Source organism: Pseudomonas sp. MNR3A (assembly GCF_009650575.1).
In the GTDB taxonomy this organism is placed as follows: Bacteria; Pseudomonadota; Gammaproteobacteria; order Pseudomonadales; family Pseudomonadaceae; genus Aquipseudomonas; species Aquipseudomonas machongensis.
In genome coordinates, this window is sequence record NZ_VZZS01000026.1 from 1 (window position 1) to 56,975 (window position 56,975).

Below are 56,975 nucleotides of genomic sequence, written 5' to 3' on the forward strand. Positions count from 1 at the left end.
GATGGCGTGGTGGTGGGCTCGGCACTGGTCGACAAGATCGCCCAGGCCAAGTCACCCGAGCAGGCTGTGAGCGATGTACTGAGCCTGTGCTCGGCGCTGGCTGAAGGGGTGCGCGGCGCTCGGGGCTGACCCGGTAGCGCTTTCTTCGCCGGTGAACCCGCTCCCACAGGAATGACACCGAACCCTGTGGGAGCGGGTTTACCGGCGAATCGACCACCGCTATTGCTTGAAGATCGACAGGTCCAATGGCCTGATCGCCCCCATCCAGATCGCATGATCGCGATGGTCCGCCAGCTCATCGCCGGTCAGTGGATGCAAAAACACCACCAAGCCCCTGCGATACAGCGCCAGCCACGGCAACACCACACCCACCACCTCCGGCCCGAAGGCCAGTTGGCAACTCCAGTCCCGGGTGCGGGCCGACCGGTTTCTGGTGCATGCGGCCCATGGTCACGGGGAACAGCCGAGCCGCCTCTTCGCACAGTTGCCGGGCTTGTTCCTGGGTCGAGGCGTCGTAGTACACGTGGGCATGGTAGCCCTTGATCCTTTGCACGATAGCTCCTGAAATGCGGGGGTTGCGGGTAGGACTATACGCCGGAGGGCCTCGTCGCGGGCCTGCTCCGTGACGGCATCACTGAGTCCCTCGCTCGCACTCCAGCCACTCCACGAACCGTTCGATCAACGCCCCACGCCGCTTGCGCGGGGGCAACACCACGTAATACCCACGCGACGAACGCAAACTCCCTTCCACCGGCCGGCACAGCAATCCCTGCTCGACCAACCCATCGACCAGATGCCCCCAACCAATCCCGACCCCTTGCCCGGCAATCGCGGCCTGGATCAGCAAGGTGTAGTTATCGAAGCGCAACTGCCCTGGTGGTGGCGGGCTGACCACGCCGAAACCGCGAAACACCCCCGCCCAGTCGAACCAGCCACTGGCCTGTTCACCGCGTAGATGCAACAAGGGCAATCGTTGCAAAGCCACGGCTGACAGGGGTTTGCCATCAGTCAGCCGAGGGCTGCAAACCGGAAAGACCTCTTCATCGAACAACCAGCGGCTTTCGCCCTGATGAAAGCGCCCGTCGCCAAACAGCACGGCCACATCGATATCGGGCCGCAGCATCCCCTGGCTGCGCTCGCCGGTCACCAGGCTCACGTCCACCTGTGGATAAGCCTCGTGAAAACGCTGCAGCCGGGGCATCAGCCAGAAGGCGGCAAAGGCGAAGTCGGTGGCCACCTGCAACACCTCGCGCTGCCCGCGACCGCTGGCCTCGGCAATGCCTTCATCCATCGCCTGCAAACCCTGGTGGACCTGCTCGAACAGCGACTGGCCCGCATCCGTCAGCGCGATACCCCGGTAGATCCGGTCGAACAGGCGCGTGCCCAACTGCGCCTCGAGCCGCTTGACCTGCTGGCTCACAGCCGGCTGAGTGGTGCCCAGCTCCAGTGCCGCCGCCGTAAAACCGCGCAGACGCGCCGCCGCCTCGAACACACGCAAGCTTTCCAGTGACATGCCCGCAAGGTGCTCAAACATAAGCTCAGCTAATCCCAGTCATTGCCCGCCATGGGCTTTACCCATGTTATCCACAGTCGCATCCTCGATCGCAAGCAATTCACATAACGTTCGACGATGGAAGGGCACCCCATGAAGCAACCCAATATCCTGTTCATCATGGCCGACCAGATGGCCGCGCCCATGCTGCCGATCTACAACCCCTCGCCGATCAGGATGCCCAACCTCGCCCGCCTCGCCGAACAGGCAGTGGTCTTCGATTCGGCCTACTGCAACAGCCCGCTGTGCGCGCCGTCGCGCTTCACACTGGTCAGCGGCCAGTTGCCCAGTCGCATCGGCGCCTATGACAACGCCGCGGACTTTCCCGCCGACATTCCCACCTACGCCCACTACCTGCGCCGCCTCGGCTACCGCACCGCGCTGTCGGGCAAGATGCACTTCTGCGGCCCTGACCAGTTGCACGGCTATGAAGAGCGCCTGACCAGCGACATCTATCCCGCCGATTACGGCTGGGCGGTGAACTGGGACGCCCCCGAGGTGCGCCCGAGCTGGTACCACAACATGTCCTCGGTGCTGCAGGCCGGGCCGTGCGTGCGCACCAACCAGCTGGATTTCGACGAGGAAGTGGTGTTCAAGGCGCAGCAGTACCTGTACGACCACGTTCGCGAGGGTGACGGTCGCCCGTTCTGCCTGACCGTCTCGATGACCCACCCGCACGACCCCTACACCATCCCCCGGCGCTACTGGGATCTCTACGAGTCTGTGGATATCCCCCTGCCACGCGACGAAATCGCCCAGGACCAGCAAGACCCTCACTCGCAGCGCCTGCTAAAGGTCTATGACCTGTGGAACAAGCCGCTGCCTGTGGACAAGATCCGCGACGCGCGCCGCGCCTACTTCGGCGCCTGCAGCTACATCGACGACAACATCGGCAAGCTGCTGCAGACCCTCGAGGATTGCGGCCTGGCCGACGACACGCTGATCGTGTTCTCCGGCGACCATGGCGACATGCTTGGCGAACGCGGGCTCTGGTACAAGATGCACTGGTTCGAGATGTCGGCGCGGGTGCCGCTGCTGGTCCATGCGCCCAAGCGTTTCGCCGCGGCGCGGGTCAGTGCCAGCGTGTCCACCTGTGACCTGCTGCCGACCCTGGTCGAGCTGGCAGGCGGGGCTGTGGATAACAGCCTGCACCTGGACGGCCGCTCGCTGCTCGGCCACTTGCAAGGGCAGGGCGGGCACGATGAGGTGATTGGCGAATACATGGCCGAGGGTACGGTCGGGCCGCTGATGATGATTCGGCGTGGCGCGTACAAGTTCGTGTACAGCGAAGACGACCCGTGCCTACTCTACGACCTGAGCCGCGACCCGCACGAGCGGGAGAACCTCACCGGCAGCCCGGACCACCAGGGCTTGCTGCAGGCATTTGTCGATGAAGCCAGGCAACGCTGGGACGTTTCCAGCCTGCGCCAGCAGGTGCTGGCCAGCCAACGCCGCCGCCGTCTGGTGGCCGAGGCCCTGGCCATCGGCAAGCTGAAAAGCTGGGATCACCAACCCTTGGTCGACGCCAGCCAACAGTACATGCGCAACCATATCGATCTCGATGACCTCGAGCGCAAGGCACGTTATCCACAGCCCGCACCCATGGATTGAGAAGAGAGGCCGCCATGCAGAAGTTCTCCACCGCCGTGATCGCCCTGGCCCTGGGCCTGAGCGCCCTGACCGCCCAAGCGGCCGACAGCGACACGCAATGCAGCACCGTCAAACTGGCTGACCCCGGTTGGAGCGATATCGCTTCCACCAACGCCATCACCCGCCTGCTGTTCGAAAGCCTGGGCTACCAGGTGAAGATCGACAGCCTTGCTGTACCGATCATCTATGGCGGCCTGAAAGACGGCCGCGTGGATGCCTTCCTCGGCAACTGGATGCCCGCGCAGCAGGGCTTTCATGACAAATTCATCGCCACCGGCGACGTGAAACAATTGTCGCGCAACCTCGAAGGCACCGAGTTCACCCTGGCAGTGCCCGACTACGTGTGGAATGCCGGCATCAAGGACTTCGCCGACCTGCAGAAACACGCCGAGCAGTTCGACAAGAAACTCTACGGCATCGGCTCCGGCGCGCCGGCCAACCTGTCGCTCAAGGAAATCATCGACAAGAATGAGTTCAACCTCGGGCAGTGGAAGCTGATCGAGTCCAGCGAGCAGGCGATGCTGGCGCAGGTCGACCGCGCCGTGAAGAAGAACCAGTTCATCACCTTCCTCGGCTGGACACCGCACCCGATGAACGTGAAGCTGAAGATGCACTACCTCACCGGTGGCGAGAAATGGTTCGGCAGCAAGGGCGAGGTGTTCACCCTGGTGCGCAACGGTTATCCACAGGCCTGCCCGAATGCCGCGAAACTGCTGGGCAACCTGGCATTTACCCTGGATATGGAGAACGCCATCATGGCCGAGGTCGTGGACAAGAAGGTCAGTTTCGACCAGGCAGCCAAGGCGTGGGTGAAGGCGCATCCACAAGTCCTGGAGGCGTGGCTCGCCGGCGTGAGCAGCAAGGCTGGCGGTGATGCACTGGAGGCCGTCAAGGCCAAACTCTGATTGCCCGCTGCCGCGGTGGGTATGAATCCGCTCCAGGAAGGGGCAAAACTCAGGACTGTGAATAACCCATGCCCCGCCTGACCCAGCTGATGCCCTTCCTGACCTGGCTTCCCCGGCAATCGCGCCGCAGCCTGCGCCAGGACCTGCTGGTGGGTCTGAGCGGCGCGATCCTCGCCCTGCCGCAGTCCATCGCCTATGCGTTGATTGCCGGCCTGCCCGCCGAGTACGGCCTGTATGCGGCCATCGTGCCGGTACTGATCGCCTGCCTGTGGGGGTCGTCGTGGCACCTGATCTGCGGCCCCACCGCCGCCATCTCCATCGTCCTCTACGCCAGTATCAGCCCGCTGGCCGTGGCCGGCAGCAGCGACTACGTGACCCTCGTCCTGCTGCTGACCTTTCTTGGCGGGGTGTTCCAGCTGCTGCTCGGGCTGCTGCGCTTCGGCACGCTGGTCAACTTCGTCTCCCATTCAGTGGTGCTCGGCTTCACCCTGGGCGCCGCCATCGTCATTGCCCTTGGCCAGTTGCCGAACCTGATGGGCATCGACTTGCCCAGCCAGGCCACAGCACTCAAGACGGCCCAGGACCTGTTCGCCCATGCCCGAGAAGTGGACCTGCCCTCGCTGGGGCTGGGCCTGGCCACCTTGCTGATCGGTATCGCCATCAAGCTCCTGCGCCCGCGCTGGCCGGCGCTGTTGATAAGCCTGGTACTGGTGAGCCTGGTGGCGTGGCTGCTGCCCGGATACTTCGCTCACGTGCCCCGCGTTCCCGCATTCAGCGGCCATCTGCCGCCCCTGAGCCCGCTGCCGTTGCTCGACCTGGACCTGATCCTGCGCCTGCTGCCCAGCGCCGTGGCGGTGGGCATGCTCGGGCTGGTCACCAGCCTGTCGATCGCCCGCTCGTTGTCAGCCCGTTCCGAACAACTGATCGACGCCGACCAGGAGATTCGCGCCCAGGGTGTTTCCAACATGGTCGGGGCGTTTTTCTCGGGTTATCTGTCGTCTGGTTCGTTCACCCGCTCCGGGCTGAGCTTCGAGGCGGGCGCCCGCTCCCCTATGGCCGGGGTGTTCTCGGCGCTGTGGGTGGCGCTGTTCGCCGTGGCCGGTGCCGGGCTCATCGCTCACCTGCCGATCCCGGCGATGGCCGGCAGCATCCTGCTGATTTGTTGGGGACTGGTGGATCACAAGGCGATTCGCGCGCTGTTCCGCGTCAGCCGTTCGGAGTTCCTGGTGATGGCGCTGACCGCGGCGGCGACTCTATTGCTGGAGCTGCAGACGGCGATCTATGCGGGAGTGCTGGCGTCGCTGTTCTTCTACCTCAAGCGCACCTCGCGGCCACGGGTGCAGCAGAGCCGTGAAGGGGAGGCGGACGTGCTGCGGGTCGGTGGCTCGATCTTCTTCGGTGCCGCGCATTACCTGCAGGTACGCCTGCAGCGCTGCCAGGGGCCGCATGTGGTAATCGACGCGCGGCAGATCAACTTCATCGACTATTCGGGTGTGGATATGTTGCATCGCGAGGCGCGCCGGCTGGCGCGCAATGGCGGCAGCCTGACCCTGCATCGGGCCAGGCCCCAGGTGGTGGAGGAGTTGCAGAAGCTGGAGGGGATCGACGGGTGTCCGATCAGGTTCGAGGAGTAATCCCTACCCCCGCGCCAACTGCCTCCGCAATTCATCCAGCACCGGCCCGGTGTCAGGCCGAATCCCGCGCCAGACGTAAAACGCCTCGGCCGCCTGCTCGGCGAGCATTCCCAGCCCATCCAGCACTTTCGCCGCCCCAAGCTTCGTCGCCCACTGGCAGAACGGCGTCGGCTCCTTGCCATACATCATGTCGTAGCACACGGTGCGACCGGCCTCGACCAGGCTCTCGGCGATCGGCGGCAACTCCCCCGAAAGGCTCGCCGAGGTGGCGTTGATGATCACGTCCACCGGCTCCTGCAGCCAGGCAAAACCGCTGGCGACCACCGGCCCGAGTTCATCGAACTCGCGCGCCAGCTGCTCGGCCTTTTCCACCGTACGATTGGCGATCACCAGCGATTGCGGCTTATGGGCCAGGATCGGCTCCAGCACGCCACGCACCGCACCACCGGCGCCGAGAATCAGGATGCGCTTGCCCGCCAGCGTGACCCCGGCATTCACCGTCAGGTCGCGCACCAGGCCTGCGCCATCGGTGTTGTCGCCCTGCAGCGTGCCATCGGCCAACAGGGTCAGGGTGTTGACCGCGCCCGCGCGTTGCGCCCGTGGCGTGAGGCTGTCGCACAGGCGGTAGGCTTCTTCCTTGAACGGCACGGTCACGTTGGCGCCGCTGCCCTGCTTGAAGAAACCGCGAGCGCAGTCGCTGAACTCGTCCAGCGGCGCCAGCAGGGTGTTGTATTCCAGATCCTGGCCGGTCTGCTCGGCGAACAGGCGGTGGATCAGCGGCGACTTGCTGTGGCCGATGGGATTACCGAAAACGACGTACTGGTCCATGGGAATTCCTCGTTTATCCACAGGCTCACTGACCGAGCCAGTCGCGGTCCTGCAGGAAGTACTCGGTCAGGCGCGCTTCCTCGCTGCCAGGGGTGGCCTTCCAGTCGTAGCCCCAGCGAACCTGCGGCGGCAACGACATGAGGATGGATTCGGTACGTCCGCCGGATTGCAGGCCGAACAGCGTACCGCGGTCGTAGACCAGGTTGAACTCGACATAGCGCCCACGGCGATATTCCTGGAATTCGCGCTGCTGCGCGGTGTAGGGGGTGTTCTTGCGCCGCTGCACGATCGGCAGGTAGGCCTCGATGTAGGCATCGCCGATGGCACGGATGAAGGCGAAGCAGGTGTCGAAATCCCAATCGTTCAGGTCATCGAAGAACAGCCCGCCAATGCCACGGGGTTCGCCGCGGTGCTTGAGGTGGAAGTAGCGGTCGCACCAGGCCTTGTAGCGCGGGTACACGTCGGCGCCAAAGGGGGCACAGGCCTGTTCGGCGACGCGGTGCCAGTGGATGCAGTCTTCCTCGTTGCCGTAGTACGGGGTCAGGTCGAAGCCGCCGCCGAACCACCACACCGCCTCTTCGCCCTCTTTCTCGGCGATGAAGAAACGCACGTTGGCGTGGGAGGTTGGCACATGCGGGTTGTACGGGTGAATCACCAGCGACACGCCCAGCGCCTCGAAGCCACGCCCGGCCAGCTCCGGACGGTGCGCGCTGGCCGACGGCGGCAAGCCTGCGCCGAACACATGGGAGAAGTTGACCCCGCCTTTCTCGATCAGCTTGCCCTCGCCGATCACCCGGGTGCGACCACCGCCGCCAGCATCGCGAATCCAGGCGTCCTCGACGAAGCGGGCGCCGCCGTCCTCGGTTTCGAGGGCGGCGCAGATGCGGTCTTGCAGGTCGAGCAGATAGGCCTTCACGGCCTCGGTGCGGCTGGTCATCGGGTCACCTGGGAAGGGCAGGGAGGAATTCGCCGCGTAGCATACCACCGGCCAGCGCCGCGCCGCAGTTGACGGCAGTCAAGCAAAGGCGTCCGATAGAGGGCCTTTGCGATGACGACAACAGGAGTGTGTGATGGCCAAGCGTATTCAGTTCAGCCAGCATGGCGGCCCGGAAGTCCTGCAGCTCGTGGACTTCGAACCGACCCCGCCCGGCCCGCAGCAGGTGCGCGTGCGCAACCATGCGATCGGTCTGAACTTCATCGATACCTATTTCCGTGGCGGGCTCTACACGCCGCTATCACTGCCTTCAGGCCTGGGCACCGAAGGTGCGGGTGTAGTCGATGCGGTGGGCGAGGGCGTCACCCGCTTGAAGGTCGGCGACCGCGTCGGCTACGGCGGCGGGCCGCTGGGCGCCTATGGCGAATACCACACCCTGCCGGAAGCGAACCTGGTGAAGCTGCCTGACAGCATCAGCTTCGAGCAGGCTGCGGCCGTGATGCTCAAGGGCCTGACCACCCATTACCTGCTCAAGCAGACCTACGCGGTGCAGCCCGGCGACTTCATTCTGTTCCACGCCGCAGCAGGTGGCGTCGGCTCGCTGGCTTGCCAATGGGCCAAGGCCTTGGGCGCCAAGCTGATCGGCACTGTCAGCTCGCCCGAAAAAGCCGAACGCGCCAAGGCGCTGGGGGCCTGGGCGACCATCGACTACAGCCATGAAGACGTGGCCAAGCGGGTGCTGGAGCTGACCGAAGGCAAGAAGTGCGCGGTGGTGTATGACGGCGTGGGTGCCGACACCTGGCTGACTTCGCTCGACTGCCTGCGCCCGCGTGGCTTGATGGTGAGCTTCGGCAATGCCTCCGGCGCGGTGAGTGGCGTGAACCTGGGAATTCTGTCGCAGAAGGGCTCGCTGTACGTGACCAGGCCGACCCTGGCCAGCTACGCCAATAACGCCGAGAACACCCAGGCCATGGCCGATGACCTGTTCGCAATGATTGCCAGTGGCAAGCTGGTGGTGGATATCCAGCAGCGCTATCCGTTGAGCGAGGCGGCGAAGGCGCAGGAAGCGTTGTCGGCGCGCCAGACGGTGGGGTCGACGGTGCTGTTGCCCTGAGGGCCCCATCGCGGGACAAGCCCGCTCCTACAGGTTCAGCGCCGTTCATGCATGCCGCGCGATTCCTGTAGGAGCGGGCTTGCCCGCGAAAAGCACACCGCGGTTCGTCGCCCCGAAAAGCCCGCTCCCACCGAGGGCTCTGCTCAAGTCATCAGGCTTGGGGGCTACCCGCAGACTCGATCCCATCCAGCATCGCTTCGACCAGGCCCTCCGCCAGCTCGATGGCATGCAGGCTCGACCAGAACATGCCCCGACCGCTGTCGCTCAGGTGGTCAATGGCTTTGATGCCAGTGTCGTAGGCACAGCGCAGGTAGAGCGCGACGTGGACCAAGGCGTCGTGGGGGTCGATGTCGGGGTTGACGGTGAAGAGCGGGGGATGGCCGGCATCGCAGCGGCCGAAGGGGTGGGTGGTGGTTTTGGGGAGTGGTGGATCAGGAATCAGCTTATCGGTCATGTCATTTCTCGCTCGATATTTGCTGACACAACACTCGTTACCACACGAATGAGGGTGGCAGCTGTACACGGGGTGGTAAGCCGGAGGAGAAAAGACAAAGACCCCGGTAGGCCCGAAGGCCTCCCGCGTACAGCCGCCATGACGGCATTGTCTTTCTCAGTTTTCCCGGGTTACCACACCCGATCGCCAAGTTGTTCGGCGACGGTCTGGAGCCTAGAGGTAGACGTTCCCACTGAGAAGGTAATGGCGATCGACAGGCTGCGTAGGATATTTCCCTAAATCAGAAATGTGCAGTCTTGAGGATCAGAATCAGAAAACCCTGATGAGCGGCGCCTCTCTCCCTTGTAGGAGCGGGCTTGTTCGGGGCGCCGAATCGCCGCGAACACCGGCAGAGCCGGTGCCATGCACTGCGGTGGCCTTTTCGCGGGCAAGCCCGCTCCTACAAGTGTCGAACAATCACCCCGGCCGCACTACTTCGCCCGTGACCAGATCGCGAATCACACTCGGATTTCTGCGGCCGCCCAGCGCGCCGCCGAGCACCAGATCGAGTTCGTTGTGGAAATACTGTTCCACCCGCAACCGGCTCTTGGCCGCCGGCCGCCCGGCAGGGTTGGCGGAGGTGGAGATCAGCGGCCCCACCAGCGCGCACAGCTCGCGCACCTGCGGATGATCGCTGACCCGCAGCGCCACGGTGTCGTGCTGGCCGGTCACCCATTCGGGCAACAGATCCTGGTGCGGCACCAGCCAGGTGTTCGGGCCCGGCCAGGTGCTGCCCATGCGATCGATCCAGTCTTCGGGGAAATCCTCGAACAGGAAATCGAACTGGCGGATGTTGTCGGCGACCAGGATCAGGCCTTTATCCACAGGGCGTGACTTGAGCGCCAACAGGCGGTACACCGCATCTTCGTTCCACGGGTCGCAGCCCAGGCCCCAGACCGCTTCCGTCGGATAGGCGATCACCGCACCCGCCTTCACCTCACGCGCGGCTTGTTGCACACGCCAACTGCTCACCATTGCTGTCTCTCCGCTTTAAGCCTGATGCGCAGTGTACTTAGGCGGAACGGGCAAACCAACGTCCGGCTTCGCTGCTGACCCGTCCTTCGAGTTCGAGCTCGGTCAGACTGGCCAGTACCTGGGCCAATGGCAGCCCGCTGCTGTGGGCCAAGCCCTCGCTGGTCTGCGGAGCGGCATGCAGCAGCGCCAGCAGTGGATGGCCCGATTTCTCCACAGACGCGGGAGGCAGGTTCTGCCAACCGCGCAGGCTGTCGAGGATCTGCCCGACACTCTCCACCAGCAGCGCACCATCGCGAATCAGTTGATGGCAGCCCTTGGCGCCCGGGTGGTGAATGGAGCCGGGAATCGCGTACACCTCCCGTCCCTGTTCGGCTGCCAGCCGGGCCGTGATCAACGAGCCGCTGGCCAGGCTGGCCTCGACGACCAGCACGCCGAGCGACAGGCCGCTGATGATCCGGTTGCGCCGCGGGAAGTTACCGGCCAGTGGTCCGGCGTCCAGCGGGTACTCCGAAACCAGCGCGCTGCCGCTGTCGATCATGGCCCGTGCCAAGTCGCGATGGCGCTGTGGATAAAGTTTTTGCAACCCTGTGCCGAGCACCCCGATCGTGTGGCCGCCAGCGTTCAACGCAGCCCGATGAGCGGCGCCGTCAATACCCAGTGCCAAGCCGCTGGTGATGGTGAACCCGGCCTGAGCCAGGCAACGGGAAAACGCACCGGCCGTATCCAGCGCCGGGGGTGAAGCACGCCTGCTGCCCACGATCGCCAACTGCGGCCGTTCGAGCAGGGCAGGGTCACCGGCCACGAAAAGCAAAGGCGGCGGATCGTCTATCTCGGCCAGCAATGCCGGGTATCCAGGGCCGTCCCACATCAATAAACACTGGCCCGGACGCTCTAGCCAGGCCATTGCAGCCAATGCGCCATCGCGTACTTGCGCACTGCGCCGGGCGTCTATACTGGAAGCCTTCAGGCCTAGAGCACGCCACGCGCTGGCCGGGGCGCTGAGTGCCGAAGAGGCGCTGCCGAATGCTTCGATGAGGGTATGGAAACGACGCAAGCCAATATCGGGAAGGCGATGCAGACGCAGCCGCGCCTCCAGTTCCGCCGGAGTGCAAGGCGACGAGCGGGATGGGTTCATGGTGGATCGTCCTTGATCGGCAGGAGGCCAATGAAGCGGCACATCCTGTGGATAACTTTGTGAGTAACACTTTGAAAAGCTGTCGATCAAAACGGCAGCTATCAAGCCCATAGAGACCCTAGCCAAGCTTCACAGGTGCCGAACGCTCCATTTCCCTTTATTATGTGTGCTCAGTTTTCAACCAAACGCACAGTGACTGCCTGACCCTATGGCCATCTTGAACATCCTCGAATTCCCCGACCCGCGCCTGCGCACCCTCGCCAAACCGGTAACGGAGTTCGACGACGCCCTGCAGCAGCTGATCGACGACATGTTTGAAACCATGTACGAAGCGCCCGGCATCGGCCTGGCCGCGACCCAGGTCAACGTGCACAAGCAGGTCGTGGTGATGGATCTTTCCGAAGATCGCAGCGAACCGCGAGTGTTCATCAACCCCAGCGTCGAAGAGCTGACCCACGACATGGGGCAGTACCAGGAAGGCTGCCTGTCGGTGCCAGGCTTCTACGAGAACGTCGACCGCCCGCTGCGCGTGCGGGTCAAGGCCCAGGATCGCGACGGCAAGCCCTACGAGCTCGAGGCCGAAGGCCTGCTGGCGGTGTGCGTGCAGCACGAGTTCGATCACCTCAACGGCAAGCTGTTCGTCGACTACCTGTCTCAGCTCAAACGCGACCGGATCAAGAAGAAGCTGGAAAAGCAGCACCGCCAGCAAGCCTGATCCCCACCTTCCAGAAGGCTTGCTCCGGCAAGCCTTTTTCTTTTTTGAAGCGAGAACTCCATGCGCATCGTCTTCGCAGGCACCCCAGAGTTTGCCGCCGAACACCTCAAGGCCCTGCTCGACAGCCCTTACGAAATCGTGGCTGTCTACACCCAGCCCGACCGTCCCGCCGGCCGGGGCCAGAAGCTCATGCCGAGCGCGGTCAAAGCCCTCGCATTGGCCCATCACGTACCGGTGTACCAGCCACAGACCCTGCGCAATGCCGACGCGCAGGCTGAACTTGCCGCACTGAAACCGGACCTGATGGTGGTGGTCGCCTACGGCCTGATCCTGCCGCAGGCGGTGCTGGATATCCCGCGCCTTGGCTGCATCAACAGCCACGCCTCGCTGCTGCCACGGTGGCGCGGTGCGGCGCCGATCCAGCGCGCCGTCGAGGCCGGTGATGCCGAGAGCGGCGTAACCGTGATGCGCATGGAAGCGGGCCTGGACACCGGCCCCATGCTGCTCAAGGTCACCACACCGATCAGCGCCGACGACACCGGCGGCAGCCTGCACGACCGCCTCGCCCAACTGGGCCCTGGCGCTGTGGTGCAAGCCATCGCCGGCCTTGCCGACGGCAGCCTGCAGGGCGAGGTGCAGGACGACGCCCTGGCCACGTATGCACACAAGCTGAACAAGGATGAGGCACGTCTGGACTGGAGCCGCCCGGCCGTGGAGCTGGAACGCCTGATCCGCGCCTTCAACCCCTGGCCGGTGTGCCACAGCACCCTCGACGGCGAAACCGTGAAGGTGCTGGGCGCGAACTTGTCCACAGGCAAAGGTGAGCCAGGCGAGATCCTCAGTGCCAGCAAGGACGGCCTGGTGGTCGCCTGCGCTGACGGCGCCCTGAGCCTGACCCGCCTGCAACTGCCCGGTGGCAAGGCCCTGGCCTTCAGCGACCTGTTCAACAGCCGCCGCGAGAAGTTCGCAAGCGGCAAGGTGCTCGGCCAATGAACCCACGCCTGGCTGCCGCCCGCGCCCTGGCTGCCGTGCTCAGCGGCAAGGCCTCGCTCAACAGCTCGCTGCCCGCGCAACTGGACAAGGTCGAGGAGCGCGACCGCGGCCTGACTCAGGACCTGGCCTTTGGCACTGCCCGCTGGCAGCCGCGCCTGGACTTGCTTGCCGCACAACTGCTGCAAAAGCCGTTCAAGGCCGCCGACGCCGATGTACAGGCGCTGCTGCTGGTCGGCCTGTACCAGCTGTTCTACACACGTATTCCGGCCCACGCCGCCATCGGCGAAACCGTCGGCTGCGCCGACAAGCTCAAGAAGCCCTGGGCCAAGGGCCTGCTCAACGCCGTGCTGCGCCGCGCCCAACGCGAGGGCGAGGAACTGCTCGCCGGCATGGAGCGCGACCCGGTAGTCCGCACCGCCCACCCGCGCTGGCTGCAGAAGTCGCTCAAGGCGTTCTGGCCGGAGCAATGGGAAGCCATCTGCGCCGCCAACAACGCTCACCCGCCGATGATCCTGCGGGTCAACCGCCGTCATCACAGCCGTGATGCGTATCTGGCGCTGCTGGCCGAGGCTGGCATCGGCGCCAGCGCTTGCCCATTCAGCCGTGACGGCATCGTGCTGGCCGAGGCCTGCGACGTGCGCGGCCTGCCGGGCTTCGCCGACGGCTGGATCAGCGTGCAGGACGAAGCTGCACAGCTGTCGGCCGACCTGCTGGAACTGGCCCCCGGCCAACGCGTGCTCGATGCCTGCTGCGCCCCTGGCGGCAAGACCTGCCACCTGCTCGAAGCCGAGCCGGGCCTGGCGCAGATGGTCGCCATCGACCTGGAGGCCAAGCGCCTGGCGCGGGTACGCGAGAACCTCGACCGGCTGAAGCTCGATGCCGAGCTGATCGCCTGTGATGCTCGCGATACCGCCAGTTGGTGGGACGGCAAGCCGTTTCAGCGCATCCTGCTCGACGCCCCATGCTCGGCGACCGGCGTGATCCGCCGCCACCCGGACATCAAGCTGACCCGTCAGGCCGAGGACATCCCGGCCCTGGCCGCACTGCAGGGTGGGCTGCTCGATGCGCTGTGGCCGACACTCGAAGTCGGCGGCATGCTGCTCTACGCCACCTGCTCGAGCCTGCCGACCGAGAACACCGAAGTGATCGACGCCTTCCTCGCCCGCACCCCCGGTGCCCGTGAGCTCGACCTGGCAACCGAGGCCGGTCTGCGCCAGCCCCACGGCCGCCAGCTACTGGCCCAGGAAGGCGGCCACGACGGCTTCTACTATGCCAAGCTGATCAAGATCGCCGCCTCGCGCGGATAAGAACGAAAGGTAAGGGAGTAGCGGATGAAGATCATCATCCTCGGCGCAGGCCAGGTAGGCGGTACGCTGGCAGAACACCTGGCGAGCGAAGCCAACGACATCACGGTGGTCGACACCGATGGCGAGCGCTTACGTGACCTGGGCGACCGCCTCGACATCCGCACCGTGCAGGGCCGCGCCTCGCTGCCCACGGTACTGCGCCAGGCCGGCGCCGATGACGCCGACATGCTGGTGGCGGTGACCAACAGCGACGAGACCAACATGGTCGCCTGCCAGGTGGCCTATTCGCTGTTCCACACCCCGACCAAGATCGCCCGGGTGCGCGAATCGTCCTACCTCAGCCGCGAGGAGCTGTTCGACAACGACCACATTCCGGTGGACGTGCTGATCAGCCCCGAGCAGGTGGTGACCAACTACATCAAGCGCCTGATCGAACACCCCGGCGCCCTGCAGGTGATCGACTTCGCCGAGGGCAAAGCCCAATTGGTGGCAGTCAAGGCCTACTACGGCGGCCCGCTGGTGGGTCAGCAACTGCGCCAGATCCGCGCGCACATGCCCAATGTCGATACCCGCGTGGCCGCGATCTTCCGCCGCGACCGGCCGATCAAGCCCCATGGCGACACGGTGATCGAGGCTGACGACGAAGTGTTCTTCATCGCCGCGAAGAAAGACATCCGTGCTGTGATGGGCGAGCTGCGGCGTATCGACGAGACCAACAAGCGGGTGGTCATCGCCGGCGGCGGGCAGATCGGCGAGCGCCTGGCCGAAGCCATCGAAAGCCGCTACCAGGTGAAGATCATCGAGATGAGCCCGGCACGCTGCCGGCATCTTTCGGACAACCTCGAAAGCACCGTGGTGCTGCAGGGCAGCGCATCGGACAAAGACCTGATGCTCGAAGAAAACATCGCCGAAGCCGATATCTTCCTGGCCCTGACCAACGACGACGAGGCCAACATCATGTCGTCGCTGCTGGCCAAGCGCCTGGGTGCACGCAAGGTGATGACACTGATCAACAACCCGGCCTACGTCGACCTGGTGCAGGGCGGCGATATCGACATCGCCATCAGCCCGCAGTTGGCGACCATCGGCACGCTGCTGGCCCATGTACGCCGTGGCGATATCGTCAGCGTGCACTCGCTGCGGCGCGGTGCAGCGGAAGCCATCGAGGCAGTCGCCCATGGCGATTCGAAATCGAGCAAGGTGATCGGCAAGGCCATCGAAGACATCGCCTTGCCACCTGGCACCACCATCGGCGCGATCATACGCGACGAGGGGGTGCTGATCGCCCACGACGACACGGTGATCGAGGCGGGTGACCATGTGATCCTGTTCGTTGTGGATAAAAAGCACATTCGCGATGTGGAGAAGCTGTTCCACGTCGGCTTGAGTTTCTTCTAGGAGAAGAAGGCATGCGCGAATCGCTGGAAAAGATGCTGGCAAAGGGTGTGGATAACCCGCTGCTGAGGTTTGGCCTGGGCAAGGCCTGGCTGGATGAAGGCAAGGGCGCCGAAGCCGCGGTGCACCTGGCCAGTTGTGTGCAGCAGGATCCGAAATACTCGGCTGCGTGGAAGCTGCTGGGCAAGGCGTATCAGCTTGAAGGCGATATCGCTGCGGCGCGTAAGGCCTGGGAAGAGGGGATCGTGGCGGCGCAGACACATGGCGACAAGCAGGCCGAGAAAGAAATGACCGTGTTCCTGAAGAAACTCAACAAGGCCTGACAGACGCCGCGGTCCTTGTAGGAGCGGCGGTTCGCCGCTGCGACTTGTCCCGCGATCGGGCGCGAAGCGGCCGTAAAACCAGACGCCGAGATCTATCAGGAAAATCTCGGTTGCCGAGTTTGCGGCCGCTTCGCGCCCGATCGCGGGACAAGCCCGCTCCTACAGAGTGTGGATAACTCAGTACCAGCGCGGCTCGCCGGCCGGGCGCTTCTTGAAGCGCTTCATGCTCCACATGTACTGGCTCGGATACTCGCGCACATAGCGCTCGACCACACGGCTCATGGCCGCTGCAGCCACAGCCACATCCGCGCTGTACATCTCTTCGGGCGCCGCCTCAAGGAACACCTTGAAGCCGGAGCCATCCGGCAGACGCAGGGCATGCAGGAACACACCCACCGCCTTGCCGCCAGCGAGCATGTTGGGCACGAACTTGCTGGTCAGCGCCTGGGTGCCTAGGAAGGGCACGAACACTCCCGCCGACTCGGCCGGCTCAGGGTCGGCAGGAATGCCCACCTGCCCGCCGCGACGCACTTCCTTGATCACGCTGAGAATGCCTTCCTTGGTCGAAGGCGCCACGCGGTTGCCCATCTGCACGCGCTGCTCGCGCAGCAGGTCATCCACCGCCTTCAGCTTGGGCGGACGGTAGAAGATGATCGGCTTGCACTGGTTGCAATAGAAGTGGTTGAGCACCTCCCAGTTGCCCAGGTGGCTGGTGATGCCGACCACCCCTTTGCCAGTGGCCAGGGCTTGCTCGAGCACTTCCAGGCCGTGCACTTCCTTGACCAGCTCCAGCGACTGCTGAGGCGGGCGAATCCAGGCCCAGGCGCTTTCGACGAAAGACTTGCCGATATCCTTCAACGCACGCCCCACCAACTGCTCACGCTCGGCAGGGTTCATCTCGGGGAAGCACTTGGCGAGGTTGATCCGCACCACGTTGCGCGACCCGTTGGGGATTTTCCACATCAGCCAGCCGATACCGGCACCGACGCGCTGCACCGCGCCCCAGGGCAGTTTGGCGAACAGGCGCAGCACCCCGACCATCAGGGCGCCCTTGAACTTTTCCACAGGCCAATTCCTTATTTCTGCAAGGCGCGCATTGTAACGCCTCAGCGCACCAGCGCGGCGTAGCGATCGCAATCGGTGGTGTGGTCCATGACCATGCCGGTGGCCTGCATGAAGGCGTAGCAAATGGTCGGACCGACGAAGGTGAAGCCTTTTTTCTGCAGGGCCTTGCTCATTGCCTTGGCTTCGTCGGTGATCGCCGGGATGTCGGCGCGCCCCTGGTAATGGTTGATCTTCGGCTCGCCGCCGACGAACGACCACAGCCACTCGCCGGGGTTTTCCAGCGCCAGCCAGGCGCGCGCGTTGCGGCGCGCGGCATTGAGCTTGAGGCGGTTGCGGATGATGCCGGGATCGAGCATCAGCTCTTCTATGCGCTCGTCGCTCATCTCGGCCAGTTGCACCGGGTCGAAGCCTTGCAGCACCTGGCGATAGCGCTCGCGTTTCTTCAGCACGGTGATCCACGAAAGACCCGCCTGGAACCCTTCGAGCAAAAGCATCTCGAAGAGCAACGCCGGGTCGCGCTGCGGGGTTCCCCATTCCTGGTCATGGTAGGCCTGATACAAGGGATCGTCGGTACACCAAAAGCAGCGTGGCATAAGGCTCCAATTACGTAGAGGGCGAGGCGAATCGGGTTATACTCCCGCTCTTTACATCCGCATCCCCAGATACAGGTGAATTTCGTGAGCCAGCCTACGCCAGCCGTGCGTACCTTCCAAGACCTGATCCTCGCCCTACAGAACTACTGGGCCGAGCAAGGTTGTGTGGTACTTCAGCCCTACGATATGGAAGTAGGCGCCGGCACTTTCCACACCGCCACCTTCCTGCGCGCCGTCGGCCCGGAGACCTGGAACGCTGCCTACGTGCAGCCTAGCCGTCGCCCTGCCGACGGACGGTATGGCGAAAACCCCAACCGCCTGCAGCACTACTACCAGTTCCAGGTGGTACTCAAGCCGAACCCGGCCAACTTCCAGGAGCTGTACCTGGGTTCGCTGAAAGCCATCGGCCTGGACCCGCTGGTCCATGACATCCGCTTCGTCGAAGACAACTGGGAATCGCCGACCCTGGGTGCCTGGGGCCTGGGTTGGGAAATCTGGCTGAACGGGATGGAAGTGACCCAGTTCACCTACTTCCAGCAGGTTGGCGGTATCGAGTGCTACCCGGTCACCGGCGAGATCACCTATGGCCTGGAGCGTCTGGCCATGTATATCCAGGGTGTCGATTCGGTGTACGACCTGGTCTGGGCCGACGGCCCGTTCGGCAAGGTCACCTATGGCGATGTGTTCCACCAGAACGAAGTGGAGCAGTCGACCTACAACTTCGAGCACGCCAACGTCGAGAAACTGTTCGAGCTGTTCGACTTCTACGAAAGCGAAGCCAACCGCCTGATCAAGCTGGACCTGCCGCTGCCGACCTACGAAATGGTCCTGAAGGCTTCGCACACCTTCAACCTGCTCGACGCCCGCCGCGCCATCTCGGTGACCGAGCGCCAGCGCTACATCCTGCGCGTGCGCACCCTGGCCCGCGACGTGGCGCAAAGCTATCTGCAAGCCCGCGCACGCCTGGGCTTCCCGATGGCCACCCCCGAACTGCGTGATGAAGTACTGGCCAAGCTGGAGGCTGCACAATGAGTGCGCAAGATTTCCTGGTTGAACTGGGCACCGAAGAGCTGCCCCCCAAAGCCCTGGCCTCGCTGGGCGATGCATTCCTGGCCGGCATCGAGAAAGGCCTGCAGGCCGCTGGCCTGAACTACACCGGCAAGTCGGTCTATGCCGCGCCGCGTCGCCTGGCCGTGCTGATCCGCCAACTGGACGTGCAACAGCCTGATCGCAGCATCAACATCGACGGCCCGCCCCGCCAGGCTGCCTTCGACGCCGATGGCAACCCGACCCAGGCTGCACTGGGCTTCGCCAAGAAGTGTGGCGTGGAGCTGTCGGACATCGACCAGAGCGGCGCCAAGCTGCGTTTCTCCCAGCACATTCCGGGCAAGGCCACCATCAGCCTGCTGCCAACCATCGTCGAAGACTCGCTCAACGACCTGCCGATCCCCAAGCGCATGCGCTGGGCCGCCAGCCGTGAAGAGTTCGTGCGCCCCACCCAGTGGCTGGTGATGCTGCTGGGCGACCAGGTGGTCGACTGCACCATCCTCTCGCAGAAGGCCGGCCGCGAATCGCGTGGACACCGCTTCCACCACCCGGAAAACGTGCTGATCACCACCCCGGCCAACTACGTCGAAGACCTGCGCAAGGCCCATGTACTGGCCGACTTCGCCGAGCGCCGCGAGCTGATCGCCAAGCGCACCGCAGAGCTGGCCCTGCAGCAGGAAGGCAGCGCCATCGTGCCGCCGGCGCTGCTGGATGAAGTGACCGCGCTGGTCGAATGGCCGGTGCCGCTGGTGTGCTCGTTCGAGGAGCGCTTCCTGGAAGTGCCACAGGAAGCCCTGATCACCACCATGCAGGACAACCAGAAGTACTTCTGCCTGCTCGACAGCGAAGGCAAGTTGCTGCCGCGCTTCATCACTGTCGCCAACGTCGAGAGCCGCGATCCGAAGCAGATCGTCGAGGGTAACGAGAAGGTCGTGCGTCCGCGCCTGACCGACGCCGAGTTCTTCTTCAAGCAAGACAAGAAGCAGCCTCTGGAAACCTTCAACGAACGCCTGAAGAACGTGGTGTTCCAGGCCCAGCTGGGTACGGTGTTCGACAAGGCCGAGCGTGTCTCCAGGCTGGCCGCCTACATTGCCCCGTTCATCGGCGGCAGTGCAGCCAACGCCGGCCGCGCCGGCCTGCTGTCCAAATGCGACCTGGCCACCGAAATGGTCGGCGAATTCCCTGAAATGCAGGGCATCGCTGGCTACTACTACGCCGTCAACGATGGCGAGCCACAAGACGTCGCCCTGGCACTGAACGAGCAGTACATGCCGCGCGGTGCTGGCGCTGAGTTGCCGGAAACCCTCACCGGCGCCGCCGTGGCCATCGCCGACAAGCTCGACACCCTGGTCGGCATCTTCGGCATCGGCATGCTGCCGACCGGCAGCAAGGACCCCTACGCACTGCGCCGCGCCGCCCTCGGCGTGCTGCGCATCCTGATCGAGAAGCAGCTGGACCTGGACCTGACCGCTGCGGTCGAGTTCGCGGTCAAGCAGTACGGCGCCAAGGTCAAGGCTGCAGGCCTGGCTGACCAGGTGCTGGAGTTCATCTTCGATCGCCTGCGTGCACGCTATGAAGACGAAGGCGTCGACGTGGCCACCTACCTGTCGGTACGTGCCCTGAAGCCGGCTTCGGCCCTGGACTTCGATCAGCGCGTGCAGGCCGTGCAGGCCTTCCGCAAGCTGCCGGAAGCCGAGGCCCTGGCGGCGGTGAACAAGCGTGTTTCGAACCTGCTGAGCAAGGCCGAAGGCGCCATCGCCGACCAGGTCGAGCCGAAGTACTTCGACAATGCCAACGAGTTCTCCCTGTACTCGGCGATCCAGCAGGCCGACCAGGCCGTGCAGCCAATGGCTGCCGCACGCCAGTACAGCGAATCGCTGGCACGCCTGGCAGCCCTGCGCGATCCGGTCGACGCTTTCTTCGAGGCAGTCATGGTGAACGCCGAAGACGCCAAGGTACGCGCCAACCGTTATGCCCTGCTCAGCCGCCTGCGCGGTCTGTTCCTGGGCGTGGCCGACATCTCGCTGCTGGGGTAAGCCTTGAAACTGCTGATTCTCGATCGAGACGGAGTGATCAATCACGACTCCGACGCCTACATCAAGTCGCTGGAAGAGTGGATCCCCATTCCCGGCTCGATCGAGGCCATTGCGCAGTTGAGCAAGGCGGGCTGGACGGTGGCCGTGGCCACCAACCAGTCCGGCATTGCCCGCGGCTACTACCCGCTGTCCACGCTCGAAGCCATGCACGCGCGTCTGCGCGATCTGGTCGCCGAGCAGGGTGGCGAGGTCGGGCATATCGTCTATTGCCCGCATGGGCCGGACGAAGGCTGCGAGTGCCGCAAGCCCAAGCCCGGCATGCTGCGGGCAATCGCCGAGTATTACCAAGTCGACCTGCGCGGTGTATGGTTCGTCGGCGACAGCACAGGTGACCTGGAGGCCGCCCTGGCCGTCGGAGCACAACCCGTGCTGGTGAAAACCGGCAAAGGGGAGAAGACCCTGAAAAAGGGCATCCCTGAAAACACTTTGATTTTCGACGATCTGGCAGCCATCGCCAGAGAACTTATTTAAAGAGTGCGCCTGTTCGGCGCACTTCCTCAGGCGGGCGCGCCCCGCAACGGTACATGCCACTATGTCGATCCTGCAGGCGATCAGAATCTTTCTTTTTTACCTGCTGTTGGGCACCAGTTCGCTGCTGTGGTGCTCACTGAGCTTCTTTGTCGCGCCTTTCCTGCCATTTCCCAAGCGCTACAAATTCATCAACGTGTACTGGTGCCGCTGCGCGGTGTTCCTGAGCCGCACCATCCTGGGCATCGACTACAAGATCACCGGTGCCGAGAACGTACCCAAAGAGCCCTGCGTGATCCTGTCCAACCACCAGAGCACCTGGGAGACTTTCTTCCTCTCGGCGTACTTCTCGCCACTGAGCCAGGTGCTCAAGCGTGAGCTGTTGTACGTGCCGTTCTTCGGCTGGGCAATGGCGATGCTTCGGCCGATTGCCATCGACCGCAACAACCCCAAGGAAGCCCTGCGCCACGTGGCGAGCAAGGGCGACGAATTGCTCAAGCAGGGCGTCTGGGTGCTGATTTTTCCCGAGGGTACCCGCGTGCCCTATGGTCAGGTCGGCAAGTTCTCCCGCGGCGGTACCGCCCTGGCGGTGAACGCCGGCCTGCCGGTGCTGCCGATCGCCCACAACGCTGGCAAGTTCTGGCCAAAGGCTGGCTGGGGCAAGCGTTCGGGCACCATTGAGGTGGTGATTGGCGAGGCAATGTATGCCAACGGCACCGGGCCACGTGCCATCGCCGAACTCAACGATCGCGCTCAGGCGTGGAACGAAGCGACGCAGCGGACCATGGGGTCGTTGCCACCAGCAGAAGAAAACGTCACCGAGCCAATCGCCTGACGATCTGTGGATAACGTGTTAGCAATTTTTGGATTAATGCTTTCGAATCGTAGATAAGCTATTGAATTAGCTATTTATTTCTCTGTATGACGTTTTTTTGAAAATCGTGCATAAGTTTTTTCGAGGCATAAAAAAACCGGCTTTTACGCCGGTTTTTTCATGCCTGGGCAACGGAGGTGTCTGCGTCGCGGGTCAACCCGCTGCTACACCTTGTCGATGTCCACATCCTTGGTCTCTTTAAGGCAGAAGATCCCCACCACCAGGCTGATGCCGGTGATCAATACCGGGTACCACAGCCCATAGAAGATATCTCCGGTGTACACCACCAGCGCGAACGACACCGTCGGCAGGAAGCCACCGAACCAGCCATTGCCGATGTGATAGGGCAGCGACATCGAGGTGTAGCGGATGCGTGTGGGGAACAGCTCGACCATTACCGCTGCCAGTGGTCCGTAGGTCATGGTCGCGATCAGGATCATCGCCACGATCAGCACCACCACCATCACCTGGTTCACATGGGCAGGGTCGGCCTTGGCTGGATAGCCCGCCTGCTCGATAGCCGTACGCATCGCGACTTCATCGAAGCCGTTGATGGTCTTGTCGCCAATGCTCACCGAAACATCGCTGCCCGTTGCGGCAACCGAGCTGTAGGGCAGGCCCTGCTTGACCAGGAACGTCTTGACCTTGTCGCAGGGGCTGTCGAAGCGTGCCTTGCCCACCGGGTCGAACTGGAAGGTGCAGCCTTGCGGGTCGGCACTGACCACTATCGGCGACTGCCGGCTGGCGGCGTCGATCTGCGGATTGGCATAGTGGCTGAGCGCCTTGAACATCGGGAAGTAGCACACGGTCGCCAGCAGCAGGCCGATCATCAGGATCGGCTTGCGTCCCACACGGTCCGACAGCCAACCAAAGAACACGAAGAACGGTGCACCGATCACCACGCTGATGATCAGCAGGGTATTGGCCTGGGCCGGGTCCATCTTGAGCATCTGGGTCATGAAGAACAGCACGTAGAACTGTGCGGTGTAGAAGGTCACGGCCTGGCCGGCGTTGATGCTGAACAGGGCGGTGAGCACCACCTTGAGGTTGGGCCAGGAGGTGAACGACTCGCGGATCGGCGATTTGCTGATCTTGCCCTGGGCCTTCATTTTCACAAAGGCTGGCGACTCGTGCATGCTCATGCGAATCCAGGTGGAGATACCCAGCAGCACGATCGACAGCAGGAACGGCAGGCGCCAGCCCCAGGTCTCGAACTGGTCGCCACTGATGTAACGGCTGCCCAGCACAACAATCAGTGACAGCAGCAAGCCGAGGGTGGCAGTGGACTGAATGAAGCCGGTGTGGAACCCGCGCTTGCCAGGCGGGGCATGCTCGGCCACGTAAGTGGCCGCACCGCCGTATTCGCCGCCCAGGGCCAGGCCCTGGAGCATGCGCAGGATCACCAGGATGATCGGTGCGGCGATGCCGATGCTGGCGTAGGTAGGCAACAGGCCGACCGCGAAGGTCGACAGGCCCATCAGCACGATGGTCACCAGGAAGGTGTACTTGCGCCCGATCATGTCGCCCAGGCGCCCGAACACCAAGGCACCGAAAGGCCGCACGAGGAAGCCTGCGGCAAAGGCCATCAAGGCAAAGATGAAAGCGGTGGTGTCGTTGACCCCGGCAAAGAACTGCTTGCTGATCACCGCCGCCAGCGCGCCATAGAGAAAGAAGTCATACCACTCGAACACCGTCCCGAGGGATGACGCGAAAATGATCTTGCGTTCCTCACGCCGGCTGCCGCTGGTGGCTGCCGCGCCCTGCTCTTGGATGTAATCCGACATCGTTGCTGTCCTCGGCCCGCAGGCCACAGTGATTATTTTTCTTGTTCCACTGTCGGCAGCCATCGACCGCAAGCTGCCGGTGTTGCACGCACCCGGTCAGGGCGTCGGTATCGCGCTGGTGTCGCTGAGGTTGCTGTGGCTTGGGGCCCCCTTGAGAATCAGTTGTGCCGCCTTCTCGGCGATCATCAATGTGGGTGAACAGGTATTGCCGGAGACGATCTGCGGCATGATCGAGGCATCGGCGATTCGCAGGCCAGGTATGCCATGGACGCGCAGCTGGTTATCCACAACGTCCAGCGGCCCATTGCCCATGCGGCAGGTGCCGACCGGGTGGAAGATGGTGGTGCCGATCTTGCCGGCGGCCTCGTGCAGTTGTTGCTCGGTCTGCAACGAAGGGCCCGGCAGGTATTCCTTGGGATCGAACGCGGCCAGGGCAGGGGCCTGGACGATGCGCCGGGTGATACGAATCGCATCGGCGGCGACCTGCAGGTCCTGTGGGTCGCTGAGGTAGTTGGGGTCGATCAGCGGCGCTGCATTCATGTCTGCCGAGCGGATGTCGATACGCCCGCGGCTGGCTGGGCGCAGGTTGCACACCGAAGCCGTGAAGGCAGGGAAGCGGTGCAACGGCTCGCCGAAACGCTCGAGCGACAACGGCTGCACGTGATACTGCAGGTTGGCGGTGGCCTGCTCCGGGCTCGATCGCACGAATGCGCCCAACTGGCTCGGCGCCATGGCCAGCGGCCCGCTGCGGTCGTAGAGATAGCGCAGGCCCATACCCAGCTTGCCCCACAGGCTGTTGGCCATCTGGTTGAGCGTGCGGGTGTTCTGGATCTGGTAAATCAGGCGCAATTGCAGGTGGTCCTGCAAGTTTCCGCCCACGCCTGGCAATTCGTGACGCACCGTTATCCCCAGGTCTTCGAGCAGCTTGCGCGGGCCGATGCCCGAACGCTGCAGGATGCCAGGCGAACCGACGGAGCCTGCGCACAGGACAATCTCGCGCCGGGCACGAAACTCATGCCAGGCCCCTTGCCAGCGTGCCTTCACAGCAGTGGCGCGGGCGTTGTCGAGCACGACCTGGTCAACCTGAACATCGGTGAGCACAGTGAGGTTCGGGCGAGACTGGATAGGCCGCAAAAAAGCCTTCGAGGCATTCCAGCGCACACCACTGCGCTGGTTGACCTGAAAGTATCCACAGCCTTGGTTGTCGCCGGTATTGAAGTCACCGACCTTGCCGATACCGCTCTGTTCGGCAGCATCGCGGAAGGCGTCGAGGATCGGCCAGCTGTAGCGCTGCTGCTCGACCCGCCATTCGCCGTCGGCGCCATGGCTCTCGCTGGCGCCAGCGAAGTGGCTTTCACTGGCCTTGAACAACGGCAGTACATCATTCCAGCTCCAGCCGTCGTTGCCTTGCTCGGCCCAGCGGTCATAGTCCGCAGCCTGGCCACGCATGTAGATCATGCCGTTGATGGAGGAACAACCGCCCAGCACCTTCCCTCGCGGATAGCCGAGGCTGCGACCATCCAGCCCAGGCTGGGCTTCGGTCTTGAAGCACCAGTCGGTGCGGGGATTGCCGATGCAGTAGAGGTAACCGACGGGTACGTGAATCCACGGGTAGTTGTCGCGCCCGCCCGCCTCGAGCAGCAGGACGCGGCAGGCAGGGTCTGCGGACAATCGATTGGCCAGCAGGCATCCGGCGGGACCGGCCCCTACGACCACGTAGTCGAAGACAGAATCGGCAGATGGCATGTGCAACCTCGCGCCTGATTATTATTCTTGTCCCTACCCATCTTATTGATTAATTTCGCGGTGGAAACACGAGATTTTGCGCAGCCGTTGTGCGTTTTTTCACAACGGTAAGTCTTTATCCGCCGCCTGTGGGAGCGGGCTTGCCCGCGAACAGGCCGCCAAGAACAACCGAAAGGATCAGCATGTTCGATTGGAACGATCTGCGGTTTTTCCTCGAGTTGCAGCGCAGCGGCCGCCTGCTCACAGCGGCCAAGCGCCTCAATACCACCCACAGCACCGTTGCCCGCCATATCGAGAACATCGAGAAAAACCTGGGCACCGCGCTGTTCGTCCAGCATGCCCAAGGGTACGAGCTCACACCCTCGGGCCAGGCACTGCTCAAGCATGCCGAGGCCATGGAAAACGTCGCCCTGCTGGCGCAGGAGGAAATCACCCAGGCCATCACGCCACTGGGCAAGATACGCCTGGGCGTTACCGAAGGCATCGGCATCATGTTCTTCACCCCGCGCCTGGGGGCCCTGTTCGAGCGCTATCCGGGGCTTGAAGTCGAACTGGTGGCGGTGCCGCGCTTCGTCAGCATTCTCAACCGCGAAGCCGAAATCAGCATTCACCTGGAACGCCCCAATGCCGACCTGCTGATCACCCGCAAGCTCACCGACTACCGCCTGGCCCTCTACGCCAGCCAGGACTATCTCGACCAGGCACCGCCGCTGCGCAACCGCGATGACCTGGCCCGGCACAATTGGATCGGTTACGTGGACGACCTGATCTTCAGCCAGGAACTGTTGTTCCTCAACAGCTTCTGCCGCGCGCCGAACGTGATATTCCGCAGCACCAGCGTGATCGCCCAGCAGCAGGCCGCGCGCGCCGGCCTGGGCATCGCCGTGTTGCCCAACTACATGGGTCGCCACGACCCAGGCCTGGTGCGCGTGCTGCCTAGCGAGACCATCCAGCGCAGCTACTGGATCTGCACACGTCGCGAGTTGCACAAGTCGGTACGCCTGCGGGTGGTCTGGGACTACCTGCTCAAGCTCTGTGCCGAACAGCAGCACGAGTTGCTAGCCGAGTAGCGCCTTGGCCGCCAGCGAGAGCGCGGCCCCGATCCCCACCACCACGAACAGTTGCTGCAGACGCGGCCCTGCCAGCTTGCCGGCCAGCGGGCGAGTTGCCAGCAACCCGAGCACCGCGCCGAAGGCGAACGGCGCACCAACCTGCCAGTGCATCACCCCGCCCAGGCTCGCACTCACCACACTGCCGGTGGACACCAACGCGATCACCGCCAGCGAAGTGGCAACGATGCTTTTCATGTCCAGGTTGGTATAGCGGTTCAAGGCCGGGATGATGACGAATCCGCCACCGACGCCCAGTAGGCCGGACAGCAGCCCGGACAACATGCCGGTGAACGCCAGGGCGCGGGCACAGGGGAGGGTCCAGCGCAGGCGCCCCTGCAAGGGGTTGAGCACGCAAGGCATGATCTGTCGCTCACCGCATGGCGATTCGCCGCGCAGCTCACGCGCCGCCTTGCGCCAGATGCGCAGGCAGGCATACACCAGCACGCAGGCGAAGACCAACGCCAGCGGTGTATTCGGTAAACGGTGCGCCAGCATCAGGCCGAAAGGCGCACAGACGATACCGATTGCCGCAATGAACAACGCTGCGCGATAACGCACCAGCCCTTGCCGCAGGCCCAACCCGGCGCCCACGGCAGCCGCCAGGCCGACCGCCAGCAAACCGATCGGCGCCGCCTCGACCATCGACAGCCCCAGGCCGAATACCAGAAGCGGCACCGCCAGGATCCCACCTCCAGCCCCGGTCAGCGCCAGCACCGCACCAATGATCGCGCCCAACCCGGCGCCGAGAAACTGATGCTCGATCACTTCGACGTCTCAGCGGCTAACGGCTGAGGCCGGGCCAACCATTCCCGGCCCTTGAGCATCGCCTGCCAGTAAAGCGGCGGCAGCACCCGTGCCTTGAGCAGCCAGGCCAACCGTGTAGGCTTGCGTCCATCGAGCAACCAACGTGGAAAACTCGGTGCCAGCTTGCCGCCATAGGTGAACTCGGCCAGCACGATCTTGCCGAGTTCCACGGTCAACGGGCAGGAGCCATAGCCGTCGTAGGCGACCGGTGTCGGCAAGCGCCCAAGCGCCACCAGTACATTATTGGCCACCACCGGTGCCTGCTTGCGTGCTGCCGCTGCGGTCTTGGCATTGCTGGTGTTGATCACGTCACCCAGGGCATGAATGTTGGCGAACTGGCGGTGACGCAAGCTGTGCGGATCGACATCCACCCATCCGGAAGCATCAGCCAATGGGCTTTGCCGGATGAAATCCGGAGCGACCTGAGGGGGCACCACGTGCAGCATGTCGAACGCTTCGGTACACGTTTCGCTGCCGCCGTCGGCGAGGGTTCGCACGAAGGTCGCCTGTTGATTCGGGCCATCGACCGCCACCAGGCGCTGGCCGTAGTTGAGGTCGACACCGTACTTGTCGATGTAGCTCATCAGTGCTGGCACGTAGTCGGCAACACCAAACAGCACAGCCCCGGCGTTGAAGAACGCGGGCTTGATGGCGCCCAGCCGGCCCGCGCGCAGCCAGTGATCACAGGACAGGTACAAGGCCTTCTGTGGGGCACCGGCACACTTGATCGGCATCGGCGGTTGGCTGAACAGCGCGCGGCCCTGCTTGAGCGTCTGCACCAGCTCCCAGGTGTAGGGGGCCAGGTCGTAGCGGTAGTTGGAGGTCACACCGTTGCGCCCGAGGGTCTCCTCCAGGCCGTCGATGGCCGCCCAGTCGAGTTTGAGGCCAGGGCAGACCACCAATTGTTCGTAACTGACGGCTCGCCCATCCTCCAGTATGACCGTTTGCGCCTGTGGATCGAAGCCCACCACGCGTGCCTTTATCCACTGCACACCCCGTGGCAGGGTTGCCGCCGTGGTTCGAGCGGTGGACGACGCAGCGAACACACCGGCCCCCACCATGGTCCAGCCAGGCTGGTAGTAATGAACCTCTGATGGATCGATCAGGACGATGTCCAGCGACGGATCGCGTTTGATCAGGCTCGACGCTGTTGCGATACCGGCGGCTCCGGCGCCCACGATCAACACCTTGTGGTGTTCGGTACCGGGCGCAACGGCAGGGGACAGCAAGGCAGACATGGTATTTCCTTTGAATATTGGTCAGAGAGCCGAATGGCTCAGAACAGGTTCAGCGGGATCTTCAGGTAGCGCACGCCGTTGTCTTCCGGCTCGGGCAATTGGCCGCTGCGCATGTTGACCTGCACCGACGGCAGGATCAGCACCGGCATGTCGAGAGTCTTGTCTCGGGCTTCGCGCATCTCGACAAAGCTGTCTTCACTGATGCCCTGGTGAATGTGGATGTTGCCGGCGCGCTGCTCGGCAACCGTGGTCACGTAACGCAGCTCGCGGCCGCCAGGCAGGTAGTCGTGGCACATGAACAAGCGGGTCTGGTCAGGGAAAGCCAGCAAGCGACGAATCGAGCGATACAGCGTGCGAGCGCTGGCGCCGGGGAAATCGCAACGGGCAGTGCCGTAGTCAGGCATGAACAGCGTGTCGCCGACAAACACGGCCGTCTCGCCCGCATCTTCGATCATGTAGCTCATGCACGCGGGGGTATGCCCCGGCGTGTGCAGGGCGCGGGCATGCAGGTTGCCGATGCGAAACCCTTCCTCATCCTCGAACAACACGTCGAACTGGCTACCGTCGCGGGCAAAACCAGGCTCGGCGTTGAACAGCGAACCGAAGGTTTTCTGCACCTGGGTGATGTGGGCGCCAATGGCAATCTGGCCGCCCAGTCGTTGCTTGAGGTAGGCCGCTGCCGAGAGGTGGTCCGCATGTACGTGGGTTTCAAGAATCCACTGCACCTTGGCGCCCAATGCCTCGACCTGTGCGATCAACCGGTCGGCAGATGCGTGGCTGGTACGACCTGACTTCGGATCGTAATCCAGCACGCTGTCGATCAATGCGCAGTGCCGTGTTTCACGGTCCATGAGCAGGTAGCTGATGGTCGAAGTCGCCGGGTCGAACAGGGCTTCCACATGAAGGTTGTTGCCAATGATCATCAGAGTCTCCAAAACGCTGCCGCAGCTTGAACAGAGGCATCGGCAGGAACAGACGCTTTATCAAGATGCATGCCAGGCCATTTCTGGCAGATAAGTCCCGCATTTGCGGGCGTTGTACCAACACAATAGTTAAAGACTGCCAGGAAGACTGGCAGCCATCTGACAGCTGCTGGCAGTGATTGGCAGTCCTTGTTAACCTCGCCGGGTAGTTTTTGCCGGTGCCCCCATGTCCGAGCTTTCCGCTGCAAACCATCCTGCCATCCTCGCGCTGGTGTCCTACCTCGAACACGATGTGCTGCCCGCCATCGTGCTCGATACCGACTACAACATTCTTGCCGCCAACGCGGCGTATCGACGCCAGTTCGCCACACAGGATCGCGCCCCCCTGGGGGAGAAGTGCCACAGGGTTTCGCACCATTACGCCGTGCCCTGCGATCAGGCGGGGGAGCATTGTCCGCTGCGCAAGGCATGGGACAGCAAGGTTCCGGAGCGCGTGCTGCACATTCATCACACCCCGCGCGGGCCGGAGCATGTAGACGTCGAACTGCGCCCGATCCTCGACGAGCAGGGCAGGGTGGTGGCATTCGTCGAACGGCTGACCAGCATCACCCTGGCCTCCGCACAACCTCAGCAGCAGGGGCTGGTCGGGCAGTCTCCGGCTTTCAAGTCAGCACTCGCCAGCCTTCGACGGGCTGCTCCGGCTCAAATTCCGGTGCTGCTCCAAGGTGAGTCAGGAACGGGCAAGGAGCTGTTCGCCCGCGCCCTGCACCTGGGTAGCCCACGCGCCAACGGCCCGCTGGTGGTCGTCGATTGCACCGGTCTCACCGAGTCGCTGTTCGAGAGTGAGCTGTTTGGTTACGAGAAAGGCGCGTTCACCGGCGCGACCCAACGCAAGGTCGGTCTGGCCGAGGCGGCGCATGGCGGCACCCTGTTCCTGGACGAGATCGGTGAAGTGCCGCTGGCCATGCAGGTCAAACTGCTGCGCTTGATCGAGACCGGTAGTTTTCGCCCGGTGGGCAGCCTGCGCACCGTACACTCGGATTTCCGCCTGGTGTCGGCGACACACAAGCCGCTCAAGGCAATGGTCGCGCAGGGCGCCTTCCGTGAAGACCTGTATTACCGCATCAGCGGATTTCCGATTCGTCTGCCGGCACTGCGTGAGCGTGTCGAAGACTTGCCGCTGCTGATTGAGAGTCTGTTGCAGCGCATCGCGGGCAACGGCGCACCTCGAATCAGCCATGACGCACTCGAGCGCCTCAACCTGCATCCGTTTCCGGGAAATATTCGTGAGCTGCGTAACATGCTGGAGCGGGCCTGGTTGTTCGCCGATGATGGTTTGATTCGCAGTGAGCATCTGCTCGAAGACACTGGGGCTGATTCACCGGCGAGACAGCAGTCACGCGAGTTGCATGAATTGAGAGCGCTGGCGCAAGCGCTGGACAGCTTTCAGGGGTCGCGACGCGAGCTGGCCAAACAGCTGGGGATGAGTGAGCGCACCTTGTACCGAAGGCTCAAGGACCTTGAAGCCTGACGCCATTCGAACAGTGTTTCACGTGGAACATTTGTGTTTCGCACCTCTGAAAACGAAAAAGCCAAGGCGACAGGCCTTGGCTTTTTCGTAGCTGAAGCGCGTAATCAGAAGTCCAGGTTGGACACCGACAACGCGTTGCTTTCGATGAAGTCACGACGAGGTTCCACCGCGTCCCCCATCAAGGTGTTGAACAGCTGGTCGGCTGCGATCGCATCCTCGATGGTGACCTTGAGCATGCGGCGCACGGTCGGGTCCATGGTGGTTTCCCACAGCTGATCCGGGTTCATCTCACCCAGCCCTTTGTATCGCTGGATGGTGTGGCGCTTGGTGGTTTCGTTCATCAGCCAGTCGAGGGCCTCTTTGAACTCGGTGACTGCCTTGCGACGCTCACCACGCTGAACATAGGCACCCTCGCCAAGCAAAGTCGCCAACTTGGCGCCCAGCACGACTACCGAACGATAGTCGTTGCTGCCGAAGAACTCGCGGTTGAAGGTCACGTAGCTGGCCAGGCCGTGGGAAGTAACTTCGACTTCCGGCAGCCAGATGTTGCGTTCCTTGTCTTCACGCAGGCTGGCCTGGTAGGTCAGACCGGACTTCTGGCTGTTGTTCAGGCGCTCCTGGAATTTGCCCAACCAGGCTTGCATGGTCGCGTGATCGGCCAACTGCGCCTGAGTGACTTCCGGCAGGTAGATGAAGTGCTCGGTCAGCTCTTCCGGGTACAGGCGCGACAGACGCTTGAGCGTCTTCATCACACCGCGGAACTCGTTGACCAGTGCCTCAAGTTGAACACCCGACACGGGTGGCGCCGATTCGTCCAGGTGCAGGCTGGCATCTTCCAGGGCCGACTGGGTCATGTATTCTTCCATGGCCTCGTCGTCCTTGATGTACTGCTCCTGCTTGCCTTTCTTCACCTTGTACAGCGGTGGCTGAGCAATGTAGATGTAACCGCGCTCGACCAGCTCCGGCAACTGACGGAAGAAGAAGGTCAACAGCAGGGTACGGATGTGGGAACCGTCAACGTCAGCATCGGTCATGATGATGATGTTGTGATAACGCAGCTTGTCGATGTTGTACTCTTCGCGGCCGATACCACAGCCGAGGGCGGTGATCAGCGTGCCGACTTCCTGGGACGAGATCATCTTGTCGAAGCGAGCCTTCTCGACGTTGAGGATCTTACCCTTCAGCGGCAGGATTGCCTGGGTACGACGATTACGACCTTGCTTGGCCGAACCACCTGCGGAGTCACCCTCCACCAGGTACAGTTCGGACAGGGCAGGGTCCTTTTCCTGGCAGTCGGCAAGCTTGCCCGGCAGACCAGCGATATCCAGCGCACCTTTGCGGCGGGTCATTTCTCGCGCCTTGCGCGCTGCTTCACGGGCACGCGCCGCGTCGATCATCTTGCCAACGACCGCCTTGGCTTCGTTGGGGTTTTCCAACAGGAAGTCGGCGAAGTACTTGTTCATCTCCTGTTCCACGGCGGTTTTCACCTCCGAGGAAACCAGCTTGTCCTTGGTCTGCGAGCTGAACTTTGGATCCGGCACCTTCACCGAGATGATCGCGGTCAGGCCTTCACGGGCATCGTCACCTGTGGTCGCGACCTTGTTCTTCTTGGCCAGGCCTTCCTGCTCGATGTAGCTGTTCAGGCTGCGGGTCAGCGAGGAACGGAAGCCCACCAAGTGAGTACCGCCGTCGCGCTGCGGAATGTTGTTGGTGAAGCACAGCAGATTCTCGTTGAAGCTGTCGTTCCATTGCAGGGCAACTTCGACACCCACGCCATCATCACGTTGGACGTTGAAGTGGAAGACCTGGGAGTTCACCGGGGTCTTGTTGGTGTTCAGGTATTCAACGAAAGCGCGCAGGCCACCTTCGTATTTGAAGAACTCTTCCTTGCCGGAGCGCTCGTCCTTCAGCAGGATACCGACGCCCGAGTTGAGGAACGACAGCTCACGAATTCGCTTGGCCAGGATGTCCCAGCTGAAGTGAATATTCTTGAAGGTCTCCGCCGAAGGCTTGAAGTGGATGTGGGTACCGGTGGTTTCGCTTTCGCCGACTACTGCCATCGGAGCTTGCGGCACACCGTGGACGTAGGTCTGTTCCCAGATCTTTCCACTACGGCGAACGGTCAGGACCAGCTTCTCGGAGAGGGCGTTTACCACCGAGACACCTACACCGTGCAGACCGCCGGAAACCTTGTAGGAGTTGTCATCGAACTTACCGCCGGCGTGCAGTACGGTCATGATGACCTCGGCGGCGGAAACGCCTTCCTCTTTATGCACGTCGACGGGAATGCCACGACCGTTGTCGCGAACACTGATGGATTCGTCCGGATGGATGATGACCGTAATGTCATCGCAATGACCGGCGAGCGCTTCGTCGATCGAGTTGTCGACCACTTCGAAGACCATGTGGTGCAGGCCGCTACCATCATCGGTGTCGCCAATGTACATGCCGGGACGCTTGCGCACGGCATCCAGCCCTTTCAGCACCTTGATGCTGGAGGAGTCGTACGTTTGATTTTCGCTCATGCCTTCACTCCCGATGGTCGTGGGTCTGGGTGATACGGCCTTGTTCCACGTGGAACAAAGCAACTGGCGTATCCGTCTGCCAGCCTTCCCTCAGTAATTCGTGATCTACACAGGTGATAAAAACCTGGCAGTGTAATTCTTCAAGCAAGCGACACAGCGCGCGGCGATGCTGATCGTCCAATTCGGACGGCAAGTCATCCACCAGATAAATACACTGACCGCGACGAACTTGGCTGACGAGGTGCCCTTGGGCAATCCGCAGGGCACAAACGACCAACTTTTGCTGACCACGAGACAGGATATCGGCCGCGTTGTTAGCGCCCAATCTCAGGCGTAGGTCAGCACGCTGCGGACCGGCCTGGGTATGGCCCATCTGCTGATCGCGAAGGAGAGAGGTTGCGAGGACTTCACTGAGGTCCCGATCCTTGTCCCAGCCCCGATAGTAGCTAAGGGTCAATCCGTCCAGCTCGACCAGTTCGCTCAGGGTCCGCTCGAAGACAGGCTTCAAGGCCTTGATATAGTTGCGACGGTATTCATCTATTTCCGCGCTGGCGAGACACAGTTCCCGGTCCCAGGCGGCTTGCGAAGCAGCGTCAAGTGTACCATGTCGCAGCCATGAGTTCCGCTGCCGCAGGGCCTTCTGCAAGCGCTGCCAGGTCGCCATGAATCGAGGTTCCACGTGGAACACTCCCCAATCCAGGAACTGACGGCGCACCTTGGGAGCGCCTTCGAGCAGGCGGAAGCTGTCCGGGTTGATCAACTGCAGCGGCAGCATTTCAGCCAGTTGTGCGGCACTGCGCGCATTCTGGCCGTCGATGCGAATAGTGAAGTCCCCTTGTCGCTCGCGCGAAACGCCAAGATTGCTCGTCGCACCATCGGTGATTTCAACCTTGCCGAACACAGTACAGGTCGGCTGTTCGTACTGGATGACAGGGTTCAATCGGGTACTACGAAATGAGCGTGCCAGCCCCAAAAGGTGCACGGCCTCGAGCACACTGGTCTTGCCGCTGCCATTGGCGCCGTAGAGGATGTTGATGCGAGGAGAGGGGGAGAGGGTCACCGGGTGCAGATTGCGCACCGCGGTGACCGAAAGACGTCGAAGGGACATTTGGCCTGCTACAGGTTACAGACGCATCGGCATGACAACGTAGGACGAGTCGTCATTACCGGCTTCCTGCAGAAGGGCGCTGCTGTTGGAGTCGGCGAGAATCAGACGAACCTGCTCAGTGGTCATGACTCCCAGGACGTCCAGCAGATAGCTGACGTTGAAGCCGATCTCCAGCGAACCACCTTCGTAGTCGACGCTGATCTCTTCTTCAGCTTCTTCCTGCTCGGGGTTGTTGGCCTGAATCTTCAGCTGGCCGGAGGCCAGTTGCAGGCGGATGCCGCGGTACTTCTCGTTGGACAGGATCGCAGTACGGCTGAAGGCTTCACGCAGCGCCTGGCGATCACCGATCACCAGCTTGTCACCGCCCTTGGGCAGTACACGCTCGTAATCCGGGAACTTGCCGTCCACCAGTTTCGAGGTAAAGGTGAACTCACCGGTGGTCGCACGAATGTGGTGCTGGCCCAGGACAATACTGACCATGCCCTCCGGATCGGTCAGCAGACGCGCCAGCTCCAGAATACCTTTGCGCGGCACGATGACCTGGTGACGCTCGGCCTGGCCGATGGGTGCCTGCATGGCGCACAGTGCCAGACGGTGACCGTCAGTGGCGACAGCGCGCAGGGTGTCGGTGGAAACTTCCAGCAGCATGCCGTTGAGGTAGTAGCGAACGTCCTGCTGGGCCATGGCGAAGCTGGTGCGCTCGATCAGGCGACGCAGTTTGCTCTGCTCCAGGTTGCAGGTGAGCGAACCCGGGCCTTCTTCCACGGTGGGGAAGTCGTTGGCCGGCAGGGTCGACAGGGTGAAACGGCTGCGGCCAGCCTTGACCAGCAGCTTCTGCTCATCGACCTTGATATCGATCAGCGCATCGCTGGGCAGGCTCTTGCAGATATCCATCAGCTTACGCGCCGGGACGGTGATCTCGCCGGGCTCAGCCGGCTCTTCCAGCTGCACGCGGCCAACCAGTTCGACTTCCAGGTCGGTACCGGTCAACGACAACTGCTGGCCTTGCACGACCAGCAGCACGTTGGACAGGACCGGCAAGGTCTGGCGGCGCTCGACGACGCCTGCGACCAGTTGCAGGGGTTTCAACAGGGCTTCGCGTTGAATGGTGAAATGCATGGTCTAGTCCCTTGCCTTCAAAGAGCTGCGCCGACACCCATCAGGTGGTCAGCGTGCGCAGCAGGTTCTTGTAGTCCTCGCGGATGTCCGCGTCGGATTCCTTCAATTCGTTGATCTTGCGGCATGCGTGCAGCACGGTGGTGTGGTCCCGACCGCCGAACATATCGCCGATCTCCGGCAGACTGTGGTTGGTCAGCTCCTTGGACAACGCCATGGCCACCTGCCGCGGGCGCGCGACAGAGCGCGAGCGGCGCTTGGACAACAGATCGGAGATCTTGATCTTGTAGTACTCGGCGACCGTGCGCTGGATGTTATCCACACTGACCAGCTTGTCTTGCAGTGCCAGCAGATCCTTGAGCGATTCGCGAATCAACTCGATGGTGATGTCTCGCCCCATGAAGTGCGAGTGAGCGATCACCCGCTTCAATGCGCCTTCCAGTTCGCGCACGTTGGAGCGGATGCGCTGGGCGATGAAGAACGCAGCATCGTGCGGCAGTTCGACCTTGGCCTGGTCGGCCTTCTTCATCAGGATCGCTACACGGGTTTCCAGTTCCGGTGGCTCGACAGCCACGGTCAGGCCCCAACCAAAGCGCGACTTCAGGCGCTCTTCCAGGCCTTCGATCTCTTTAGGGTAGCGGTCACTGGTGAGAATGACCTGCTGTCCACCCTCGAGCAGGGCATTGAAGGTGTGGAAGAACTCTTCCTGGGAACGCTCCTTGCGGGCGAAGAACTGGATATCGTCGATCAACAGCGCGTCCACCGAACGGTAGAAGCGCTTGAATTCGTTGATGGCGTTCAGCTGCAACGCCTTGACCATGTCGGCGACGAAACGCTCCGAGTGCAAGTAGACGACCTTGGCATTCGGGTTCTTCTTCAGCAGGTGGTTACCCACAGCATGCATCAAGTGCGTCTTACCCAAGCCCACGCCTCCATAAAGGAAGAGTGGGTTGTAGCCGTGCTTGGGGTTGTCGGCAACCTGCCAGGCCGCAGCGCGTGCCAGCTGGTTGGACTTACCCTCCACGAAGGTCTCGAAGGTGAAGGTTCGGTTCAGGTAGCTGGTGTGCTTGAGCGCCCCTTCGACCTGAACTGTCCGTTGCTCGGTGCGCGCGGTCGCGGCAGGCGCAGGCGTCGAATCGCCCATCCCGTCGAAACCATCCTGGGAGGCTGCAGATTCCTCCACCTCACTGACCAACGCAGGTTCGGGCGCCGTGACCGGTGCGCTGGCAACCGCCGGTGGCTGGACGGCCGGCTTGGCCTGGCTCTGGGCCAGCGATGCAGCGACCGCAGCACTGACCGGCGCGTTAGGTGCCGCCCGTGGTGCGGAGCTACGGCGACTGCCTATTAATAAGGAGAGGGCAGGTGCAAGGCCGTTGCCTTGTTCACCCAGCAGTTCGAGCAGGCGGCCGAGGTACTTTTCATTGACCCAATCGAGAACGAAACGGTTAGGCGCATAGACGCGCAACTCGTCGCCTTCGGCTTCGACCTGTAGCGGACGGATCCAGGTGTTGAATTGCTGGGCAGGCAGTTCGTCGCGCAGAAGCTCCACGCACTGCTGCCAAAGTTCCACTGACACGGATATCCCCTGAGTTGAAAGCCGGATGAGGCAAAAACAAACCGCCATTGTACCGGGCGAGCAGTCACTTATCCACATGTCGTGGCGTGTTGAGCTGTGCCAAATCAGTCATTTAGCGGCAAAAACGACCCTGCAAGCCGAAAATAAGCCCTGTGGATAACGGCACATGAGGCCTATGCACAACCCAGGGCTCAACCCTGTGGATAATTCATCTGTGGATAAACACCACTTCCATCCACAGCTTTTCCGCGGTTCCGGCACAGCCAAAGCACCTATTACCGACATACTTATGATTCTCTGTACAGTCGATTGCTTGTGGCCTGCAGTAGGTTATCCACAGATACTTATCCACTTAAGATCTATAAATTCTTCAGAAAAGCTTTCTATATGTCTCTCTTTTTTTTCATGTTGAGCATCTGTTCGGTGTGAATCAACTGCTCTCTCGACCAGCCAGAAGGAAAGGCCGCCTACAAGGAATGCTGGTTGGAAATTGACCTATCGCCTTGCTTTCTCTAGAATCGCCGGTCTCTTAAAAAGGGGGCCATCCCGGCCCGTTGTCGACAACCCAGGTAACACGCCATGAAACGTACTTTCCAACCAAGCACCATCAAGCGCGCGCGCACCCACGGTTTCCGTGCCCGTATGGCCACCAAGAACGGCCGCGCTGTTCTGTCGCGTCGTCGTGCCAAAGGCCGTAAGCGTCTGGCAATTTGATTTTTCGGCACAGGTGGTGAGTCAGGACTTCAGTCGGGATAAGCGACTGCTTACACCCCGGCATTTCAAAGCAGTCTTCGACTCCCCAACCGGCAAGGTTCCAGGGAAAAGCCTGCTCATCCTTGCCCGCGAGAACGGCCTCGATCATCCACGCCTCGGCCTGGTGATCGGCAAGAAGAGCGTCAAGCTCGCCGTTCAACGCAACCGCCTCAAACGCCTGATGCGCGACTCTTTCCGTCTGAACCAGCAAAGTCTGGCTGGACTGGATATCGTGATCGTCGCGCGCAAGGGGTTGGGTGAGATAGAAAACCCAGAATTGCACCAACACTTTGGCAAACTCTGGAAGCGCCTGGCCCGCAGTAGGCCCTCTCCAGCGGTACTTGCCGATTCCGCACGGGTAGACAGTCACGATGCGTAAACTGGCCCTCGTTCCGATCCAGTTCTACCGTTACGCCATCAGTCCTCTGATGGCCAGTCACTGTCGTTTCTACCCCAGCTGCTCCTGTTACGCGTACGAAGCCATAGAAAACCATGGCCTCTTGCGTGGCGGGTGGCTTGCCGTTCGTCGCCTGGGTCGTTGTCATCCGTGGAATGATGGCGGTTTCGATCCCGTCCCGCCTGCTCCTTCCTCCCGAACTTCTTCGATAGCCGAGTAATCATGGATATTAAACGCACGATCCTGATCGTCGCCCTGGCAATCGTGTCCTACGTTCTGGTCCTCAAGTGGAACCAGGACTATGGTCAGGCAGCCCTGCCGACTCAGCATACTGCTGCCAGCAACGCTGCACCGGCACTGCCGGACACCGTGCCGGCAAGCAATAACGGCGCCAGCGCCGATGTGCCGAGCGCCAATGCCGAAGCCAGCCCCGCTGAAATCGCGCCAGTCGCGCTCAGCAAGGACCTGATCCGGGTCAAGACCGATGTCCTGGACCTGGCTATCGACCCGGTCGGCGGTGACATCGTCCAGCTGACCCTGCCCAAGTACCCACGCCGTCAGGATCATCCGGACATCGCCTTCCAGTTGTTCGACAACGGTGGCGAGCGTGTCTATCTCGCACAAAGCGGCCTGACCGGCGCGAATGGCCCGGATGCCCGTTCGAGCGGTCGTCCGCTGTACGCTGCCGAGCAGAAGAGCTTCCAGCTGACCGACGGTCAGGACCAACTGGTGGTCGACCTCAAGTTCAGCGAAAACGGCGTCAACTACATCAAGCGCTTCAGCTTCAAGCGCGGTGAGTACGACCTGACCGTCAGCTACCTGATCGACAACCAGAGCGGCGCGGCCTGGACCGGCAACATGTTTGCCCAGCTCAAGCGTGACGCAAGCTCCGATCCTTCCTCGAGCACCGCGACCGGTACCGCGACTTACTTGGGCGCCGCCCTGTGGACAAGTGCGGAGCCGTACAAGAAGGTGTCGATGAAGGACATCGACAAAGGAAGTTTGAAAGAAAATGTGTCTGGCGGCTGGGTAGCATGGCTGCAGCACTACTTCGTGACCGCGTGGATTCCGGCCAAGTCGGACAACAATGTGGTACAGACCCGCAAGGACAGCCAGGGCAACTACATCATCGGCTACACCGGCCCCGCGCTGAACGTGCCTGCCGGCGGCAAGGTCGAGACCAGCGCCATGTTGTATGCCGGTCCGAAGATCCAGTCCAAGCTCAAGGAGTTGTCCCCAGGCCTGGAACTGACCGTCGACTATGGCTTCCTGTGGTTCATTGCCCAGCCGATCTTCTGGCTGCTGCAACATATCCACAGCCTGCTGGGTAACTGGGGCTGGTCGATCATCGTCCTGACCATGCTCATCAAGGGCCTGTTCTTCCCGCTGTCGGCTGCCAGCTACCGTTCGATGGCGCGCATGCGTGCCGTGGCGCCAAAACTGGCCCAGCTCAAGGAACGCTTCGGCGATGATCGCCAGAAGATGTCCCAGGCGATGATGGAGCTGTACAAGAAAGAGAAGATCAACCCGCTGGGTGGCTGCCTGCCGATCCTGGTGCAGATGCCAGTGTTCCTGGCCTTGTACTGGGTACTGCTGGAAAGCGTCGAGATGCGCCAGGCCCCTTGGATGCTGTGGATTACCGACCTGTCGATCAAGGATCCGTTCTTCATCCTGCCGATCATCATGGGCGCCACCATGTTCATCCAGCAGCGTCTGAACCCTACGCCACCGGATCCGATGCAGGCGAAGGTCATGAAAATGATGCCAATCATCTTCACCTTCTTCTTCCTGTGGTTCCCGGCTGGTCTGGTGCTGTACTGGGTTGTGAACAACTGCCTGTCGATCACTCAGCAGTGGTACATCACCCGTCGCATCGAAGCAGCAACCAAAAAAGCTGCTGCTTGACAGGCCGATCCATTAGCCTGTGAATAAAAACGCCCCCTCGTGGGGCGTTTTTGCTATCCGTCGTTTTGTCGTAGAGGCTTTCGAGCATGAATACCGTGCGTGAAACCATTGCCGCCATCGCCACCGCCCAGGGCCGTGGTGGCGTCGGTATCGTCCGTTTGTCCGGGCCATTGGCGAGCCAGGCCGGTCAGGCCATCACCGGCCGTACACTGACCCCGCGCCATGCCCACTACGGGCCCTTCCGCGGCGACGATGGCCTGGTCCTGGATGAAGGCATCGCGCTGTTCTTCCCTGGCCCCAACTCGTTCACCGGTGAAGACGTTCTGGAACTGCAGGGGCATGGAGGGCCGGTTGTGCTCGACATGCTGCTGCAGCGCTGTGTCGAATTGGGCTGCCGCCTTGCCCGTCCTGGCGAGTTCAGCGAGCGGGCGTTCCTCAACGACAAGCTCGACCTGGCCCAGGCTGAAGCGATCGCCGATCTGATCGAAGCCAGTTCCACCCAAGCCGCACGCAATGCCCTGCGTTCGCTGCAAGGTGCCTTCTCCAAGCGTGTCCATGCATTGACCGAGGCGTTGATCGCACTGCGGATCTATGTCGAGGCGGCTATCGATTTTCCCGAAGAAGAAATCGACTTCCTGGCCGACGGTCACGTGCTGAAGATGCTTGAAGCAGTCAGGAGCGAGTTATCCACAGTGCAGCGCGAGGCTGGTCAAGGCGCGCTGCTGCGCGATGGCATGACCGTCGTGATCGCCGGCCGTCCGAATGCCGGCAAGTCCAGCCTGCTCAACCAGTTGGCTGGTCGCGAAGCGGCAATCGTCACAGACATCGCCGGCACCACCCGGGACATTCTGCGCGAACATATCCACATCGATGGCATGCCGCTGCACGTGGTGGATACCGCAGGACTGCGCGATACCGACGATCACGTGGAAAAGATCGGTGTGGAGCGTGCCCTCAAGGCCATTGGCGAAGCTGACCGGGTGCTGCTGGTGGTGGATTCCACAGCGCCTGAGGCCAACGATCCGTTCGCACTGTGGCCCGAGTTCCTCGATCAACGGCCGGATCCGGCCAAGGTCACGCTGATTCGCAACAAGGCCGACCTGAGTGGCGAGCGTGCAAGCATCGAGCAGAGTAACGATGGCCACGTGACGATCACCCTCAGCGCAAAGGGCGATGCCACGGGGCTGGATCTGCTGCGTGACCACCTCAAAGCCTGCATGGGTTATGAACAGACTGCGGAAAGCAGCTTCAGCGCACGCAGGCGGCATCTGGATGCGCTGCGCCAGGCCAGTGCACACCTTGATCATGGTCATGCCCAACTGACACTCGCTGGCGCCGGTGAGTTGCTGGCAGAGGACCTGCGCCAGGCTCAGCAAGCCCTGGGAGAGATCACCGGTGCGTTCAGCTCGGATGACCTGCTCGGAAGGATCTTCTCGAGCTTCTGCATCGGTAAGTAACGCACAGCCCGGCAATACCAAGGCCGCTCCAGTGAGGAGCGGCTTTTTTTTGCCTGCCGGAAACCCGGAAGTGGGCTTCTCTTGATTCGATCACCCGCATGTAAATCTCATCCACAGGTCTAGAACGATCATCAGGAGCCCTGTGGAAAACTGGCCTTCAGGTCCGTTGATAACCAGGCTTTTTTTCTGAGGACAAACCCACCTGTGGGTAACACGAACTTTAATCCACAGGTTAAACGCTGTTATCCAGAGCCCTCAGCCTACCTTCGACACAGGGTTATGATTCTCTACAGGCATCATGAATACTGGCCTCAAATCACTTATCCACATGTGGATAGCCGCCTAAGAATAAACATAAAAACAAAGCTTTTATAAATTTTTCCTTTTTGATTTCTATTGCCGCCATTCATCCACAGATTGGTCAAAATTTGCTCAGACGGTTTCACTAGAGCGGGTGATGTCCCTATACTTGTCGGCTTACCTTCTCTATTCGCAAAAACAGGCACGAGGTGCGTGGTGGATTTCCCTTCCCGTTTTGAAGTGATCGTCATCGGCGGCGGCCATGCCGGTACCGAGGCTGCGCTTGCGTCCGCACGCATGGGTGTGAAAACCCTGCTGCTGACCCATAACGTGGAAACCCTCGGTCACATGAGTTGCAACCCGGCCATCGGTGGCATCGGCAAGAGCCACCTGGTCAAGGAAATCGATGCGCTCGGCGGCGCCATGGCGCTGGCCACCGACAAGAGCGGCATCCAGTTCCGCATCCTGAACAACCGCAAGGGCCCGGCCGTACGCGCCACCCGTGCACAGGCCGACCGCGCCATCTACAAGGCCGTGGTCCGCGAGATCCTGGAGAACCAGCCGAACCTGTGGATATTCCAGCAGTCCTGCGATGACCTGATCGTCGAGCAGGACCAGGTCAAGGGCGTGGTGACACAGATGGGCCTGCGCTTCTTCGCCGACTCTGTGGTGCTGACTACCGGCACCTTCCTCGGTGGACTTATCCACATCGGCCTGCAGAATTACTCCGGTGGCCGCGCGGGTGATCCTCCCGCCATTGCCCTGGCTCATCGTCTGCGGGAGCTGCCGCTGCGTGTTGGCCGTTTGAAAACCGGCACACCGCCGCGTATCGATGGCCGCTCGGTAGATTTCTCGGTGATGGGTGAACAGCCAGGCGATACCCCGATTCCGGTGATGTCGTTCATGGGCAATGCCCAGATGCATCCGCGGCAGGTCAGCTGCTGGATCACCCACACCAACGCCCGTACCCACGAGATCATCGCCTCGAACCTCGACCGTTCACCAATGTATTCCGGTGTGATAGAAGGCATCGGCCCGCGCTACTGCCCGTCGATCGAGGACAAGATCCATCGCTTCGCCGACAAGGAAAGCCATCAGGTATTCATCGAGCCGGAAGGCTTGAACACCCATGAGCTGTATCCCAACGGCATCTCGACCTCGCTGCCGTTCGATGTGCAGTTGCAGATCGTTCGTTCGATCCGTGGCATGGAGAACGCGCACATCGTGCGTCCGGGTTACGCCATCGAGTACGACTACTTCGATCCGCGTGATCTCAAGTACAGCCTAGAGACCAAGGTCATCGGCGGCCTGTTCTTCGCAGGTCAGATCAACGGCACCACCGGCTACGAAGAAGCCGGCGCCCAGGGCTTGCTGGCCGGTACCAACGCCGCGCTGCGCGCGCAGGGTCGCGAAAGCTGGTGCCCACGCCGCGACGAGGCGTACATCGGCGTGCTGGTCGATGACCTGATTACCCTGGGTACCCAGGAGCCTTACCGCATGTTCACTTCGCGTGCCGAATACCGCCTTATCCTGCGCGAAGACAACGCCGACCTGCGTCTGACCGAGAAAGGCCGCGAACTGGGGTTGGTCGACGACGAGCGCTGGGCCGCCTTCACCGCCAAGCGCGAAGGTATCGAACGTGAAGAACAGCGCATGAAGAGCACCTGGATCCGCCCGGGTACTCCACAAGGCCAGGCCGTTGTGGATAAGTTCGGTACTCCGTTGGCCCACGAGTACAATCTGCTCAACTTGCTGGCGCGCCCCGAGATCGACTACGCCGGGCTGATCGAAGCCACAGGCGGCGATGTAATCGATCCACAGGTGGCCGAACAGGTCGAGATCAAGACCAAGTACGCTGGCTACATCGATCGCCAGCAGGACGAGATCGCCAGGCTGCGCGCCAGCGAAGACACTCGCCTGCCTGTGGATATCGACTACGCTGGCATTTCCGGGTTGTCCAAGGAAATCCAGAGCAAGCTCGGCCAGACCCGTCCGGAAACTCTCGGCCAGGCTTCGCGTATTCCCGGCGTTACCCCGGCGGCAATTTCCCTGTTGCTGATTCACCTGAAAAAACGCGGCGCTGGCCGCGAATTGGAGCAAAGCGCTTGAGTTCCCTGGTCACCCCGCAACATGCCGAAGAGTTGTCCACAGGTGCGCGCCAGCTTGGAGTCGAGCTGAGTGCGCAGCAGCACGAACTGCTGCTGGGGTACCTGGCCCTGTTGATCAAATGGAACAAGGCCTACAACCTGACCGCAGTGCGCGATCCGGACGAGATGGTGTCGCGCCATCTGCTCGACAGCCTCAGCGTCATGCCGTTTATCCACAATGACACCCAGCGCTGGCTGGATGTCGGCAGCGGCGGCGGCATGCCTGGTATCCCGCTGGCTATCCTGCATCCGCACAAGCAAGTGACGGTGCTGGACAGCAACGGCAAGAAGACCCGCTTCCTGACGCAGGTGAAGATGGAGCTGAAACTCGACAACCTGACGGTTATCCACAGCCGCGTGGAAGAGGTCCAGCCCGAGCAGCCGTTCTGCGGCATCATCTCTCGCGCCTTCAGCAGCATGGAGAATTTCACCAACTGGACCCGCCACCTGGGTGACGCCCGAACGCAATGGCTTGCAATGAAGGGGCTGCATCCTGCCGATGAACTGGTAGCATTGCCCGCAGACTTCACAGTGGAAAGCGAGCAGGCCCTGACCGTTCCAGGTTGCCAGGGCCAGCGCCATCTGCTGATACTGCGCCGCAAGGCTTGACTGGGAACACACGCAACAATGGCTAAGGTATTCGCAATCGCGAACCAGAAAGGTGGTGTCGGCAAGACCACTACCTGCATCAATCTCGCCGCATCGCTGGCCGCGACCAAGCGTCGCGTGCTGCTGATCGACCTCGATCCACAGGGCAACGCCACCATGGGCAGCGGTGTGGACAAGCACGAGCTCGAGCACTCGGTGTACGACCTGTTGATCGGGGAATGCGACCTGGCCCAGGCCATGCAGTACTCCGAGCACGGCGGCTTCCAGCTGTTGCCCGCCAACCGTGACCTCACCGCCGCAGAGGTGGTGCTGCTGGAAATGCAGATGAAGGAGAGCCGCCTGCGCAACGCGCTGGCGCCTATCCGCGACAACTACGACTACATCCTCATCGACTGCCCGCCTTCGTTGTCGATGCTGACGTTGAACGCGTTGGTCGCTTCCGATGGCGTGATTATCCCCATGCAGTGCGAGTACTACGCGCTGGAAGGCCTGAGCGACCTTGTGGATAACATCAAGCGCATCGCTGCCCGGTTGAACCCGGAGCTGAAGATCGAAGGCCTGCTGAGGACCATGTACGACCCGCGCCTGAGCCTGAACAACGATGTTTCGGCCCAGCTCAAGGAGCATTTCGGCGATCAGCTCTACGACACCGTGATTCCGCGCAATATTCGCCTGGCCGAGGCTCCGAGCTTCGGTATGCCGGCGCTGGCCTACGACAAGCAATCACGTGGTGCGCTCGCCTACCTGGCCCTGGCTGGTGAACTGGTGCGCCGTCAGCGCCGTCAATCCCGCACTGCACAAACAACTTAAGGAATCCGCATGGCCATCAAGAAACGCGGTCTCGGACGTGGGTTGGATGCACTGCTCAGTGGTCCTTCCGTCAGCGCGCTCGAAGAGCAGGCTGTCACGGTCGACCAGAAGGAACTGCAGCGCCTGCCGGTCGAACTGATCCAGCGTGGCAAGTACCAACCTCGCCGTGACATGGACCCGGAGGCGCTGGAAGAGCTGGCGCATTCGATCCGCAATCATGGTGTGATGCAGCCGATCGTGGTTCGCCCGATTGGCGAAGGCCGCTACGAGATCATCGCCGGTGAGCGTCGCTGGCGCGCCACCCAGCAGGCTGGTCTGGATACTATTCCGGCCATGGTCCGTGAAGTGCCTGACGAAGCAGCCATCGCGATGGCGCTGATCGAGAACATCCAGCGCGAGGATCTCAACCCGCTGGAAGAAGCCCTTGCCCTGCAGCGGTTGCAGCAGGAGTTCGAGCTGACCCAGCAACAGGTGGCCGATGCCGTGGGCAAGTCGCGCGTCACCGTAGCCAACCTGCTGCGCCTGATCAGCCTCCCTGAGGCGATCAAGACCATGCTCGCCCACGGCGACCTGGAGATGGGCCATGCGCGCGCCTTGCTGGGGCTTGAGGAAAGCCGGCAGGAAGAAGGGGCGCGACATGTTGTCGCACGAGGCCTCACCGTGCGCCAAACCGAGGCACTGGTGCGTCAGTGGCTCAACGGCAAGCCTGAGCCGGTGGAATCGAGCAAACCTGATCCGGATATTGCCCGGCTGGAACAGCGGCTGGCAGAGCGCCTGGGCTCTTCGGTGCAGATTCGCCATGGCGACAAGGGCAAGGGCCAGTTGGTCATTCGCTACAACTCCCTCGACGAGCTTCAGGGTGTACTTGCTCACATCCGCTGAAACAATTCCCGTTGTAGCGCGCAGTCGGAAATCACTACCCAAGAGTTGAATAGGGGTTAATCCACCCCTATACTCTGCGCGCATTTTGTCGGCACAAATTATGCCAAGTCATAGCTGACTGGGCAGTCGACTTTCGAGGAGCAGTTTTGATGGAAATCCGCACGCCAAACCGCCTGCCTTTCCATCGCTGGGCGGTTTTCCCGGTACTGCTGGCTCAATTTGGGGTGTTATTGCTGGCAACGTTGGTGTTGTGGCAGTGGCAGGGCAAGGTCAGCGGTTATTCGGGCCTCTGTGGAGGCTTGATCGGCTGGCTGCCCAACGTGTATTTCGCCTGGAAGGCTTTTCGCTTCAGCGGAGCCCGGGCGGCGCAGGCCATCGTCAAGTCGTTCTACGCAGGCGAGGCAGGCAAATTGATTTTGACGGCAGTGCTGTTCGCACTGACCTTTGCAGGAGTGAAGCCACTGGCGCCGTTAGCAGTATTCGGCGTCTTCCTGCTGACTCTCACGGTCAGCTGGTTCGCGCCACTGCTGATGAATAAAAGACTTTCGAGACCTTAGGGCGTTTGAGGCAACCATGGCAGCAGAAACCGCTTCGGGCTATATCCAGCACCACTTGCAGAACCTGACCTACGGTCAACTACCAGACGGCAGTTGGGGCCTGGCCCATTCGGCTGCCGAAGCCAAGGCAATGGGCTTCTGGGCATTCCACCTGGACACCCTGGGCTGGTCCGTTGCACTGGGTCTGATCTTCCTGTTCATCTTCCGCATGGCGGCCAAGAAGGCGACCTCCGGTCAGCCTGGCGCCCTGCAGAACTTCGTCGAAGTACTGGTCGACTTCGTTCACGGCAGCGTGAAGGACTCGTTCCACGGTCGTAGCCCGGTCATCGCACCGCTGGCCCTGACCATCTTCGTCTGGGTGTTCCTGATGAACGCCATCGACCTGGTACCGGTCGACTGGATTCCGCAGCTGGCGATCCTGATCTCGGGCGATCCGCACATTCCGTTCCGTGCCGTATCGACCACCGACCCGAACGCCACCCTGGGCATGGCCCTGAGCGTGTTCGCGCTGATCATCTTCTACAGCATCGAGGTCAAGGGCATCGGCGGCTTCATCGGTGAGCTCACGCTCCACCCGTTCGGTAGCAAGAACATCTTCGTGCAGATCCTGCTGATCCCGGTGAACTTCCTGCTGGAATTCGTCACCCTGATCGCCAAACCGATCTCCCTGGCACTGCGTCTGTTCGGCAACATGTATGCCGGCGAGCTGGTGTTCATCCTGATCGCCGTGATGTTCGGCACCGGCATCCTCTGGCTCAGCGGCCTGGGTGTGGTGCTGCAATGGGCGTGGGCGGTGTTCCACATCCTGATCATCACGCTGCAAGCATTCATCTTCATGATGCTCACCATCGTCTACCTGTCGATGGCGCACGAAGATAACCATTAAGACCGCCTGGCGTGTCTGATAGTCTTCCCCGCCTGTTCGGGGGGAAGACTGAAAAAGTCCGCAAGGGCAGTTGTTTCAAACGATTTGTTTTACCGCTTCAATTAAAAAACCTAACCAATACGACGTAAAAGTCGGGAGGAAAGATGGAAACTGTAGTTGGTCTGACCGCTATCGCTGTTGCTCTGCTGATCGGCCTGGGTGCTCTGGGTACCGCCATTGGTTTCGGCCTGCTGGGCGGCAAGTTCCTGGAAGGCGCTGCTCGTCAGCCTGAGATGGTTCCGATGCTGCAGGTCAAAATGTTCATCGTTGCCGGTCTGCTCGACGCCGTAACCATGATCGGTGTTGGTATCGCTCTGTTCTTCACCTTCGCGAATCCCTTCGTTGGTCAGATCGCCGGCTAATCACTCGTTTTTACGAGTTGATTGGTGTGATGGACAAAGACCGAGCGAGGTGTTGGCGTGAACATTAATGCAACCCTGATTGGCCAATCCGTTGCTTTTCTGATTTTTGTGCTGTTCTGCATGAAGTATGTATGGCCTCCGGTCATCACTGCTCTGCACGAGCGCCAAAAGAAGATTGCCGACGGCTTGGACGCTGCCAACCGCGCAGCTCGCGACCTGGAGCTGGCCCAAGAGAAAGCGGGTCAGCAACTGCGTGAAGCAAAAGCACAGGCAGCCGAAATCATTGAGCAAAGCAAGAAACGCGCTGCTCAGCTTGTCGAGGAAGCCCGTGATCAGGCTCGCGTCGAAGCTGACCGTGTGAAGGCTCAGGCTCAAGCCGAGATCGAACAGGAACTCAACAGCATCAAAGACGCCCTGCGTGCCCAAGTGGGTGCCCTGGCCGTTGGCGGCGCTGAAAAGATCCTTGGCGCCACAATCGATCAAAACGCGCATGCGGAGCTGGTTAACAAACTGGCCGCTGAAATTTAAGCGAGGGCGATCATGGCAGAACTGACCACGTTGGCCCGACCTTACGCTAAGGCAGCTTTCGAGCACGCCCAGGCCCAGCAGCAACTGGCCAATTGGTCAGCCATGCTCGGCCTGGCTGCTGCGGTGTCGGAAGACGGCACCATGCAGCGCCTGCTCAAGGCCCCGCAACTGACTAGCGCAGAAAAGGCCGCCGCATTCATTGAAGTGTGCGGTGACAAGTTCGATGTACAGGCACAGAATTTCATTCATGTTGCCGCGGAAAACGACCGTCTCCTGCTTCTACCGGAGATCGCCGCTCTGTTCGACCTGTACAAGGCCGAGCAAGAGAAATCCGTGGACGTGGAAGTCACCAGTGCTTTTGCGTTGAACCAAGAACAGCAAGACAAACTCGCCAAGGTTCTCAGTGCACGGCTCAGCCGGGAAGTGCGCCTGCACGCGTCGGAGGATGCCAGCCTGATCGGCGGCGTCGTCATCCGCGCCGGCGACCTGGTAATCGATGGCTCGGTTCGCGGCAAGATCGCGAAACTGGCCGAAGCATTGAAATCTTGAGTTTGAAGGGGCAGCAGAGCAATGCAGCAACTCAATCCTTCCGAAATTAGTGAAATCATCAAGGGCCGCATCGAGAAACTCGATGTCGGCTCCCAAGCCCGTAACGAAGGTACCGTTGTTTCGGTATCCGACGGTATCGTGCGGATCCACGGTCTGGCCGACGTCATGTACGGCGAAATGATCGAGTTCCCTGGCAGCGTATTCGGCATGGCACTGAACCTGGAGCAAGACTCCGTAGGTGCAGTGGTCCTGGGTGCCTATGACACCCTGGCCGAAGGCATGAGCGCCAAGTGCACCGGCCGCATCCTGGAAGTTCCGGTTGGTAAGGAACTGCTGGGTCGCGTCGTTGACGCACTGGGCAACCCGATCGACGGCAAAGGTCCTCTGGGCAACACCCAGACCGACGCGGTCGAGAAAGTGGCCCCAGGCGTGATCTGGCGTAAGTCGGTAGACCAGCCTGTACAGACTGGCTACAAGTCCGTCGACGCCATGATTCCTGTCGGCCGTGGCCAGCGCGAGCTGATCATCGGTGACCGCCAGATCGGCAAGACCGCCATGGCCATCGACGCCATCATCAACCAGAAAGACTCCGGTATTTTCTGTGTTTATGTGGCTGTCGGCCAAAAGCGTTCGACCGTTGCCAACATCGTTCGCAAGCTCGAAGAAGCCGGCGCCCTGGCCAACACCATCGTGGTCGTTGCCAGTGCTTCGGAATCCGCCGCACTGCAGTTCCTGGCGCCATACGCCGGCTGCACCATGGGCGAGTTCTTCCGTGACCGCGGTGAAGACGCCCTGATCGTCTACGATGACCTGTCCAAGCAGGCTGTTGCCTACCGTCAGATCTCCCTGCTGCTGCGCCGTCCACCAGGACGTGAAGCGTACCCAGGCGACGTGTTCTATCTCCACTCCCGTCTGCTGGAGCGTGCATCGCGCGTTTCGGAAGAGTACGTCGAGAAGTTCACCAACGGCGCAGTGACTGGCAAGACCGGTTCCCTGACCGCCCTGCCGATCATCGAAACCCAGGCTGGCGACGTTTCCGCGTTCGTTCCGACCAACGTGATCTCGATCACCGACGGTCAGATCTTCCTGGAATCGGCCATGTTCAACTCGGGCATCCGCCCAGCAGTGAACGCCGGTGTTTCGGTATCCCGTGTAGGTGGTGCCGCTCAGACCAAGATCATCAAGAAACTGTCCGGCGGTATCCGTACCGCACTGGCTCAGTACCGTGAACTGGCTGCATTCGCCCAGTTCGCTTCGGATCTGGACGAGGCTACCCGCAAGCAGCTGGAGCATGGTCAGCGCGTTACCGAGCTGATGAAGCAGAAGCAGTACGCGCCAATGTCGATCGCCGACATGGCCCTGTCGCTGTACGCCGCTGAGCGTGGTTTCCTGACTGACGTAGAAGTCTCCAAGGTCGGCAGCTTCGAGCAAGCGCTGATCGCCTACTTCCACCGCGATCACGCCGAGCTGTTGGCCAAGATCAACGTGAAAGGTGACTTCAACGACGAAATCGACGCTGGCATGAAAGCTGGTATCGAGAAGTTCAAGGCCACCCAGACCTGGTAAGCCGCAGCGGGGGCTCCGGCCCCCGCTTGCTAACCTGATAGGTGATACATGGCAGGCGCAAAAGAGATTCGCAGTAAGATTGCGAGCATCAAAAGCACGCAAAAAATTACCAGCGCCATGGAGAAAGTGGCGGTCAGCAAAATGCGCAAAGCACAAATGCGCATGGCTGCTAGCCGTCCTTACGCGGAGCGTATCCGCCAGGTGATCGGTCATCTGGCCAACGCCAACCCGGAATACCGCCACCCGTTCATGATCGAGCGCCCTGTAAAGCGCGCCGGTTATATCGTGGTGAGCAGTGACCGTGGTCTGTGCGGTGGCTTGAATACCAACCTGTTCAAGGCCCTGGTCAAGGACATGAGCGCAAACCGCGAACAGGGCGTGGAAATCGACCTGTGCGTGATCGGCAGCAAGGGTGCGACTTTCTTCCGCATCTTTGGCGGCAACGTCGTAGCCGCGATCAGCCACCTGGGCGAAGAGCCATCGATCAACGATCTGATCGGCTCCGTCAAAGTGATGCTGGACGCCTACCTCGATGGCCGTATCGATCGCCTCTCGGTGGTTTCGAACAAGTTCATCAACACCATGACCCAAAAACCGACGGTCGAGCAATTGGTACCGTTGGTGGCAACCCCGGATCAGGATCTCAAGCATCACTGGGATTACCTGTACGAACCCGACGCAAAAGAGCTGCTGGACGGCTTGATGGTGCGTTACGTGGAGTCGCAGGTATACCAGGCGGTGGTCGAGAACAACGCTGCTGAACAAGCGGCCCGGATGATCGCCATGAAGAACGCCACAGACAACGCCGGTGATTTGATCAAAGAGCTGCAATTGATCTACAACAAGGCGCGTCAGGCTGCGATCACCCAGGAGATCTCGGAAATCGTCGGCGGCGCTGCCGCGGTTTAACGGTTCAAAAATTCAGAGGATCCAGCTATGAGTAGCGGACGTATCGTTCAAATCATCGGCGCCGTCATCGACGTGGAATTCCCACGTGACGTCGTGCCGAGTGTTTACAACGCGCTGAAAGTACAAGGCGCGGAAACCACCCTGGAAGTTCAGCAGCAGCTGGGCGACGGCGTGGTTCGTACCATTGCGATGGGCTCGACCGAAGGCCTGAAGCGCGGTCTGGACGTCGTCGATACCGGCGCGGCCATCTCCGTTCCAGTTGGTAAGGCCACTCTGGGCCGTATCATGGACGTTCTGGGCAACCCGATCGACGAAGCCGGCCCGATCGGCGAAGAAGAGCGTCGTGGTATCCACCAGCCAGCGCCTTCGTTCGCTGACCAGGCAGGCGGCAACGACCTGCTGGAAACCGGCATCAAGGTTATCGACCTGGTTTGCCCGTTCGCCAAGGGTGGTAAGGTTGGTCTGTTCGGTGGTGCCGGTGTCGGCAAGACCGTAAACATGATGGAACTGATCCGTAACATCGCCATGGAACACAGCGGTTACTCCGTGTTCGCTGGTGTGGGTGAGCGTACTCGTGAGGGTAACGACTTCTACCACGAGATGAAGGACTCCAACGTTCTCGACAAGGTAGCGCTGGTCTACGGTCAGATGAACGAGCCACCAGGAAACCGTCTGCGCGTTGCGCTGACCGGCCTGACCATGGCTGAGAAGTTCCGTGACGAAGGTAACGACGTTCTGCTGTTCGTCGACAACATCTATCGTTACACCCTGGCCGGTACCGAAGTATCCGCACTGCTGGGCCGTATGCCTTCGGCAGTAGGTTACCAGCCGACCCTGGCCGAAGAGATGGGCGTTCTGCAAGAGCGCATCACTTCGACCAAAGAAGGTTCGATCACCTCCGTTCAGGCCGTATACGTACCTGCGGACGACCTGACCGACCCGTCGCCAGCGACCACCTTCGCCCACTTGGACGCCACCGTCGTTCTGTCCCGTGACATCGCCTCCCTGGGTATCTACCCAGCGGTCGACCCACTGGACTCGACTTCGCGCCAGCTGGACCCGAACGTGATCGGCACCGAGCACTACGAGACCGCTCGTGGCGTTCAGTATGTTCTGCAGCGCTACAAAGAGCTCAAGGACATCATCGCGATCCTGGGTATGGACGAGCTGTCCGAAGCCGACAAGCAACTGGTTGCCCGCGCTCGTAAGATCCAGCGCTTCCTGTCGCAGCCGTTCTTCGTGGCCGAAGTCTTCACCGGCTCGCCAGGCAAGTACGTTTCGCTCAAGGACACCATCGCTGGCTTCAGCGGCATCCTCAAAGGTGACTACGACCACCTGCCAGAACAAGCGTTCTACATGGTCGGCAGCATCGACGAAGCGATCGAGAAAGCCAAGAAACTGTAATCCCGGCGCCCCGAAAGGGGCGCTAATCAGGTTGAGGCAAGCAGATGGCTATGACAGTCCATTGCGACATCGTCAGCGCAGAGGGAGAGATCTTCTCCGGCCTGGTCGAGATGGTAGTAGCGCACGGCAACCTGGGCGATCTGGGTATCGCTCCAGGCCACGCGCCGCTGATCACCAATCTCAAGCCGGGTCCGATCACGCTGACCAAGCAGGGTGGCACTCAAGAGGTGTTCTACATCTCCGGTGGCTTCCTCGAAGTGCAGCCGAACATGGTCAAGGTTCTTGCCGACACCGTGCAACGTGCTGCCGACCTGGACGAAGCTCAGGCTCAGGAAGCCCTCAAGGCTGCCGAGAACGCGCTGAACACTAAGGGCTCGGACTTTGACTACGGCGCAGCTGCCGCACGTCTGGCCGAGGCTGCAGCTCAGCTGCGTACTGTCCAGCAATTGCGCAAGGGCAAGTGATCCGGTCCTACCGGTAACCTGCGTTGCGATTGAGTTAAAGGGTAGCCTCGGCTACCCTTTTTCTTTTCCGAATTTTCCCCTTCGGTCACATCCCTGACCGCCCAGGATTGGTAGCCAGTCAATGTCACTCGATATCGTTATTCTCGCCGCAGGCCAAGGCACCCGCATGCGCTCTTCGCTGCCCAAGGTACTGCATCCGGTCGCCGGTAATTCCATGCTTGGCCACGTTATCCACAGCGCGCGTCAGTTGCAGCCGAAGGGTATCCATGTGGTCATCGGTCATGGTGCAGAGCTGGTACGTGAACGCCTGGCGGCTGACGATCTGAATTTCGTCATGCAAGACAAGCAGCTTGGCACCGGCCATGCCGTCGCCCAGGCACTGCCGGCGATCACCGCCGATACTGTGCTGGTGCTCTATGGCGACGTGCCGTTGATCGAGGTGGGGACGCTCGAGCGGCTTCTGGCCAAGGTCAATGAACAGCAACTCGGCCTGCTGACCGTCACCCTGCAGGATCCAACCGGTTACGGCCGCATCGTGCGTGATGCCCAAGGCCGGGTAGCGGCCATCGTCGAGCACAAGGACGCCAGTGAAGCACAGCGGGCGATCAATGAAGGCAACACGGGCATCCTCGCGATGCCGGCCGCGCGGCTGGCAGACTGGATGGGGCGCCTGTCCAACAACAACGCCCAAGGCGAGTACTACCTCACCGACGTGATTGCCATGGCCGTGGCCGATGGCCTGGTCGTTGCCACCGAGCAGCCGCATGACGCCATGGAAGTGCAGGGCGCCAACGACCGCCTGCAATTGTCAGAGCTTGAGCGTCACTACCAGTTGCGCGAGGGACGCCGACTGATGGCCCAGGGCGTGACCCTGCGTGACCCCGCGCGTTTCGATGTGCGTGGCGAGGTGATCGTGGGGCGCGATGTGCTGATCGACATCAACGTCATCCTCGAAGGCAAGGTGATCATCGAAGACGATGTGCAGATCGGCCCTAACTGCGTGATCAAGAACAGCACCCTGCGCAAGGGCGCTGTGGTCAAGGCCAACAGCCATCTCGAAGGTGCGGTGATGGGCGAGGGCAGCGATGCCGGCCCGTTCGCTCGCCTGCGCCCAGGCAGCGTACTGGAGGCCAAAGCCCATGTGGGTAACTTCGTCGAGCTGAAGAACGCCCATCTGGGCGAGGGCGCCAAGGCCGGTCATCTGACGTATCTGGGCGACGCCGAGATCGGTGCGCGCACCAACATCGGCGCGGGTACCATCACCTGCAACTACGATGGCGCGAACAAGTTCAAGACCTTGCTGGGCGAAGATGTGTTCATCGGTTCGAACAACTCGCTGGTCGCACCTGTGGAAATCAAGGACGGCGCTACCACGGCTGCCGGCTCGACCATCAATCAGTCTGTTGAAGCTGGCCAGTTGGCCGTTGCTCGCGCACGCCAACGCAATATCGATGGCTGGAAACGGCCGGAGAAGATCAAGAAAAGCTGAGTTATCCACAGATGTTTCGATCGAAAGCCGACTTATGTGAATAAGCCGGCTTTTTTTATTGCCGAACCAGCCCGCTACACAGTAAACAGCGTCGTCAGTAAATCTATCCGCTGCTTGACGAATCCTTCATCTTAGGTTTTGATTGCAGCCATTATCTTTCGAATCGAAACTTATCCTCACATGTCGAAACGAAACACCCCTCAACGTCGCCACAATATCCTGGCCTTGCTCGCCGAGCAGGGCGAGGTAAGCGTGGACGCGCTGGCCAAGCGTTTCGAAACCTCGGAAGTGACCATTCGCAAGGATCTCGCCGCGCTGGAAGCCAATGGCCTATTGTTGCGTCGTTACGGCGGTGCGGTGCCAGTGCCGCAGGAGATGCTGGGTGAGGCCGCTCAGCCGGTTTCCAGTTACAAGAAAGCCATCGCCCGCGCAGCTGTCGGACGCATTCGCGAACATGCACGCATCATCATCGACAGCGGCAGTACCACTGCAGCAATGATCCCTGAGCTCGGGCGCCAGCCCGGCTTGGTCGTGATGACCAACTCCTTGAACGTAGCCCGAGCCATCAGCGAGCTCGAGCACGAGCCGGTGCTACTGATGACCGGTGGTACCTGGGACCCGCATTCCGAGTCGTTCCAGGGTCAGGTCGCCGAGCAGGTACTACGCTCATACGATTTCGACCAGTTGTTCATCGGTGCCGACGGCATCGACCTGAACCGCGGCACCACCACCTTCAACGAACTGCTTGGCCTGAGCCGGGTGATGGCGGAAGTGGCCCGAGAAGTGATCGTGATGGTCGAATCGGACAAGGTCGGGCGCAAGATCCCCAACCTCGAGCTGCCCTGGAGCAGCGTTACCACCCTTATTACAGATGATCGCCTGCCCGCAGCGGCACGCGAACAGATTCAAGCCCGCGGCATCAACCTGATCTGCGCCGCGATCAGCCAGGAGCAATAACCATGTGTGGAATCGTCGGTGCAGTCGCCGAGCGCAACATCACCTCCATCCTTATCGAGGGCCTCAAGCGCCTGGAATACCGTGGCTACGACAGCGCGGGCCTGGCGGTCGTCACCCAGCAGGGCGAGCTCGATCGTCGTCGCCGCATCGGCAAGGTGAGCGAGCTGGAAGCCGCGGTGGCTGCCGAGCCGCTCGACGGTCACCTGGGCATCGCTCACACCCGTTGGGCTACCCACGGCGCACCGACCGAGCACAATGCCCACCCGCACTTCTCCGGCCAGGAAGTGGCCGTGGTGCACAACGGCATCATCGAGAACCACGAAGAGCTGCGTGAAGAACTCAAGGCCCTTGGCTACGTGTTCACCTCGCAGACCGACACCGAGGTGATCGTCCACCTGATCCACCACACCCTCAAGAGCATTCCCGACCTGACCGATGCCTTCAAG

The 56,975-nt window shown here is 61.6% G+C and carries 53 protein-coding genes and 2 pseudogenes (1 of these 55 running past the window's edge); 37 read left to right on the plus strand and 18 right to left on the minus strand.

What is annotated here, in order from left to right; genetic code table 11:
* Positions 1–129 (plus strand): annotated as a pseudogene (trpA, locus tag F6X62_RS17880) (tryptophan synthase subunit alpha); the annotation flags it as partial.
* Positions 130–219: 90 nt separating this feature from the next.
* On the opposite strand, the pseudogene F6X62_RS17885 reads toward trpA, so the two are convergent.
* Together F6X62_RS17885 and F6X62_RS17890 are read right to left on the minus strand one after the other, a co-directional pair.
* A pseudogene (locus F6X62_RS17885) lies at positions 220–553 on the minus strand (DOPA 4,5-dioxygenase family protein).
* 78 nt (positions 554–631) lie between these two features.
* A complete protein-coding gene (locus F6X62_RS17890; RefSeq protein WP_153774292.1) occupies positions 632–1,534 on the minus strand; it encodes a LysR family transcriptional regulator in 903 nt (300 codons plus the stop codon).
* Between the two features lie 111 nt (positions 1,535–1,645).
* Between F6X62_RS17890 and betC the strand changes: the two genes are divergently transcribed.
* The 3 genes from betC (at position 1,646) to F6X62_RS17905 (ending at position 5,741) form a co-directional block, all read left to right on the plus strand.
* The gene (gene betC, locus F6X62_RS17895; protein WP_153774293.1) at positions 1,646–3,163 is read left to right on the plus strand and encodes a choline-sulfatase; all 1,518 of its coding nucleotides are present in this window, start codon (positions 1,646–1,648) and stop codon (positions 3,161–3,163) included.
* Positions 3,164–3,177: 14 nt separating this feature from the next.
* Positions 3,178–4,107 (plus strand): choline ABC transporter substrate-binding protein, encoded by a 930-nt coding sequence (gene choX, locus F6X62_RS17900; protein WP_153774294.1) that lies wholly within the window; start codon positions 3,178–3,180, stop codon positions 4,105–4,107.
* Positions 4,108–4,175: 68 nt separating this feature from the next.
* Positions 4,176–5,741, plus strand: a complete 1,566-nt coding sequence (locus F6X62_RS17905; protein ID WP_153774295.1) for a SulP family inorganic anion transporter — start codon at positions 4,176–4,178, stop codon at positions 5,739–5,741.
* Between the two features lie 3 nt (positions 5,742–5,744).
* On the opposite strand, the gene aroE is transcribed toward F6X62_RS17905, so the two are convergent.
* Positions 5,745–6,569, minus strand: a complete 825-nt coding sequence (gene aroE / locus F6X62_RS17910) for a shikimate dehydrogenase (protein WP_153774296.1) — start codon at positions 6,567–6,569, stop codon at positions 5,745–5,747.
* A gap of 25 nt (positions 6,570–6,594) precedes the next feature.
* Positions 6,595–7,506, minus strand: coding sequence for an oxygen-dependent coproporphyrinogen oxidase (hemF, locus tag F6X62_RS17915; RefSeq protein ID WP_153774297.1), 912 nt, complete (start codon positions 7,504–7,506; stop codon positions 6,595–6,597).
* Between the two features lie 133 nt (positions 7,507–7,639).
* Between hemF and F6X62_RS17920 the strand changes: the two genes are divergently transcribed.
* Positions 7,640–8,617, plus strand: coding sequence for an NADPH:quinone reductase (locus F6X62_RS17920; protein WP_153774298.1), 978 nt, complete (start codon positions 7,640–7,642; stop codon positions 8,615–8,617).
* Positions 8,618–8,768: 151 nt separating this feature from the next.
* On the opposite strand, the gene F6X62_RS17925 is transcribed toward F6X62_RS17920, so the two are convergent.
* The 3 genes from F6X62_RS17925 to dprA form a co-directional block, all read right to left on the minus strand.
* Positions 8,769–9,071 carry a DUF6124 family protein gene (locus tag F6X62_RS17925; RefSeq protein WP_153774299.1) on the minus strand — a complete coding sequence of 101 codons (303 nt, stop codon included), beginning with the start codon at positions 9,069–9,071 and terminating at the stop codon, positions 8,769–8,771.
* A gap of 456 nt (positions 9,072–9,527) precedes the next feature.
* Positions 9,528–10,085: an L-threonylcarbamoyladenylate synthase gene (locus F6X62_RS17930; protein ID WP_112897038.1), complete on the minus strand. Its 558-nt coding sequence runs from the start codon at positions 10,083–10,085 to the stop codon at positions 9,528–9,530.
* 37 nt (positions 10,086–10,122) lie between these two features.
* A complete protein-coding gene (gene dprA, locus F6X62_RS17935) occupies positions 10,123–11,220 on the minus strand; it encodes a DNA-processing protein DprA (protein WP_153774300.1) in 1,098 nt (365 codons plus the stop codon).
* Positions 11,221–11,428: 208 nt separating this feature from the next.
* On the opposite strand from dprA, the gene def reads away from it, so the two are divergent.
* From def to F6X62_RS17960, 5 genes are read left to right on the plus strand one after another with little or no spacing between them, the layout of a single operon-like run.
* Complete coding sequence (gene def, locus F6X62_RS17940) at positions 11,429–11,935, plus strand: peptide deformylase (RefSeq protein ID WP_054893037.1); 507 nt, start codon at positions 11,429–11,431, stop codon at positions 11,933–11,935.
* Positions 11,936–11,995: 60 nt separating this feature from the next.
* Positions 11,996–12,928: a methionyl-tRNA formyltransferase gene (fmt, locus tag F6X62_RS17945; RefSeq protein ID WP_153774301.1), complete on the plus strand. Its 933-nt coding sequence runs from the start codon at positions 11,996–11,998 to the stop codon at positions 12,926–12,928.
* On the plus strand, positions 12,925–14,235 hold the full coding sequence (rsmB, locus tag F6X62_RS17950) for a 16S rRNA (cytosine(967)-C(5))-methyltransferase RsmB (protein WP_153774302.1): 1,311 nt from the start codon (positions 12,925–12,927) through the stop codon (positions 14,233–14,235). The genes fmt and rsmB overlap by 4 nt, the downstream gene beginning before the upstream one ends.
* 24 nt (positions 14,236–14,259) lie before the next feature.
* Entirely contained in the window at positions 14,260–15,633 is a 1,374-nt protein-coding gene (gene trkA / locus F6X62_RS17955; protein ID WP_054893034.1) for a Trk system potassium transporter TrkA, read from the plus strand.
* Positions 15,634–15,644: 11 nt separating this feature from the next.
* Positions 15,645–15,953, plus strand: coding sequence for a tetratricopeptide repeat protein (locus F6X62_RS17960; protein ID WP_153774303.1), 309 nt, complete (start codon positions 15,645–15,647; stop codon positions 15,951–15,953).
* 177 nt (positions 15,954–16,130) lie between these two features.
* Here F6X62_RS17960 and F6X62_RS17965 read toward each other — a convergent pair whose 3' ends face one another.
* Both F6X62_RS17965 and F6X62_RS17970 read right to left on the minus strand, forming a co-directional pair.
* The gene (locus F6X62_RS17965; RefSeq protein WP_054893032.1) at positions 16,131–17,018 is read right to left on the minus strand and encodes a lysophospholipid acyltransferase; all 888 of its coding nucleotides are present in this window, start codon (positions 17,016–17,018) and stop codon (positions 16,131–16,133) included.
* 41 nt (positions 17,019–17,059) lie between these two features.
* A complete protein-coding gene (locus F6X62_RS17970; RefSeq protein ID WP_153774304.1) occupies positions 17,060–17,611 on the minus strand; it encodes a DNA-3-methyladenine glycosylase I in 552 nt (183 codons plus the stop codon).
* A gap of 84 nt (positions 17,612–17,695) precedes the next feature.
* Between F6X62_RS17970 and glyQ the strand changes: the two genes are divergently transcribed.
* The 4 genes from glyQ (at position 17,696) to F6X62_RS17990 (ending at position 22,057) form a co-directional block, all read left to right on the plus strand.
* Entirely contained in the window at positions 17,696–18,643 is a 948-nt protein-coding gene (gene glyQ, locus F6X62_RS17975) for a glycine--tRNA ligase subunit alpha (protein WP_025337182.1), read from the plus strand.
* Positions 18,640–20,694 (plus strand): glycine--tRNA ligase subunit beta, encoded by a 2,055-nt coding sequence (gene glyS / locus F6X62_RS17980; protein WP_054893030.1) that lies wholly within the window; start codon positions 18,640–18,642, stop codon positions 20,692–20,694. Before glyQ ends, glyS begins: the two co-directional genes overlap by 4 nt.
* A gap of 3 nt (positions 20,695–20,697) precedes the next feature.
* Positions 20,698–21,225: a D-glycero-beta-D-manno-heptose 1,7-bisphosphate 7-phosphatase gene (gene gmhB, locus F6X62_RS17985; RefSeq protein WP_153774305.1), complete on the plus strand. Its 528-nt coding sequence runs from the start codon at positions 20,698–20,700 to the stop codon at positions 21,223–21,225.
* A gap of 61 nt (positions 21,226–21,286) precedes the next feature.
* Positions 21,287–22,057 (plus strand): 1-acyl-sn-glycerol-3-phosphate acyltransferase, encoded by a 771-nt coding sequence (locus F6X62_RS17990; protein WP_153774306.1) that lies wholly within the window; start codon positions 21,287–21,289, stop codon positions 22,055–22,057.
* Between the two features lie 203 nt (positions 22,058–22,260).
* Here F6X62_RS17990 and F6X62_RS17995 read toward each other — a convergent pair whose 3' ends face one another.
* Both F6X62_RS17995 and F6X62_RS18000 read right to left on the minus strand, forming a co-directional pair.
* Complete coding sequence (locus tag F6X62_RS17995; protein WP_063541928.1) at positions 22,261–23,880, minus strand: MFS transporter; 1,620 nt, start codon at positions 23,878–23,880, stop codon at positions 22,261–22,263.
* Positions 23,881–23,976: 96 nt separating this feature from the next.
* Positions 23,977–25,626, minus strand: coding sequence for a GMC family oxidoreductase (locus F6X62_RS18000; protein WP_153774307.1), 1,650 nt, complete (start codon positions 25,624–25,626; stop codon positions 23,977–23,979).
* 182 nt (positions 25,627–25,808) lie between these two features.
* Here F6X62_RS18000 and F6X62_RS18005 point away from each other — a divergent pair, with 182 nt between their 5' ends.
* Entirely contained in the window at positions 25,809–26,696 is an 888-nt protein-coding gene (locus F6X62_RS18005) for a LysR family transcriptional regulator (RefSeq protein WP_151925877.1), read from the plus strand.
* Here F6X62_RS18005 and F6X62_RS18010 read toward each other — a convergent pair.
* From F6X62_RS18010 to F6X62_RS18020, 3 genes are read right to left on the minus strand one after another with little or no spacing between them, the layout of a single operon-like run.
* On the minus strand, positions 26,685–27,503 hold the full coding sequence (locus F6X62_RS18010) for a sulfite exporter TauE/SafE family protein (protein ID WP_054893024.1): 819 nt from the start codon (positions 27,501–27,503) through the stop codon (positions 26,685–26,687). The two genes, F6X62_RS18005 and F6X62_RS18010, sit on opposite strands and share 12 nt — an antisense overlap.
* Positions 27,500–28,780 (minus strand): FAD/NAD(P)-binding oxidoreductase, encoded by a 1,281-nt coding sequence (locus F6X62_RS18015; protein WP_153774308.1) that lies wholly within the window; start codon positions 28,778–28,780, stop codon positions 27,500–27,502. The genes F6X62_RS18010 and F6X62_RS18015 overlap by 4 nt, the downstream gene beginning before the upstream one ends.
* A gap of 38 nt (positions 28,781–28,818) precedes the next feature.
* Positions 28,819–29,703: an MBL fold metallo-hydrolase gene (locus tag F6X62_RS18020; protein WP_153774309.1), complete on the minus strand. Its 885-nt coding sequence runs from the start codon at positions 29,701–29,703 to the stop codon at positions 28,819–28,821.
* A 226-nt stretch (positions 29,704–29,929) separates the two neighbouring features.
* On the opposite strand from F6X62_RS18020, the gene F6X62_RS18025 reads away from it, so the two are divergent.
* A complete protein-coding gene (locus tag F6X62_RS18025) occupies positions 29,930–31,234 on the plus strand; it encodes a sigma-54-dependent Fis family transcriptional regulator (RefSeq protein WP_153774310.1) in 1,305 nt (434 codons plus the stop codon).
* 104 nt (positions 31,235–31,338) lie between these two features.
* Here the strand turns inward: F6X62_RS18025 and gyrB are convergent, their stop codons facing one another.
* The 4 genes from gyrB to dnaA are packed head-to-tail and all read right to left on the minus strand — an operon-like array spanning position 31,339 to position 37,559.
* Entirely contained in the window at positions 31,339–33,759 is a 2,421-nt protein-coding gene (gyrB, locus tag F6X62_RS18030) for a DNA topoisomerase (ATP-hydrolyzing) subunit B (RefSeq protein ID WP_153774311.1), read from the minus strand.
* 4 nt (positions 33,760–33,763) lie between these two features.
* The gene (recF, locus tag F6X62_RS18035; RefSeq protein ID WP_153774312.1) at positions 33,764–34,867 is read right to left on the minus strand and encodes a DNA replication/repair protein RecF; all 1,104 of its coding nucleotides are present in this window, start codon (positions 34,865–34,867) and stop codon (positions 33,764–33,766) included.
* 15 nt (positions 34,868–34,882) lie between these two features.
* Positions 34,883–35,986, minus strand: a complete 1,104-nt coding sequence (dnaN, locus tag F6X62_RS18040) for a DNA polymerase III subunit beta (RefSeq protein ID WP_054893018.1) — start codon at positions 35,984–35,986, stop codon at positions 34,883–34,885.
* Between the two features lie 40 nt (positions 35,987–36,026).
* Positions 36,027–37,559, minus strand: coding sequence for a chromosomal replication initiator protein DnaA (dnaA, locus tag F6X62_RS18045; RefSeq protein ID WP_054893017.1), 1,533 nt, complete (start codon positions 37,557–37,559; stop codon positions 36,027–36,029).
* A gap of 579 nt (positions 37,560–38,138) precedes the next feature.
* Between dnaA and rpmH the strand changes: the two genes are divergently transcribed.
* From rpmH to glmS, 21 genes are all read left to right on the plus strand, one after another.
* Positions 38,139–38,273 carry a 50S ribosomal protein L34 gene (rpmH, locus tag F6X62_RS18050; RefSeq protein ID WP_003253163.1) on the plus strand — a complete coding sequence of 45 codons (135 nt, stop codon included), beginning with the start codon at positions 38,139–38,141 and terminating at the stop codon, positions 38,271–38,273.
* 13 nt (positions 38,274–38,286) lie between these two features.
* Positions 38,287–38,691, plus strand: coding sequence for a ribonuclease P protein component (gene rnpA / locus F6X62_RS18055; RefSeq protein ID WP_082420920.1), 405 nt, complete (start codon positions 38,287–38,289; stop codon positions 38,689–38,691).
* Positions 38,684–38,929: a membrane protein insertion efficiency factor YidD gene (yidD, locus tag F6X62_RS18060; RefSeq protein WP_011536514.1), complete on the plus strand. Its 246-nt coding sequence runs from the start codon at positions 38,684–38,686 to the stop codon at positions 38,927–38,929. Before rnpA ends, yidD begins: the two co-directional genes overlap by 8 nt.
* A 2-nt stretch (positions 38,930–38,931) precedes the next feature.
* Complete coding sequence (gene yidC, locus F6X62_RS18065; protein ID WP_063541912.1) at positions 38,932–40,614, plus strand: membrane protein insertase YidC; 1,683 nt, start codon at positions 38,932–38,934, stop codon at positions 40,612–40,614.
* Positions 40,615–40,700: 86 nt separating this feature from the next.
* On the plus strand, positions 40,701–42,071 hold the full coding sequence (mnmE, locus tag F6X62_RS18070) for a tRNA uridine-5-carboxymethylaminomethyl(34) synthesis GTPase MnmE (protein ID WP_153774313.1): 1,371 nt from the start codon (positions 40,701–40,703) through the stop codon (positions 42,069–42,071).
* Between the two features lie 516 nt (positions 42,072–42,587).
* Complete coding sequence (gene mnmG / locus F6X62_RS18075) at positions 42,588–44,480, plus strand: tRNA uridine-5-carboxymethylaminomethyl(34) synthesis enzyme MnmG (RefSeq protein ID WP_065864648.1); 1,893 nt, start codon at positions 42,588–42,590, stop codon at positions 44,478–44,480.
* Positions 44,477–45,127, plus strand: a complete 651-nt coding sequence (gene rsmG, locus F6X62_RS18080; RefSeq protein WP_065864647.1) for a 16S rRNA (guanine(527)-N(7))-methyltransferase RsmG — start codon at positions 44,477–44,479, stop codon at positions 45,125–45,127. Before mnmG ends, rsmG begins: the two co-directional genes overlap by 4 nt.
* An 18-nt stretch (positions 45,128–45,145) precedes the next feature.
* Entirely contained in the window at positions 45,146–45,937 is a 792-nt protein-coding gene (locus F6X62_RS18085; protein WP_063541904.1) for a ParA family protein, read from the plus strand.
* 9 nt (positions 45,938–45,946) lie between these two features.
* Complete coding sequence (locus F6X62_RS18090) at positions 45,947–46,819, plus strand: ParB/RepB/Spo0J family partition protein (protein WP_054893011.1); 873 nt, start codon at positions 45,947–45,949, stop codon at positions 46,817–46,819.
* Positions 46,820–46,968: 149 nt separating this feature from the next.
* The gene (locus F6X62_RS18095; protein WP_054893010.1) at positions 46,969–47,376 is read left to right on the plus strand and encodes a F0F1 ATP synthase subunit I; all 408 of its coding nucleotides are present in this window, start codon (positions 46,969–46,971) and stop codon (positions 47,374–47,376) included.
* Between the two features lie 16 nt (positions 47,377–47,392).
* Entirely contained in the window at positions 47,393–48,262 is an 870-nt protein-coding gene (gene atpB, locus F6X62_RS18100) for a F0F1 ATP synthase subunit A (RefSeq protein WP_153774314.1), read from the plus strand.
* Positions 48,263–48,405: 143 nt separating this feature from the next.
* Positions 48,406–48,663, plus strand: a complete 258-nt coding sequence (atpE, locus tag F6X62_RS18105) for a F0F1 ATP synthase subunit C (RefSeq protein ID WP_003097235.1) — start codon at positions 48,406–48,408, stop codon at positions 48,661–48,663.
* A 57-nt stretch (positions 48,664–48,720) separates the two neighbouring features.
* Positions 48,721–49,191, plus strand: coding sequence for a F0F1 ATP synthase subunit B (locus tag F6X62_RS18110; protein WP_054893008.1), 471 nt, complete (start codon positions 48,721–48,723; stop codon positions 49,189–49,191).
* A 12-nt stretch (positions 49,192–49,203) separates the two neighbouring features.
* Positions 49,204–49,740, plus strand: coding sequence for a F0F1 ATP synthase subunit delta (locus tag F6X62_RS18115; RefSeq protein ID WP_054893007.1), 537 nt, complete (start codon positions 49,204–49,206; stop codon positions 49,738–49,740).
* A 21-nt stretch (positions 49,741–49,761) separates the two neighbouring features.
* Positions 49,762–51,306, plus strand: coding sequence for a F0F1 ATP synthase subunit alpha (gene atpA / locus F6X62_RS18120; protein WP_153774315.1), 1,545 nt, complete (start codon positions 49,762–49,764; stop codon positions 51,304–51,306).
* A gap of 48 nt (positions 51,307–51,354) precedes the next feature.
* A complete protein-coding gene (atpG, locus tag F6X62_RS18125) occupies positions 51,355–52,215 on the plus strand; it encodes a F0F1 ATP synthase subunit gamma (RefSeq protein ID WP_003253195.1) in 861 nt (286 codons plus the stop codon).
* Between the two features lie 27 nt (positions 52,216–52,242).
* Positions 52,243–53,619 carry a F0F1 ATP synthase subunit beta gene (atpD, locus tag F6X62_RS18130; RefSeq protein ID WP_054893004.1) on the plus strand — a complete coding sequence of 459 codons (1,377 nt, stop codon included), beginning with the start codon at positions 52,243–52,245 and terminating at the stop codon, positions 53,617–53,619.
* A gap of 44 nt (positions 53,620–53,663) precedes the next feature.
* Complete coding sequence (locus tag F6X62_RS18135; protein ID WP_054893003.1) at positions 53,664–54,083, plus strand: F0F1 ATP synthase subunit epsilon; 420 nt, start codon at positions 53,664–53,666, stop codon at positions 54,081–54,083.
* A gap of 121 nt (positions 54,084–54,204) precedes the next feature.
* Positions 54,205–55,572, plus strand: a complete 1,368-nt coding sequence (gene glmU / locus F6X62_RS18140) for a bifunctional UDP-N-acetylglucosamine diphosphorylase/glucosamine-1-phosphate N-acetyltransferase GlmU (protein WP_153774316.1) — start codon at positions 54,205–54,207, stop codon at positions 55,570–55,572.
* A 180-nt stretch (positions 55,573–55,752) separates the two neighbouring features.
* Positions 55,753–56,529, plus strand: a complete 777-nt coding sequence (locus F6X62_RS18145) for a DeoR/GlpR family DNA-binding transcription regulator (protein WP_063541896.1) — start codon at positions 55,753–55,755, stop codon at positions 56,527–56,529.
* A 2-nt stretch (positions 56,530–56,531) separates the two neighbouring features.
* On the plus strand, positions 56,532–56,975 hold the start of the coding sequence (gene glmS, locus F6X62_RS18150) for a glutamine--fructose-6-phosphate transaminase (isomerizing) (RefSeq protein ID WP_153774317.1). The gene runs 1,392 nt beyond the window's last position; only the first 444 of its 1,836 coding nucleotides appear in the window; it begins with the start codon at positions 56,532–56,534; the stop codon falls past the right edge of the window.

Excerpts from the sequence above, each read along its gene's own strand:
- glyS (WP_054893030.1), top strand. The coding sequence starts at position 18,640 with ATGAGTGCGCAAGATTTCCTGGTTGAACTGGGCACCGAAGAGCTGCCC.
- aroE (WP_153774296.1), bottom strand. The coding sequence starts at position 6,569 with ATGGACCAGTACGTCGTTTTCGGTAATCCCATCGGCCACAGCAAGTCG.
- atpB (WP_153774314.1), top strand. The coding sequence starts at position 47,393 with ATGGCAGCAGAAACCGCTTCGGGCTATATCCAGCACCACTTGCAGAAC.
- F6X62_RS17905 (WP_153774295.1), top strand. The coding sequence starts at position 4,176 with ATGCCCCGCCTGACCCAGCTGATGCCCTTCCTGACCTGGCTTCCCCGG.
- F6X62_RS17925 (WP_153774299.1), bottom strand. The coding sequence starts at position 9,071 with ATGACCGATAAGCTGATTCCTGATCCACCACTCCCCAAAACCACCACC.
- F6X62_RS17920 (WP_153774298.1), top strand. The coding sequence starts at position 7,640 with ATGGCCAAGCGTATTCAGTTCAGCCAGCATGGCGGCCCGGAAGTCCTG.
- F6X62_RS18090 (WP_054893011.1), top strand. The coding sequence starts at position 45,947 with ATGGCCATCAAGAAACGCGGTCTCGGACGTGGGTTGGATGCACTGCTC.
- atpD (WP_054893004.1), top strand. The coding sequence starts at position 52,243 with ATGAGTAGCGGACGTATCGTTCAAATCATCGGCGCCGTCATCGACGTG.
- F6X62_RS18145 (WP_063541896.1), top strand. The coding sequence starts at position 55,753 with ATGTCGAAACGAAACACCCCTCAACGTCGCCACAATATCCTGGCCTTG.
- recF (WP_153774312.1), bottom strand. The coding sequence starts at position 34,867 with ATGTCCCTTCGACGTCTTTCGGTCACCGCGGTGCGCAATCTGCACCCG.
- atpE (WP_003097235.1), top strand. The coding sequence starts at position 48,406 with ATGGAAACTGTAGTTGGTCTGACCGCTATCGCTGTTGCTCTGCTGATC.
- rsmB (WP_153774302.1), top strand. The coding sequence starts at position 12,925 with ATGAACCCACGCCTGGCTGCCGCCCGCGCCCTGGCTGCCGTGCTCAGC.
- F6X62_RS17890 (WP_153774292.1), bottom strand. The coding sequence starts at position 1,534 with ATGTTTGAGCACCTTGCGGGCATGTCACTGGAAAGCTTGCGTGTGTTC.
- F6X62_RS18000 (WP_153774307.1), bottom strand. The coding sequence starts at position 25,626 with ATGCCATCTGCCGATTCTGTCTTCGACTACGTGGTCGTAGGGGCCGGT.
- F6X62_RS18095 (WP_054893010.1), top strand. The coding sequence starts at position 46,969 with ATGGAAATCCGCACGCCAAACCGCCTGCCTTTCCATCGCTGGGCGGTT.
- F6X62_RS18015 (WP_153774308.1), bottom strand. The coding sequence starts at position 28,780 with ATGTCTGCCTTGCTGTCCCCTGCCGTTGCGCCCGGTACCGAACACCAC.
- atpA (WP_153774315.1), top strand. The coding sequence starts at position 49,762 with ATGCAGCAACTCAATCCTTCCGAAATTAGTGAAATCATCAAGGGCCGC.
- dprA (WP_153774300.1), bottom strand. The coding sequence starts at position 11,220 with ATGAACCCATCCCGCTCGTCGCCTTGCACTCCGGCGGAACTGGAGGCG.
- F6X62_RS18020 (WP_153774309.1), bottom strand. The coding sequence starts at position 29,703 with ATGATCATTGGCAACAACCTTCATGTGGAAGCCCTGTTCGACCCGGCG.
- trkA (WP_054893034.1), top strand. The coding sequence starts at position 14,260 with ATGAAGATCATCATCCTCGGCGCAGGCCAGGTAGGCGGTACGCTGGCA.
- F6X62_RS18005 (WP_151925877.1), top strand. The coding sequence starts at position 25,809 with ATGTTCGATTGGAACGATCTGCGGTTTTTCCTCGAGTTGCAGCGCAGC.
- def (WP_054893037.1), top strand. The coding sequence starts at position 11,429 with ATGGCCATCTTGAACATCCTCGAATTCCCCGACCCGCGCCTGCGCACC.
- rpmH (WP_003253163.1), top strand. The coding sequence starts at position 38,139 with ATGAAACGTACTTTCCAACCAAGCACCATCAAGCGCGCGCGCACCCAC.
- F6X62_RS18135 (WP_054893003.1), top strand. The coding sequence starts at position 53,664 with ATGGCTATGACAGTCCATTGCGACATCGTCAGCGCAGAGGGAGAGATC.
- F6X62_RS17960 (WP_153774303.1), top strand. The coding sequence starts at position 15,645 with ATGCGCGAATCGCTGGAAAAGATGCTGGCAAAGGGTGTGGATAACCCG.
- F6X62_RS17930 (WP_112897038.1), bottom strand. The coding sequence starts at position 10,085 with ATGGTGAGCAGTTGGCGTGTGCAACAAGCCGCGCGTGAGGTGAAGGCG.
- yidC (WP_063541912.1), top strand. The coding sequence starts at position 38,932 with ATGGATATTAAACGCACGATCCTGATCGTCGCCCTGGCAATCGTGTCC.
- F6X62_RS17995 (WP_063541928.1), bottom strand. The coding sequence starts at position 23,880 with ATGTCGGATTACATCCAAGAGCAGGGCGCGGCAGCCACCAGCGGCAGC.
- F6X62_RS18115 (WP_054893007.1), top strand. The coding sequence starts at position 49,204 with ATGGCAGAACTGACCACGTTGGCCCGACCTTACGCTAAGGCAGCTTTC.
- mnmE (WP_153774313.1), top strand. The coding sequence starts at position 40,701 with ATGAATACCGTGCGTGAAACCATTGCCGCCATCGCCACCGCCCAGGGC.
- betC (WP_153774293.1), top strand. The coding sequence starts at position 1,646 with ATGAAGCAACCCAATATCCTGTTCATCATGGCCGACCAGATGGCCGCG.
- F6X62_RS17990 (WP_153774306.1), top strand. The coding sequence starts at position 21,287 with ATGTCGATCCTGCAGGCGATCAGAATCTTTCTTTTTTACCTGCTGTTG.
- yidD (WP_011536514.1), top strand. The coding sequence starts at position 38,684 with ATGCGTAAACTGGCCCTCGTTCCGATCCAGTTCTACCGTTACGCCATC.
- hemF (WP_153774297.1), bottom strand. The coding sequence starts at position 7,506 with ATGACCAGCCGCACCGAGGCCGTGAAGGCCTATCTGCTCGACCTGCAA.
- F6X62_RS17970 (WP_153774304.1), bottom strand. The coding sequence starts at position 17,611 with ATGCCACGCTGCTTTTGGTGTACCGACGATCCCTTGTATCAGGCCTAC.
- fmt (WP_153774301.1), top strand. The coding sequence starts at position 11,996 with ATGCGCATCGTCTTCGCAGGCACCCCAGAGTTTGCCGCCGAACACCTC.
- gyrB (WP_153774311.1), bottom strand. The coding sequence starts at position 33,759 with ATGAGCGAAAATCAAACGTACGACTCCTCCAGCATCAAGGTGCTGAAA.
- atpG (WP_003253195.1), top strand. The coding sequence starts at position 51,355 with ATGGCAGGCGCAAAAGAGATTCGCAGTAAGATTGCGAGCATCAAAAGC.
- dnaN (WP_054893018.1), bottom strand. The coding sequence starts at position 35,986 with ATGCATTTCACCATTCAACGCGAAGCCCTGTTGAAACCCCTGCAACTG.
- glmU (WP_153774316.1), top strand. The coding sequence starts at position 54,205 with ATGTCACTCGATATCGTTATTCTCGCCGCAGGCCAAGGCACCCGCATG.
- F6X62_RS18085 (WP_063541904.1), top strand. The coding sequence starts at position 45,146 with ATGGCTAAGGTATTCGCAATCGCGAACCAGAAAGGTGGTGTCGGCAAG.
- F6X62_RS18025 (WP_153774310.1), top strand. The coding sequence starts at position 29,930 with ATGTCCGAGCTTTCCGCTGCAAACCATCCTGCCATCCTCGCGCTGGTG.
- choX (WP_153774294.1), top strand. The coding sequence starts at position 3,178 with ATGCAGAAGTTCTCCACCGCCGTGATCGCCCTGGCCCTGGGCCTGAGC.